Below are 52,999 nucleotides of genomic sequence, written 5' to 3'. Positions count from 1 at the left end.
TGACGGTGACCGGACTCGACCCGTACGGTGTCTCCGCCACCTTCCCGACCTATGACCTGGCCCTGGCCACACCCGACGGGGCGGTGTACCCGAACGCCTTCGTGGTAGGCGACGAAGACACGACGCTCCTCCGGGATGCCGGGATGATCGACGAAGGCGAGAAGGTGACCGGCCTGGTCGCCTACCTCGTCCCCGAGGACGCGACCGATCTGCTGCTGACGGACTACGCGAACTACTACGCGTTCTGATCCGGCAGGAGGATCACCCGGTCGCGGTCCCAGGGCTCCGTCCACCCGAGGCGCGAGAACAGACCGTCGAGGATCATCGCGGTGAACCCCCACACGAGCCTCTCGCCGCGCGCCGTGGGGATGAGGAAGGCGGGGCCACGGAACTCGCCGCGATCGTTCCTGATGACGGTCACGCCGCGGTGCGCGGGGTCGAGCAGGTCGGCGACGGGTGCGCGGAACACGTCCGCCGACTCGGCTTCGTCGACGACGCCGACGGCGGACGGGCGACGCCACCAGGCGAGCACCGGGGTGACGAGGTGACGGGAGAACTCGAGCGGGATCGGGTCGAGCGCACCGACGATCTCCACGCCGTCGACGTCCAGGCCGGTCTCCTCCCGCGCTTCGCGGAGGGATGCCGCGATGACGTCGGCATCGCCGGGATCGACGCGTCCGCCCGGGAACGCGACCTGACCGGGATGCGCGCGCAAAGTCTCGGCGCGCGAGAGGAGGAGGACGTCCAGGTCGCGGGAGATCGCGCCGTCGGGGTGTTCCCGATCGGCGGGGACGTCGTCCAGGACGCCGAAGAGGATCAGGACGGCGGCGGGCCGCGCTCCCGGCACCGCCGGCATCCCACGGAGGACCTCGAACCCGGGCTGCGGGGCGCCGCTCGCGACCGATGCGACGAGGTCGATCAGCTGCGCCCGCGCGGCGGGGACGGGCGCGGAAGACGTCATGCAGCCAGGCTATGCGACGGGTCGACGGTGGGCGCGAGGGCCGCCGCACCGGTGATAGTCTCGATCGGTACGCCTCCGTAGCTCAGGGGATAGAGCGTTGGTTTCCGGTACCAGAAGTCGGGGGTTCGAATCCCTCCGGGGGCACAGTGAATCAAAGGGGAGCCGAGAAATCGGCTCCCCCTTTGATATGTACCCACAGGTGTGCCCGATCGCTCAGAGGGCAGTCTCGGCCCGCTTCAGCACTTCGCCCGGGTCCAGTTCTAGGACACCCGCGATGCGGCGCAGGGCGTACACCTTGATGTCTCGGTGCCCGTAGATGATGCGGGCAATGGTGGCGCGGGGCAGCTCCGCGGCGAGCGCGAGGTCGTCGAAGGTGATCCCGATTGCTTCTTTGCGCTCGCGCAGCACGTCTGCCACTGCCTTGTTGTATCGGGTGTCTGCGTCGTTTTCCACGAGCTCCGGGTACTCCGTTCGGATCAAAGACTTGTGTTCCGTTTGGTTTGTATCTTGCATGATCCGTATGGAGCACAACATGATCTGGAGGCGATGGGTAGTGATGCTTCGTAGAAGATGAACGCGGGTCCGCATAGCAACCGGACCCGGCCAAAAGGCAGACAGAAAGACTCCAGCTCAGGGGAAAGTGAGCCGCGAATTTTCGTCGTAGACGTACGACGATAGAGCCCCTCGGACCTGATCAGCCCGGGGGGCTTCGTCATTCTTCCGGCCGACGTTCGATCAGAAAAACCCAGCGCGCCTAGCGCGTTCGGCAGCCTCCCTCTGACTGAGGGCGCCCGCCGGGTCGATCTTGCTGAGAAACTCAAGCGCCTGATGCAGGTTCGACTCCCCCGGATCGTCGGGCGCGTGCGCTCCCGACGCAGGACGCGGCAGCGCAGGCGTTTCGTGTCTGACTACACCCGGCGTGGCGGCTCGCAGATGTGCGATGACCTCGCTCGGGAACATTCGCCATCGAGCCCCGACCATGAACGCGGGGATCTGCCCCTCATGAGCCATCCGGAGGACCACCTGGTAGGAGACGCCCAGGGTCTTTGCCATAACCGCGGGCGAAACGGCCGACTCCGTCGGCGCTGATGTCACGGGTTCATCCTCTGCGCAGTCCGGGGATCTCGTCGCCGCCAACCGGTCGCTTCACCCACGGGATGTTGATTGTTGTGCCGTCTCAGGCACACTCGTAGCCGCCGTCGACTTCGCGCATGACCGCCCCGCAAGCCGCACACCGGGGCTGCTCGCCGCTGGCGAACTCGTCGTTGATGGTCATTTTGCTAGCCTCGCACGTCTCGAAAAGCTTGTGCGGCTGAGCATTTTTTCCCGAACGCAGGAGCGCCACTCCAAGCATGAGGACGGCCGCGAGAAGCGGGATAGACGGATCCGCCGATACGGCGCGCATCACAGATGCCAGGGTCGCTTCGCCGCCGTCCAACACCGTGCCGACGACTGCCCCGTGTCGTTCCCCCGAAGACATAAGTCAAAACATTAGATTAGAAATGCCACCAGCTCTAATCGGATGACCGTCGTCCGACGCTGCGTGAATCGACAGGGCACGTGAAGCTGAATTTTCGAGGGGAATCATGACGACCGACACGCCGCTGCCCGACCCGCAGTCCGCCGACCCGCAACACGCCGACCCGCAGCCCGCCGACCCGCAGCCCCCCGACCCGCAGCCCCCCGAACCGCATCCCGCGGGGCCACCGATAATGAACGATTTCGCCGCGGCCGCAGTGCTGATTGGCGTCGCCGTACTCCTCATTCTCGCGGCGTTACTACCCGTGTTTCTCGGGCTGGACGCGAAAAAAAGTGCTGTGCTTGCCGGTTGCGCCGTCGCGGTCGCATCTGCTGGCAAGCTCCTGGCGCCCGTAGAAGGGGTGTCTCGCCGTGTGCACGGATGGATCGATTCGATAGTGGTCTCCGCAAGCCTTCTTGCGCTCGCGTGGGGCATTACAGGGATTGGCGGAGCACTGGCCGGTATGTTGCAGGTCTCGAAATGAGCCAAGCTGTCCAAATGAGAGCACCCCAACTGGTCGCCTCGTCGACCTAGCCGGTCGGTTCACTCATGCCGCGACGCTATGGTCCAGTTTCAGCCACCGATGTAGACGCCATTGATGGTCACGGGGTATCGACGGACCTGCATGAGCGTGGAAGCGCGGGCCGCCGCTCCTTCGTCAGCCGAGTTGATATGGGAAACCCAAGCGTCCACACCAGCACAGATGTCCTCGCAAAACGCGTCGACTCGAAGAACCATCACTGAGTCAATCAGTCCGGCGTGCGTACCTTCCCCCTTCACGGGCTCGAAGAATACGAACTTGCTGACGGCCTCTCTGGCCTTCTGCTCGAGCACATCGTCTCGCCCCTCATGGAGTACGGCGCAGCGAAGAGCGTAGGCGTCGGCCCCCGAGAGGCGGACACTTCGCTGCGTTGCATACGCGTCTTGCATCTAGTCCCGCCACCACGCTTCGTAGCGCTTCTGCGAACTCCGAATCTCTGGGCGCTCTAGGCGTCCGCAGATGTCGGGGAGTGTGAGAGCAAGGGCGAGAGCAGCGTGCCAGTTGTTCTCTTGCACTGACCGTCGGGTGGCTTCTGCGAGGTGGGTAACCATTCCCGCATCCTGACTGAGAGCACACGCCACCCACCAGAGTGTCGGTGCAGAATGGCAGTCTCTCGGCCGGAGGAAGGGTCATCCGGCATTGGGCACGAACAGGCGATACGCCACAGCGGTAGACGCGCGCATGAACGAGCGCGCACTGCAGATCACCGCGCGCGATCAGCCGTTGCAGACGCTCGCCCCGCTCGAGCTGCGCCTCGACGAGGTGCCGCTGACGGTCGACCCGAAGCCGCGCCGGAAGGTGAAAGCGTGGGTCCGGTTCGGGGATACCCCGGTGCGTGTCGACGCGGTCGCCGCCCGGTGGACGCCGTCCGCTGTCGGGATCACGTTCACCGTTGACGGGCAGGAGCATCGCTGTTGGGTGTGGGCTGGCGCAGTCGACGAGATCTCTTAGAACGCGAGAGAGGCCACGAGTCCGGCGCGGCTTGCTACCGGCGAAATGCGAACGCGGTGAGCCCCAGGAGGACCGCAAGTACCCCGAAGCCCGCTACCCCGTGGAGAAGCCAGACCCCTGTCAGATCGGGCCCGACGGTGTCGTAGACGCTGACGGCGAGCGCGTCGGCGAACACGGCGTTGTTGAGAGTGGCGGCAGACGCATCCTCCTCGGCAGCGCGTTGGGCAGCTGGCGCGCCGATGAGCCCTACAAGGAGCATGATGCTCCCCACGCCGACGAGCATCAGCGCTGGAATATTGGGCTTCTTCGGCCTCGCGGCTACCCCGGGTTGATCATGAAACGAACTTAGCCGTTCGGGATGGCCTCAACACGATCGTCCCCGACGGATGACAGCTCCTCACCGTCCGCACCGTGTAACGACAGAACGCCCCCGCCCAGCCGTGAGTTCAAGCGCAGTCGTTTCGCGCTTCAGCCGTGGCGGTTGTCACGCTCGGTCAGGAGCCCGATGTCCCCCGAAGAGGGGACATCGGCAGTCAGCGCCGATTAGCTACGGTCGCATCATGTCGCAACCGATAAGCCCACCAGCTGGAAAATCGTTGCCCGATTTCTCACGAAGGACCGTGCTCGTCGGCGGCGCGACGTCAGTAGCACTTGGCACCATCATTGCGGTCGCGGACGTCCAACCTAGCAACGCGGCAATCACCTGGGGGCACCCTTTCAAGACCCGCATCAGCCCGTCGCGACACTGGGGTGGAAGCTACCCGGAGTACTACCCATCGCCCGGCCCACATCGCGGTATCGACTACCCCTATGGACTTGGGACTGACGTGCACGCCGTAGCGTCCGGCGTCGTTGCGTTCGCCGGCACGAAGACCAGCCAAGAATGGGCGTGGGCGGGCAAGCACGTTTTGATCGTGCACGCCTCAGGTCACCGCAGCCTCTATGCCCACATGAGCTCGCTGAACGTCGCCACAAATGAGTCGGTATCCCTGCACGCCAAGGTCGGTGAGGTCGGCAGTACGGGCGGGAATTGGGGCAATCATCTTCACCTCGAGATCTGGACAGGGGCGAACCGGTACTCCGACAGCATCGACCCCTACCCCCTCATCCACAACGCGAAGCTGCCCGGAGGGGCGGCAGAACAGGACGGCGAAGTGCAACTACAGGCCCTGGCAGTAACGGGTGACCGCACGACGAAGCAGAGCATCGCTCCCAACACCGAGCACTGGCTTCTTTTCGGGGACGAGGGCCGTCTGGCTGTCGCGAACGGACCCGCTAAGGCAGTATCCGGAGTTCTCACTGTCGAATTCTCAACCACTAGCTCCAGTGGCAGTCTGCGCATCTCACCTCTCCGCGTCGATGTCAATTCAGCGGGTGATGTCACCGACGAGGTGAGCCTCTGGGCATCACAGATTCCCGTCCTCACTCCGACGACCGCGGGCAAGATTCCGGTCGAGGTCGAACTACTCACGGGGCAACTGCTCCGATTCAAAGTCACCACGACGGGCGGGATGACCGCGAAGATCGAGAAGGTCAACTTCCGGGGATCCCGGTTCCTCGTGTAATCCATCGGCGAGACGCGGGACGTCGCAGCCCGAATCGATAGGTCCCAGGCTGCGCGTTCCCTGATTATGCGTTCTCTGCGGCGGAATGCGAGCACCCTATTGCGGGCCGTCCATAAGGCGTACGGTCCGGAGTGGGGTGGAGGCTCCGCAAGCCACCAGCCATGTCGTTGATGGTCTCCGGGAGGAGGTCGCCGCCCGTGTGGGGACGGCGGCGGCCCCGCGCCCTGCGAAGGACAAGCGGGTTTGTTCGACTGCCTACACGCCCGCTGACGATTCAGTCCCGAGCTCGCATCATCGACTGCAACTCGTCGATCTTCGACTCGAGAGCACGGATGTGGCCCACCGTCGCGGCGTCTGCTTCTGTGTCGTGCGCAGCAACTCGCTCAACGATCCAAGACGCGAGCGTGGCTGTCACGACGCCAAGGAGGGCAATGCCGCCGAGCATGAGACCGACCGCGATCAGCCGCCCCTCGGTGGTCACGGGAGATAGGTCGCCGTAACCGACTGTCGTTACCGTTGCGAGGGCCCACCAGACGGCGTCCCCGAACGTTTGGATGCCACCGCCATGGCCCCGCTCGCTGTCTAGCACCGCAAGCGCTGCAACGAAGACTAGGAGCGCCGAAGCCGACGACACGTAGAGGATGATCCGCCCGCGGATCGCGTTCCCCGCGGTGCGCTGAATGACAGAGAGAAGCGTTACGAGTCTGAGGACTCGCAACGGTCTGAGCATCGGGAGCACGACGATCGCGAGGTCGAACAAGTGGGTATAGAACCAGCGCCACCGCCTAGCCGGCGGCGCGAGGGCAAGGTTCGCGAGGTAGTCGATCAGGAACAGCGCCCAGGTCACCCAGATAATGGCTTCCGCCACCGCGTTTGAGATGCCCTGCAGCTCTCCGATGACCTGCCAGGCGTAGGCGACAAGAAAAAGCACGGACGAGACGAGGAGGGGCCACTCGGTCAGGGTCTGCCACCGCCGCTGCATCATGGACCCGAGCGTACAGACGGGCGCTCACCTGCATCTCGATTGAGGGAGCGCCGGCGACGCGGATATCGGCGACCTCAACCGGATGGAACGATCGGGTCGTCTGTGTCTTCAGTGGGAGGCGCACGCCGGCCGCCGGTCCGTGACCGTCTGGCGGAACGCCGCCACCCGACGATCCTGATCGCGGCGCACAGCTAATAGAGCGCGACTCGCGACTTCTTCTGCTTGCCCTTTTCGTCGAGCCAGGAGACTATCCCCCACTTGGTGAATAGGCGCTGCGCATTGCTTTCGACCGGATCGCCTGCGCGATCCAACTCCGCCTTCTGGAACGTGCCGGGTTCGGATGTTGGAACCCACCACGACCCGAAGGCCGGCCGAATCTTCGTGTCGGCAAGTCGGACACGCGCGCCCGGCGGGATAGGTAGCTCTGCTCTGAATACTTTCGTACTTTCAGCAGGATCGCGGGGTGAGAGCATCTCGACCGTGAAGTCGACATCGACCGCTGTCGTTCCGCCGATGTTGGTCAGGTACCAGCCGTTCTCGTATTGGCGCATCGGGTCCAGCGCTACGTGGCTCTCGGCAACCCACGACGCCTTCAGAGGCCGAACCCGTGCTAGGTGCTCAGTAGCCGCCTGCCAAGCTGTAAAGCCCGCCGCGAGGATAGCGACACCCAGCGCACCCCCCGACAACCACAGCGCAACAATCGAGCGAGCCGCGGCCTCAGCCGTCTCCGCGCTTTCCATGCCCCCACCACTTCCCTCAAAGCGTTAGCCACAATCTACCGAGTCCGGAAACCACGAACTGCCCCCGCCCAACCGTCAGGCCGAGCGGGGGCAGTTCTGTACATATGCATTCGTTCGGGCGGGATCTGTTACGACGTCGACCGTAACCAAAGACGCAACTGATCGGCTCCGCTCAACGCGTTCAAGTGGGTGAGCCTGTAGGCCCGAGCTTCGTTCTCGGTCGACGAGCGCATCGAGCCTCAGGGGTGGTGGCATTCTTATCTCGTGCACGCCGACCCCAGCTATACGACGTACCTGGCAGAGATAGACCTGGAGGCATTCGACAAGCGGGTCGCTGCCTTCTGGCACAACCCGCCCCACAACGAAGCCGACGCTTTTCAGCGACTTCTCGAGGTTCTCGAAGTCGGAGCAGACGGGCGGGATGGGACGAGAGCGGCGTACGTAACAGAAACGGCCACCTACCCCGCGGGGCAGACTATGTGGCGCGCTCGCATCGTTCCACTGCAGGACCAACCTGTTCTCCCCGACCTGCACCATGAGTCAGGTCTATGGGAAGCGCCCACCAAGTTCGTTCAATCTCGCGGCCGATTGAACGCTGTAGGCGAGTCAATTCTCTACACATCCATCGGAGACGCGGTCGCCGCCATGGTCGAAGCGAGGGTACCGACCGGCGAGAAGTTCGCGCTCATCAGGTACGAGACGAAGCGACCGATCACCCTCGCTCGCATCGGATCGGACACCCGGCCCGACTGGCTACCGCGTGAGCTCGAGGCCGCCCACGCCCACGTGACGAACTTCATCAAGGACGTGTTCACTCGAGAATTTGATGGACGCAACCAGCTGACCTACATGCTGTCGAATCGCATTGGAAAGGACTGGTTCGATCTCCCGCCGGCCATAGTCGACGGCTGGCTGTTCGCGTCGATCGCTCACCGCAAAGGCATCAATGCGGCGTTCCGTCCGGAGAAGGCGCATGACGCGCTCCGAGTCACCGGTGTCGCTTACAGCGAGGCGATCAACTCGGGGATCATGGGCCTGCGCATGCAAGCGCGCATCTTCTCACCAGGCTACGAAGCGGTGCACGGAGGATTTCGCTGGTTCGCAATGGGAAGTCCTCAACAGGCGTTCTTGTTCCCCGAGTTCAGATGACGCATGCCCTGCGGAACCCAGAAGGCGCCGGCGCCACTGTGCATATGCGTTCAAGCGGTCAGGACGCGCTGAGCGTCAGGTCGACCGAGGGCACCGCCTGCAGGGGTGGCGGCGGCGTGTAGCCGGAGATTGGTGCGCTGGTCGCCTGGACGTTCAGGTAGCGGGGCTGGTTGTTCGGATGCCCCGAGTTGTAGATCTACCAGATCAGGTGCGGGCCGATCCACGTGACCAAGCGGTGATCGGCGATCCGCTTCACTGCGCCGTCCGGCATGTACAGGGTCAGGATGATGCCGGTGAGCTCCCAACCCATCGTGTACGGGACGCCGCGCGCGAGCTTCCCGCCGGGATAGTCGTAGGTGTAGAGGCGGGTTCCGACTCCGTCGATCCACAGGTCGACGCCGGTCTGCCAGTCGCCGAAGACGGGGTGGATGCAGTTGTAGTAGATGCCCGCGCTGCCAGCCGTCCCAGGGCGCGCGGGATTCGCCGCTGCGATGAGGACGAGACCGGAGCTTTCGTTGATGACGTCCGAGGTGCCTTCCCACAGCCCGGTCGCGGACATGCCGAAGCAGTGCCCGCCGTCGAGGTGCACGTCCGTATACCGGCCCGACGTCGCCCAATCCACGGGCACGAGCCCGCCGGCACCATCTGTCTGAAACCGTGCGTTCAGGTCGCCCCAGACGTGACCGGACGGCGAGACTCGTCAGCCGAGCGGTGCGCTCGGCCCCGCGAACGTGTCGTGGAACTCCGGTGCCGTGAATGGGAGGGTCATGAGTCGCGCTCGATCAGGACGGACAGGATGGACAGGTCGTCGGCGAAGTTGTCGGCCGCATCGAGCGGGTTGCGCCAGATGATCAGCTGAAGCGGCTTCGACGGTCAACGACGACGACGGTAGCGAGGGTGGCTTCGGCGATGGCCCACTGGGTGGCGGGCATCGTTTTTGTGACGTACGGGGCGGCGTAGTCGACCGTTGCGTTCACGAGGTCTCCGAGGCCGTCCTGCACGAATCGTGCTGCACGCGGACGTCAGAAGTCGGGGGTTCGAATCCCTCCGGGGGCACAGTGAAGCGAAGGGGACTCGGCATCAGCCGGGTCCCCTTCGTCGTTCCCGCTTACGGGTCAGTCGGTCTCGTCGGCGTCGGGATCGACAGGATGACCGAACGGCGGGATGCCGCCGGGCACCGCACCGTCGTGGGTGGGGAGCTCCACATCGGGCCCCTCATAGGCGTTGTCGTCGGTGCTGCGCTCGTCGCCTGACATGTCGTCCTCCGTGGTCGGTGTCGTCTGCGTGGAGCCGACGCTAACGTCCCGCGTCGCGCGACCGCTCGGGGTTGACAGCTCGGGGCGTCAGTCCGAGACGAGCTTCAGTCCGACGATGCAGGCGACGAGACCGAGGACCAGCAACACCTTCACGAGGGAGACCGATTCCGCCCCGGTCACCATCGCCCAGACCACGGTGAGGGTCGCGCCGATGCCGACCCAGACGGCATAGCCGGTGCCGGTCGGGATGTCGCGGAGCGCGAAGGCGAGGCCGCCCATGCTGGCGACGAGAGCCACGGCGAAGACGATGGTGGGCCACAGCTTGGTGAAGCCTTCGGAACGGCCGAGTGCCGTCGCCCACACGGCTTCGAGGACCCCGGCGATGATGAGAACGATCCATGACACGATCACTGACCCCCTGGCCAGTCTTGTCGCTCACCGGGTACTGAACCCTCGTCCGGGGGCCATGTCGTGGCCCGCTGCGAGTCTACCGATCGACGCTGGACAGGTCCGGTGCCGGTGCGACGGTGCCGCGCCAGGTCGTCACCACCTCGACGGCGCGAGCGTCGAGGTGAGTGCGCAGCCAGGGGTCGAGGTCGAGTCCACGCCACATGGCGCGGAACGCCGATTCCGGGGTGTGACCGAAGCGGGCCAGCACGGCGCGGCGCTCGTCGACCTCGAACGAGCGGGCGTGGAGGTCGGCCATCGTCGGGGCGTTGGCGAACGACGCGAGGTAGTCGCCTGCCGCGGCATCCTCGGTCGCACCGACAGCCTTGAGGAGGACCGCCGCGACCAGGCCGGTGCGATCCCACCCGGCGCCGCAGTGGAACAGCACCGCTCCGTCAGGCGCCTGCGCGATCGCGTCGAGGACACCGGCGAGCCGATGCGGCAGCTCGGCGAGGTGGTCCGCGTAGTAGAGCGGGGTCCCCCACTGACCGTCGCTCTCGCGGGACGCCCAGAAGTCGCGCTCGTCACCGTCGAGATCGACCTGGTGACGGACGATGTCGGCGGGAACCTCGCCGCTCGTCTCTTCGGGCCGGCGCAGGTCGATGACCGTCCGCACCCCGTGAGCGCGCAGGCGATCCCACCCCGCGTTGCTCACGCGGTCGAGCGTCTCCGCCCGGATGAAGACCCCCGTCGGGGTGCGCGAGCCGTCTCGGCGTTCGAGGCCGCCCAGCTCCCTCGCGTTGGCGAGCCCATCGATGTCGAGTCGTGTCGGCATGGCCCGATCCTGCCATGATGACGCAACATCATCCCGAAGGATGACGCCCTCGAACCCCAGGGCTGATGCCGACGAACGCGCCGGTTCGTAGCGTCGAGACATGGCTACCGCGACGCTCTCGACCACCCCGCACTCCCGCTCGCACGGAGCAACCGCGACCCGCGCCGCCGTGCTGTCGGTGCTCGGCACCATCCTCGCGATCGGGATCGCGGCGACGAGCCTCCTCATCGTTCCCGTCGCGCTCGCGGTCGCCTTCGGCCCGTCACTGCTCTCGCACTTCTGATCAGCTGGCAGGATGCCGGAGATGCCCATCCTCCTGCGCCCCTGGACCCCCGACGATGCCGACGACCTCAGCCGTGCCGCTCGCGCCGGCCATGATCTCGCGTCGCAGTTCGGCGGCACCGACCTGACCGATGCCTCTGCGGCGCGGAGCTTCATCGAGCGCTTCCTGCGCTTCGATGACGCCGCGAAGAACTGGGCGATCGAGGTCGACGGCCATGCGGTCGGGAACGTCGCGGCCACCGGCATCGAGTTCCGCCACCAGACGGCGTGGATGTCGTACTGGCTCGCCCCCGCCGCCCGCGGGCAGGGGGTCGCGGCCCGCGCTCTCGTCCGCGTCAGCGAGTGGGCGTTCGACGCCGGGCTCCACCGGTTGGAACTCGGTCACCGGGTGAACAACCCGGCATCCTGCCGCGTCGCGCATGCCGCGGGATACCTCGCTGAGGGTGTCGAGCGCGAGAAGCTCCGCTACGGCGATGAGCGATACGACGTCGAAACCCACGCCCGGTTGGCCACCGACCCGCGCCCGCCGGAACGAGGAACCGCCGTCGCACTGAGGACCGAGGTCCCCGCACGACGGCGGTCCTGACGTCGGGAGGCTCAGCCGCCCGAGGGGTTCTCGATGGGAGTCCCGTCCTCGTCCGTCGTCACCGGCGGGTTCTCATCGGGCGAGCCGCCCGATGCGGTGTCCGCCTCGGACTGGTCGTCGGGGACACCGTGGGTGTTGTGCTCGTCCGAGCCGTTCGTGTCGCTCATCGCGGTCCTTCCGGTCGCTGTCGGTCACGTGAGGACGACGGTACGCAGGCCGCCGCCGCGGGCAGAGGGCCTTGACAGCCGCATCCGATCAGAGATCGACGGTGTCGTTGCGACCCTCGTAGGGCTCCCCCGTCACCTTCGACTTGACGAGGCTGATGATCGAGGCGACCGCGCCGCCCGGGCTGCTCCAGTACTCCCCCGACGCGGCGTCGATCTTCAGGAGCGTCACGTTCGGGTCCTCCGGACCGTCGGGGAACCACGCCTCGACGGCGGGCGACCAGTACTCGCGCAGACGCTCGAGGTCGTCCACGACCTCGGCGTCGCCGGCGAGCGACACCCAGGCGTCGTTCGTGCTCAACGCGACGCCGACCGAGGGGCGCGCCGCGACGTGCGCCACGACCGACGAGTCGCGACCGACGATGAACCACAGGTCTCCGTCGAACTCCCGGTCCTGCACCGTCAACGGGCGAGCGACGTGCGCCCCCTCCTCGTTCATCGTCGTGACCATCGCGAAGCGGAACTTCGGCAGCAGGTCGATGAGCGTCGCGTGCGGATCCTTCTCGGTGGCCATGGGGCCCTCCTTCGTCTCCGCGTCAGGCTCGCACCAGCGCGGGCCGCGCCCGCGGGGCTTGACAGCCGTGTCGTCTGGGAGGACGGATGCGGCGTCGCGGGGGATGTGCCAGGTTTGCCGTATGTCGCTGTCACCGCACCGTACCCTCGTCGCTGCCGTCGGCACGGCCGCCGTCGCGGCGTACGCCGTTGTCCTCGTGCTGCAGATCTGCGTCTGGAACCCGCTGGCCGCCGTCCCCGGGTCATCCCTCGCCGAAATCGGCTCGCAGGCCGCGACGCGAGGTGAGTCGGTCTTCACGCCCGCACCCTGGGTCTTCGCCGCCATCGGGGTGGCCCTCGCCGTCGCCGTCCCGGTCCTCTCCGTCGTCGCGCGCCGCACGTCGACCGCCGGTGTCGCCGCGGGCTACCTCGCCCTCATCGCCGCCGGCGCGCCTGCATACTTCGTGGCGTCCTTCGGTCCGGGGATGGCCTTGGCTGACGCGTTCGGGATCAGCGGTGGCGATCACGCTCCCGGGGGTTCCGTGCTCATGGTGGCGAGTGGAACCGCCGCGGTCGTACTCGCCGTGTGGGGCGTCGCGCTCGCGACCTCGTCGCGCACCGTCGCGCCCGCGCTCAGGGTCTGAGCGCCGACGCGATCAGGGCGCGGGAACCAGGAAGATCGCGTCGAGCAGCCCCGGGTTGTGGGCGTGGACCAGGACGGCGAAGACGACCGCGTCGAACAGCAGGTGGACCGTCACGACGTACGCGAGGGACTTCGTCCGTAGGAAGATGATCGCCTGCAGGAGGGCGAACGGGATCGTCAGCGCCGGCCCCCACGCGCGGTAGCCGAGCTCCCACAGGAACGAGACGAAGACGATCGCCTGGAAGACGTTCGCGGTCGCATCCGCGAAGTGTCGCCGCAGCAGTGCGAAGCAGGTGCAGATGAAGAACAGCTCGTCCCAGATGCCGACGGCCCCGACGCCGACGAACAGGCGGGCGATGAGGTCGGGGGTGTCGACGACGGGCCAGTTCTCGTAGACGCCCGAGGTGATGAAGTAGAACGGCAGCAGCAGCCACCCGAGCACGAGGACGGCGACGAGCCACGCCCACTGCCACCCCGTCCAGCGACCGCCGCCCCGCCACGGGAACCGGATGGCGTGGTCGCGGTAGACGAAGCGCGACACCAGATACGGCACCAGCACCGCCCCGCCGAGGGCGAGCGTGAACCGGATCATGGCCGCGTTGTCGAGCTCCGCCTTCAGTGGGATGACGCTGACGATCAGCAGGCCAAGGGCGATGAGCGAGAGGTCGCGGGTGATCGACGGGCCGGATGCCGCGGCATCCCGTCGTTCGATGATCACCGCGACGGCGAGGCCCGTAGCCAGGAGCAGCCAGCCGAGCCAGGGCGTCAGCAGCACGAAGAAGGCGGGCGCCGCGAGGCACACGAGGAGCGCCGGCACGACGCGCAGGTCGACGAGCGGTCGCGCCCCCGTCGCCGCGCGCACCATCACGCCGACCGCGGGCGGCGGCGGTAGGTCAGGTCGCGGATGTCCCGGCCCTTCGCGATGCCCTTCCGCTCGAACGCGGTCATGATGCGGCCATCGAAACGGTCGGCCCACTCCCCCTCGAACGACGCCTCGAAATCGGCGGCATCCGCGAGCACGTCGCGCATCTGCAGCGCGTAGTCCTCCCAGTCGGTCGCCAGCCGCAAGATCCCGCCGTCGCGCAGGGCGCGGGCCGCGAGCGCGGGGAAGCCGTCCGCGATGAGGCGGCGCTTGTTGTGCTTGTTCTTGTGCCACGGGTCGGGGAAGAAGATCCAGACCTCGTCGACGGATGCCTCGGGCAGCAGGTGCTCGAGGACCTCGGGCGCGTTCGCCTCGACGAGTCGGAGGTTCCGCACCCCCTCGCGATCCGCATCGAGCATCGTGCGGGCCAGTCCCGCCCGGAACACCTCGACCGCGATGAAGTCGCGCTCCGGCGACTGCCCGGCGGCGTGCACGATCGCGTGCCCCTGACCCGAGCCGATCTCGACGACGAGCGGCGCGTCCCGACCGAACTCGGCTACCGGGTCGATCGTCGAACCGGGACGGATGCTGGTGGCCGCGGCATCCCGTTCCACTTCGAGCAGATATGTGCTCGAGAGGTCGTCCCAGGCGCGCTCCTGCGCATCGCTCATCCTGCCGCTCCGACGCACGAACGAGACCGGCTTGTCGCGGAAGCGCGGCGCGGACTCGGGCGCGTCGGGATCGGGCATGCGACCAGGGTATCCCGCGGTGTCCGGGGTCCCCGCGGGCCTGCCTCGACGTCGCCCGCTCATGAGGTCACGAAATCGATGAGTTCCTCGACGCGACCGAGAAGGGCGGGGTCGAGGTCGCGGAAAGTCGTGACCGAGCCGAGGATGCGCTGCCAGTTCTCGGCGATGTCGGTCTGGTCCTCGGCCGGCCAGCCGAGGGCGCGGCTGACGCCCTTCTTCCACTCGATCCCCCGCGGGACCTCGGGCCAGGCGGCGATGCCGAGGGCGCGCGGCGTGACGCACTGCCACACGTCGATGTAGGGATGGCCGACGATCTTCAGGTGCGGGCCGTGCGGCCCACGGAGGATCTGCTCGGCGATCCGCGTCTCCTTCGAGCCGGGGACGAGATGGTCGACGAGGACCCCGTAGCGACGCTCGGCACTCGGCGGCTCGGCGCGGAGCAGGTCCTCGAGCAGGTCGACGCCCTGCAGGTACTCGACGACGACGCCCTCGATGCGGAGGTCGGCGCCCCAGACCTTCTCGACGAGTTCCGCGTCGTGACGCCCCTCGACGAGGATCCGCGACGCCCGTGCGACGCGGGCGCGGGCCTGCGGGTCGGCGAACGAGCCGGATGCTGTGCGCGTGCGGCCGGCGGGAGCGGCGGCGCGCGGGGGGACGAGCTGGACCGGCTTGCCGTCGACGAGGAAGCCGCCGCCGATCGGGAACAGCCGCACGCGGCCGTGCCGGTCCTCGAGCTCGACGTGTCCCGCGGTCACGCCCGTCACCGCGCCGACGAAGTCGTCGAGGGCGACCTCGACGACGAGGCCCCTCTCGGCGGGCACCGTCGTCACCGTCGGCCGTCCCTTGTCGCGCCATCCCGCAGCGAGCACGTCGCCGCCGTACCGATCGTCCACAGGTTCCTCCAAACGCCCGGATACCTCCCGAAACCTCGGGAAGCCTAGATGAGCAACGCAAAGGGAACGCACAGGCGCTCCGACGGCAACCGGTATCGAGACATACGAGCCGCGGCATAGACTCGCGACAAGCGGTTACGACCGCCGAGTGACTCACCGAGCGACTCCCGGAGGACCCACCGATGCGATCTCGACTGACGTCCGTCGTCGCGGTCTCGCTCGCGGTCCTGGTCGGCTCCCTGGGATTCGCGGTGCCGGCGTCGGCGACCGAGCCCGTCACCCTCGGCGACGGTCGCGTGTGGGATCAGGCCGACGTCCTGACCGACGCGCAGGAGGCGAACCTCGACGCTCACCTGGAACGACTCACGGCTGACACGGGCCTCGACCTCTGGGTCGTCTATGTCGACAGGTTCACCAGCCCGACCAGCGCCGAGAAATGGGCCTCCGACACCGCCGAGCTCAACAACCTCGGTCCGGACCAGTACCTCCTCGCGGTCGCCACCGAGGGTCGCGCCTACTACCTCTCCTCAGATTCGTCCGGCCCCGTCTCCGACGACCGGATCACGGCGATCGAGCAGGACCGCGTGCTCCCCGCTCTGCAGCAGGAGGACTGGGCCGGTGCGGGCATCGCCGCAGCGGACGGACTCGCCGATACCCGCTCCGGCGGGGGCGGAGGCGTCATCTGGATCGTGGTGATCGTCGCCGCGATCCTCGGTGCGCTTCTCGTGTGGGCGCTCGTGCGCAGACGCCGCGCCGCCGCGGGTGGATCGTCCGGCTCGCGACCGGTCCCGCTCGAGGAACTCGAACGGCAGGCCGGTGCCGCCCTCGTCCAGACGGACGACGCAATGACCACGAGTGCACAGGAACTCGGCTTCGCGAAAGCGGAGTTCGGAGATGCCGCGACCGCCGAGTTCGAGCAGGCGATCGCGGCGGCGCGCACCTCTCTGGACCGCGCCTTCGCGCTGCAGCAGCAGATGGACGACGACGTCCCCGACTCCCCCGAGCAGCGCCGCGCCTGGTACGGCGAGATCCTCGACCTCTGCCGGAGCGCCTCGGCGACCCTCGCCGAGAAGTCCGACGCGTTCGACGCGCTGCGCGATCTCGCGAAGAACGCACCTGAGGCCCTCGCGCGCGTTCAGCAGCTGCGGGCCGATGCGGGCACCCGACTCGAGGGTGTCGACGCCCGTCTCGCGCAGCTGCGCGCGAACTACCGAGCGGACGCCCTCGCCGCCGTGGCGGACAACGCCGCGCAGGCCCGCGATCGACTGAGTTTCGCCGATGCCCGTCTGACGGAGGCCCAGAGCGAGGTCGCGGCAGGCGACGGTGCGGCGGCGGCCGTCGGCATCCGTGCCGCGGAGCAGGCCGTCGATCAGGCGTCGCGCCTGCAGGAGGCGATCGAGAAGCTGGCCGCCGACCTCGCCGACGCCGAACGGGGCGGGGCCGCCCTCGTCACCGAACTCGACGCCGACCTCGCCGCGGCAGCCGCGACCCCCGACCCGGACTCGCGCCTCGCACCGGTCATCGCGTCGACGCGCCAGAACCTCGACGCCGCCCGCGAGAGGCTGACGGGCAGCGCGCGCGACCCGCTGTCCGCCGTCGCCCTCCTCGAACACGCGAACGCCGCGATCGACGGCGCGCTCGGCGAGGTGCGCGACGCGCAGCAGCGCGCCGACCGTGCCCGCAGCGTCCTGTCGCAGACCCTCCTGCAGGCGAAGGCCCAGGTCTCCGCCGCCGAGGACTTCATCAGCGCCCGCCGAGGCGCCGTCGGCGCGACCGCGCGGACCCGTCTCGCCGAGGCGGGTGCGGCCCTCGTCCAGGCGACGCAGCTGCAGCAGAGCGATCCCGAGCGCGCCCTCGATCTCGCGCATCGTGCCGCCGCGCTGGCCGGCGAGGCGATGCAGCGCGCACAGGGCGACGTCGGATCGTTCGCCGGCGGCGGAAACACTGGCGGCGGGGGCGACTTCGGCGGCATGCTGGGCGGCATCATCCTCGGCTCCCTTCTGGGCGGCGGCGGATCGGGACGCTCCTCCGGTGGATTCGGCGGCGGCTTCGGCGGTTCGTCGTCGCGGCGCAGTGGCGGATTCGGCGGCGGCGGGTTCGGCGGCGGCTCGATCGGACGCAGCAGCGGCGGATCCCGTTCGCGACGAGGCGGAGGCCGATTCTGATCTTCCGGCGCCGCACCTCACAGACCTCGACAGCACGACCTCTCGTATCGAAAGGAAACCCGATGGCAAAGCAGTCCATCTTCGGCCGCATCTCCACCCTCATGAAGGCGAACATCAACGCCCTCCTCGACTCCGCCGAGGACCCGCAGAAGATGCTCGACCAGCTCGTGCGGGACTACACGAACAACATCGCCGACGCCGAGACCGCCATCGCCGAGACCATCGGCAACCTGCGCCTGCTCGAGCGCGACCACGACGAAGACGTGAAGGCCGCCGCCGAGTGGGGCAACAAGGCCATCGCCGCCAGCCGCAAGGCCGACGAGCTGCGCTCCGCCGGGAACACGACGGATGCCGACAAGTTCGACAACCTCGCCAAGATCGCCCTGCAGCGACAGATCAGCGAGGAGAACGAGGCCCGGGCGATCGCCCCGTCCATCGCGTCGCAGACCGAGGTCGTCGACAAGCTCAAGGACGGCCTCAACGGCATGAAGCAGAAGCTCGACCAGCTTCGCTCGAAGCGCTCCGAGCTGCTCGCCCGCGCCAAGACGGCCGAGGCCCAGAACAAGGTGCACGACGCCGTCAAGTCGATCGACGTGCTCGACCCGACCAGCGAGCTCGGCCGCTTCGAGGACAAGGTCCGCCGCCAGGAGGCCCTCGCCGCCGGCAAGGCCGAGATCGCCGCCTCGACGATCGACGCGCAGTTCAACCAGCTCGAGGACCTCGGCGAGCTAACCGAGGTCGAGGCGCGCCTGGCCGCGCTGAAGACCGGCGGCAACGCCGGCGCGATCGAGCAGTAAGCACCGCACGCGAGACGCGGCGCCGGGCCCACGGGTCCGGCGCCGCCGTGCTCCCCCCGGAGGTACGCATGACCCGATTCCTCGTCGTCCCGCAGTGGCAGGGTTCGCCGTCGTCCCGCGCGATGCGTTTGATCGACGGGGCCGAGGCGATCGCCGAGGATCTGCCGCGCTCGGCCGTGACCCGCGTCGAGGTCCCCGCCGAAGCGGGTGAGGCGGTGGGAACCGGCATCCGCCGCTTCAGCACCCTCAGCCGCGTCCGCGACGCGATCGGCGAACTCCTGCAGAGCACGGACGAGCCCGCCGTGGTCATCGGCGGCGACTGCGCCGTCGCCGTTCCGGCGATCGCCGCGGCGGCCGCGCGGCATCCGTCCCTCGCGGTGGTCTGGTTCGATGCCCACGGCGACCTCCACACGCCCGACTCGTCGCCCTCGGGAGCCCTCGCCGGCATGGCCCTCCGCGCCGCGATCGAGCCGGGTCCCTTCGCCCCGACACCGCCTGCCGCCCCCGCGCGCACGGTTCTCGTGGGTGCCCGCGCCCTCGACGACGCCGAGGCGGACGCCCTGGCCGACTCGCCCATCACGCGGATGACCGCAGACGCCCTCGCCGACACGGAGGCCCTCGCCGACGCCGTCACGGCCACCGGAGCGGACGCCGTGTACGTGCACATCGACCTCGACGTCCTCGACCCGGCCGCCATCGTGGGGCTCCTCGAGCCCGTCCCGTTCGGTGCCGACCCGGCCCACGTGACCGCCTCGCTCGCACGGCTGCGCGAGCGGATGCCGCTGGTCGGCGCATCGATCTCCGGTTTCGCGCCGGCGACCCGCGACGCCGCGGTCGAGGACCTCGGCACGATCCTCCGTCTCGTGGGAGCGGTCGCGTGAGCCCCGTACCTCCGGCGGGATGGGAGGCGCACGCCGCGCGCGCCGTCGAGCGCGGCCGCCGATTCGATCGGTGGATCCCCGGCATCCTCCTCGACTCCCCGATCAGCCGGCTCGGCTACCTCGCCGGGACGGCGTTCGGGTTCGTGTGGGGGACGCTCTGGTCGACGGGCCGCGTCGAGCGGCGCGCGGGACTGTGGGTGTTCCGGGGGATGCCGGGGGTCACGTTCGGCCGCGGCGGTGTCTGCGTCGGGGGGTGCTTCCTCACCGGCGACGGCCCGATCGACGATCGGCTGCTCGCGCATGAGGGCGTCCACCGCGAGCAGTGGCGCCGTTACGGCATGCTGATGCCGCTCCTCTACGCGCTGGCGGGGCGCAACCCACTGCGGAACAGGTTCGAGATCGACGCGGGGCTGGCCGACGGCCGGTACATCCCGCGCTGACCGGGAGCGTCACTCCACCAGCGCACGACGCAGTCCGCCGATCTCCGCCTCGGTGAGCCCGTGCGCCTGCAGGTAGTCGACCGGTCCGCCGTAGCGCAGTCGCAGGTCCTCGAACACGGCGCGCAGCTCGGCCGCGGGCGACCGGGTGACAAGGTCCTCCAGGTGCCGGGCGTCCGGGTACCTGTGGCGGAGGAAGCGCAGGACGCTCTCGTTCCTCCCGAGCGGCAGGAGCTGTTCGGTGCGCGCGTAGTCGGCGATCACGGCGTCCTCGTCCACGCCCGCGGCGGCGAGGACGAGCGCGACCGACAGCCCGGTGCGGTCCTTGCCGACCGTGCAGTGGACGAGCACGGGCTGCACGTCGAGCACGGCGCGCGCCGCCTCGACCAGGCGCGCCGCCGAGCCGTCGATGAGTGCTCGGTACACATCGGCGAGCGAGAGGTCGTCGTCGAAGAACGACGCGACCGATCCGGCGTACATGGGCAGATGCACGGTGTCGATGCCGAGACCGTCGAGGCGCGACGGTTCGCTGCGACGTTCGTCGTCGTCCCGCAGGTCGACGACACGACGGATGCCGAGGGCCGCGACCCGCTCCCTCCCCGCCGCCGTGAGGTGACCGAGATTCCCCGAGCGGAACAGGACTCCGGATCGGGTCCGCCCCGCCCCGGCGGGGAGCCCGCCGACGTCCCGGAAGTTGAAGGCGCCGGGGACGTCGTGGAGGTTCACGTCGTCGGCGGCGCGCCGCGCCGTTCGGGCACGGGGTAGCGTCCGGCGATCGCGATGCGGTTGAACGCGTTGATCGACACGAGGAGCCAGCTGAGCGCGACGTACTCCTCTTCGGACAGGATGCCGCCGACACGGTCGTAGACCTCGTCCGAGACGCCCTCCTCGTGGATGAAGACGAAGGACTCGGTCAGTTCGAGCGCCGCCCGCTCACGCTCCGTGAACACGCTCGATTCCCGCCACACCGGGATCTGAGCGAGGTGGTCGAAGCTCACGCCGGCCTTCGCCGCCCGATCGGAGTGGACCCGGACGCAGTACGCGCAGCCGTTGAGCTGCGAGGCGTGGATGAGGGCCATCTCGCGCAGTCGGGCGTCGATGCCCGCCTCGGCGGCGAGGTCACCCACCGTCGTCGCGAACGCCTCGAGGGCGTCGTAGGCCGGGCGGGCCGCACGGGCCAGGTGCACGCGGTGCTGATCGCTCATGCCGTCACCCTATCCGCGCCCGTCGTGGTCAGCGTCGGAGAGAATGGTCTGCGTGAGCGACGCCGCCTTCGACGAGTTCTCCTACCTCCCCGCGCAGGCCGATGCCCTCGGCATCCCGGTGCCACCGGTGCGCCGGCTGACGCATCGGCTCGGCGACGGGCGCGTGATCAGCGCTCTGCGCTTCGGCGACTCGGGCTCCGCTCCCCCGGTGACGTTCCTCCACGGTGCGGGGCTGAACGCGCACACGTGGGACACGACCGTCCTGCATCTGGGCCTGGACGCGCTCGTCCTCGACCTTCCCGGCCACGGCGACTCCTCGTGGCGCGATGACGCCCGCTACACGGGCCGGACCCTGGCCGCTGACATCGAACCCGCGATCCGCGAATGGACCGGTGGCGTGCCGCAGGTGCTCGTCGGACACTCGCTCGGCGGCCTCACGGCGGCGGCGCTCGCGGCGCGGCATCCGGACCTCGTCCGCTCCCTCGTCCTCGTCGACATCTCCCCCGGGATCGACCCGGACGGCGCGGCGTCATCCATCCGCGCGTTCTTCGCCGGCCCCGTCGATTGGGCGAGCCGGGACGAACTCGTCGAACGCGCGCTGAGCTTCGGACTCGGCGGTTCGCGCGACGCCGCCGCACGCGGCGTCTCACTGAACTCGCGGGTCCGCCCCGACGGCCGCGTCGAGTGGAAGCACCACTTCGCCCACCTCGCGAACCGGCTCGCCGCCGACCCTGCGGGGGCCGCCGCGGTGGACGAGGCGCAGCGGGCGAACGCCGGCATCCTCTCCGCCGCAGGGTGGGACGACCTCGCGGCCGTCACCGCACCGGTCACCCTCGTCACCGGCACACGCGGCTTCCTCACCGAAGCCGATCGCGAGGAGTTCCTCCGACGGATGCCGCGAACCCGCCGCATCGAGCTCGATTCGGCCCACAACGTCCAGGAGGAACGGCCCGCCGAACTCGCCGCGAGCATCCGCACGGCGCATGACGACCGGTGACCGAACTGCGCGCGCGGGACTCTAGGCTGTAACGCGCACCGAGCACCGCGATGGGCCGGCGTCAGTGACGACGCCCATCGACGCCGAAAGGACCCCCCACTCACATGCTTCGCCGCACCGCTTTGGCCGCCACGGCGCTCCTCGCCGCCGGAGCCCTGCTCCTCTCGGGCTGCACCGGTTCGCAGCCCGCTCCGTCCCGATCCGAGGGAACCCCCGACCCCGACGCGACCGTCAACGTGCGTCTCGTGCTCGAGCCCGGCAACCTCGACATCCGCGAGACGGGGGGATCGGCCCTCGACCAGATCCTGATCGACAACGTGTACCAGGGGCTCATCGCCCGCACGCCCGACCAGAAGATCGTGCCGGCGCTCGCCAGCGACTACGAGGTCTCCGGCGACAAGCTCACCTACACGTTCACCCTGCGCGAGGGCGTCACGTTCCACGACGGGCAGCCCCTCACGCCGCAGGACGTCGTCTGGTCGCTCACGCAGGAGCGCGACACCCCGACCTACCGTGACTCGGCACGCCTCGCCAATGTCGCGACCATCGCCGCCGAGGGCCAGAAGATCACGCTGACCCTGAAGGCGCCCGACTCGACGCTGCTGTGGAGCCTGACCGGCCGCGCCGGCCTGATCCTCAAAGAGGGCGACACCATCGACCGCAAGACCGCGGCCAACGGCACCGGTCCCTTCCGCCTCGCCGACTGGCGCGAGGGCGACAGCATCGTCTTCGAGCGGTTCGCCGACTACTGGGGCACGCCGTCGTCCGCCGCCGAAGTCGTCTTCTCGTACGTCAGCGACAATCAGGCAGCGCTCAGCGGCGCCCTCGCGGGTGAGTTCGACGTGCTGACCGGGTTCGATGCGAACCTGAAGGACCAGGTCGAGGCGAACGGCGACTTCACCCTCGAGATCGGCGACTCGACCGACAAGGGCACGCTCGCGTTCAACCAGACCTCGGGTCCGCTGGCGGACGTACGCGTGCGCAAGGCCATCCGACAGGCGATCGACAAGAAATCGATCGTCGAGGCGCTCGGCGCCGGCAAGACGATGTACGGCCCGATCCCCTCGCTCGACCCGGGCTACGAGGACCTGTCCGAGGTCGCTCCGTTCGACCCCGAGGCGGCACGGAAGCTGCTCGCCGAAGCGAGCGCGGAGAACCTCTCCCTGACCCTGACGATCCCCTCCGCGTACGGCACGACGATCCCGCAGATCCTCGTCTCGAACCTGCGCGACGTGGGCATCACCCTGAAGGTGAACCCGGTCGAGTTCCCGACGTGGCTGAACGACGTCTACGGGAACAAGGACTACGAGCTGAGCTTCGTCCTCCACACCGAGGCGCGCGACTTCGAGAACTGGGCGAACCCGGACTACTACTTCACGTACAACGATCCCGAGGTCCAGAAGCTCTACGCCGAGGCCGTCGCCGCGACGGACGACGCCGCAGCCGCCGACCTGCTGAAGCAGGCCGCACGCATCGTGTCCGAGGATGACGCGGCGGACTGGCTCTACAACGGTCAGTCCGTCCTCGCGGTCGCGTCGGACGTCAGCGGGATGCCGACGGTCAACGTGAACGAACGCCTCAACGTCGCCGAGCTGGCCAAGAGCAAGGGGTGATCCGGTACGCGCTGACGCGACTGGCCCTGCTGGTGCTGGGCCTGTTCGTCGCCAGCGCGCTCATCTTCACCACCCTCCGGATCCTGCCGGGTGACATCGCGCAGCTGATCGCCGGGGTGAACTCCACCCCCGAGCAGCTCGCGGACATCCGAGAGCGCCTGGGCCTCGACCGGCCGCTCCCCGTCCAGTACGGCGACTGGATCGGCGGCATCCTCAGCGGCGACCTCGGGTCCTCGCAGCTCACCGGCACCCCCGTCGTCTCGGAGCTGCTGCAGAAAGCGGAGGTGACGGTGCCCCTCGGCATCCTCGCGTTCGTCGTCGCCCTGCTGGTCGCGCTCCCCTTCGGCGTGCTCGCGGCGGTGCGCCGGCATCGGCCGGACGGCGTCGCCGTCTCGGTCGGCGCGCAGGCCCTCGCCGCCGTACCCGTCGTCTGGGCGGGCATGATGCTCGTCGTCGTCTTCGCCGTGACCCTGGGATGGCTGCCCGCCCAGGGTTTCCCCCGGGCCGGCTGGTCCGACCCGGCGGCGGCGTTCCGGGCGCTCGTTCTCCCCGCCGTCACGATCGGCGTCGTCGAGGGAGCCGTGCTGCTGCGGTTCGTCCGGTCGGCGACCCTCCAGGCGATGGGACAGGACTTCGTGCGGACCGCCGCGGCGAAAGGGCTCACGCGCACGCAGGCGCTCCTGCGCCACGGGCTCCCGAGTGTCGGCCTGTCGGTCATCACGGTGCTGGGCGTCCAGGTGGCCGGGATCATGGTCGGGGCGGTCGTCATCGAACAGCTGTTCAGCCTGCCCGGGATCGGGCGCATGCTGGTCGAGGACACCGGCAACCGCGATCTCGTCAAGGTGCAGGGGGAACTCCTCGTCCTGACGGGTCTCGTCCTGATCATCGGGTTCGTCGTCGATCTCGTGCACCGCGTCCTCGATCCGCGCCAGCGAGAGGCCGAGTGATGCGGCGACTGCAGTGGGCGAGGCGCGTCTGGGCGTCGGGGACCGGCCGCTTCGGGGTGATCGTGGTCGTCGTCATCGCGGCGACGGCGCTCGTCTCGCTGTTCTGGACGCCGCTCGACCCGCAACGCGTCGACATCGCGAACCGCTGGGCGGCACCTGGGGCCGCGCACCTGCTCGGGACCGACGGGTCGGGACGCGACATCCTGAGTCTCCTGATGGCAGGCTCGCGCACGACGGTGCTCGTCGCTGTGGGTGCCGGGGTCATCGCGACCGCCATCGGCCTCGTGCTCGCCGCGCTCGGCGCGCTCACTCCGCGGCCGGTCCGCGAGGGGGTCACGGTCATCGTCGACATCCTCATCGCCTTCCCGGTGCTCCTCATCGCGATGATGATCTCGGCCGTCTGGGGCGGCTCGCTCCTGGTCGTCATCGTGTCGGTCGGGATCGGGTTCGGCGTCAACATCGCCCGCGTCACGCGCCCCGAGCTGCGCCGCATCCTCCGGAGCGACTTCGTCCTCGCGGGACGCGCCGCGGGACTGTCGCCGTCGCAGAACCTCTGGCGTCACCTCCTCCCGAACGTCGCGCCCGTCTTCATCGTGCAACTGTCGTGGGGCATGGCCGTCGCCGTGCTGGCCGAAGCGGGCCTGTCGTACCTCGGTTTCGGCGCCCCCGTGACCCAGCCGTCGTGGGGGCTGCTCCTCGCCGATCTGCAGCGCTTCATCAGCGTCCACCCGCTGTCGGTGCTGTGGCCGGGGCTCGCGATCACGCTCACCGTCCTCGGCTTCAACCTCCTCGGCGACGCCCTGCGCGACGCCACGGATCCGACCCTGTCCCGCGGATCCGCTCCGCGCGGCACCGAGCCTCCCGCGGCGGTAACGGCATGACGCTCTCGATCACCGGTCTGACGATCGACATCGCCGGCCGCCGCGTCGTCGACGGAGTCGACCTCGAGGTCGCCGACGGCGCGCGCGTCGGGCTGATCGGCGAGTCCGGTTCGGGAAAGTCGCTGACCGCCCTCGCCGTCCTCGGACTCCTGCCCGACGGCGCTCGGGTCGGCGGCAGCATCCGCTGGGGGGGCCGGGAACTGGTCGGGATGCCGGATCGCGACCTCGCGCGCCTGCGCGGTGACGAGATCGGTATGGTCTTCCAGGAGCCGCAGACGGCGCTGAACCCCATCCGCACGGTCGGGCGGCAGATCGCCGAGTCCATCCGCATCCATCAGCGCGGCGTCTCCCGCGCCGAGGCGTGGGCACGGGCGGTCGAGGAGGCGCGTCGGGTGAAGCTGCCCGACCCCGAGGCCATCGTCCGTCGCTATCCGCACCAGCTCTCGGGCGGGCAGCGTCAGCGCGTCGCGATCGCGATGGCCCTCGCGTGCCGTCCCCGGCTGCTGATCGCGGACGAGCCGACCACCGCGCTCGATGTCACGATCCAGGCGGAGATCCTCGAGCTCCTCCACCACCTCGTCGACGAGGACGGCATGTCGCTCGTGTTCATCACGCACGACCTCGCGGTGCTGTCGCAGATCGCGACCGACGCCGTCGTGCTCGAATCGGGTCACGTCGCCGAGTCGGGGCCGCTTCGGATGCTGCTGCGCTCCCCCGCCTCCCCCGTCACCCAGGCACTGCTCCGCGACGCGACCGCCACCCTCTGGCGACCGGGAGGCCGCGCGTGAGCGACCTGATGCGGGCACGTGGTCTGACGCGCCGATACCGGATGCCGCGGTCCCGGCCGTTCGAGCCGGCCCGGTGGACCACCGCGCTCGTCGACGTCGACGTCGACGTCCGGGCGGGAAGCGCCCTCGGGATCATCGGCGAGTCGGGCTCGGGCAAGTCGACGCTCGTGCGACTGCTCCTCGGTCTCGACGTACCGAGCGCGGGCTCCGTCGAGTTCGATGGACGCCCCGTGGACGGATCGGCGTCGGCGCGCTCGCTCCACTGGTTGCGGCGGCGCACCGGCATCGTCTTCCAAGACCCCTACGGGTCCCTCGATCCTCGGATGAGCGTCGGGCGGATCGTGGCCGAGCCGCTCTCGGCCCTCGACATCCCGGGCGATCACCGGGCCCGCGTCCGCGAGGTCCTGGACGACGTCGGCTTGCCCGCCGACGCCGCCGAGCGGTTCCCGCACGAGTTCTCCGGCGGACAGCGGCAGCGGATCGCCCTGGCGCGGGCGCTCGTCCATCGCCCCGACGTCCTCGTCGGGGACGAACCGCTGTCGGCCCTCGACGTGACCGTCCGGGCGCAGATCCTCGACCTCATCCGCGAACTCCGCCGGCGTGACGGCCTCACCCTCGTGATGGTCTCGCACGACATCGGCGTCGTGCAGAACCTGTGCGACGACGTGGTCGTCATGACGGAGGGACGCGTCGTCGAGGAGGGCCCGACCGAGAAGGTGCTCCTCGAACCACAGGTCGCCTACACGCGGCGCCTCCTCGCCTCGATCCCGATCATCGACCCACGCGATCGGTGAGACCGCCCGTCACCGTGTCGGCGGAGGGGACTAGCGTGGCGGCATGCACGCCATCGTCCCGCCGTACCTGCTCGCCCGCCTCGCGGCCGCTCCGGCCGAACGATTCCCGCACGCCGTCGCCGCGGCCCGTGCCACCCTCGCCGTCCCGCGCGCCTACGCGCCGATGCGCGCCCACCTCGACCTGTCGGTCGACGGCGACGCGCTCGTCGTCTCCGCCGCACCCGACTCCGATCGTCTGATCTCCGACGCGGAGAACCGCGAGGAGTTGCCCGGCACACCCGCGCGCGCCGAGGGCGCCGCTCCGACCGGCGACGCGGCGGTCGACGAAGCGTACGACGGGCTGGGCGCGACCTTCACCTTCCTGTGGGACGCCTTCGAGCGGGTCGGCCTCGACGGGCGGAGCGGCTCCCTCGCCGCTACGGTCCATTACGGTCGCGCCTACGACAACGCGTTCTGGGACGGCGAGCGCATGGTGTTCGGCGACGGCGACGGCGAGGTGTTCGCCGGCTTCACGCGATCGCTCAGCGTCATCGCGCACGAGTTGGGCCACGGCGTGATCGAGTCGGCCGGCGGTCTCGATTACTCGGGACAGTCGGGCGCCCTCAACGAGTCGATCGCCGATGTCTTCGGTGCGCTCGCCGACCAGCACCACCAGGGTCAGACGGCGGATGCCGCGACCTGGCTCATCGGCGCCGGGATCTTCACCGACGCGGTCACGGGATCGGCGCTCCGCTCCCTCGCCGCCCCCGGGACGGCGTACGACGACGACGTCCTCGGCAAGGATCCGCAGCCCTCGCACATGCGCGATTTCGTCGAGACCTCGGGCGACAACGGCGGTGTGCACATTAACTCCGGCATCCCGAACAAGGCGTTCCACCTCGTCGCGACGGCTCTCGGCGGCTACGCCTGGGAACGCGCCGGGCGCATCTGGTACCTCACCCTCGTTTCGGGCGCCCTCTCGACGGCGGCGACCTTCGCGCAGTTCGCGGCCGCCACCGCCGAGACAGCGGTGTCGGAGTACGGTGAGGACTCTGAGGAGGCCGTCGCCGTCCGCACCGCGTGGGCGAGCGTCGGAGTCGTGGAGGATGCCGCATCCCGTTGATCCGCTGACGATCACCGTCGTCCGCACCGGTGGATTCGCCGGGCTCCGTCGCGCGTGGCGCGTCGAGCTCGCGGGAACCGACGCCGACGCCTGGATGCCGCTGCTCGACGCGTGCCCGTGGGAGGAGCCTGCGGCATCCGCTCCCGGCGCCGACCGGTTCTCGTGGGAGGTCGCGGCCATCCACGGCGACCACGATCGCCGAGCGGTCGTGGGCGATGCCAGCGGTCCGTGGCGCGCGCTCATCGACCGCGTGCAGGCGGACGGCGCGGCCGTCCGGCCGGCGGACCTCAGCGGGAACGCAGACGCGTGAGGAGGGAGTCCTTCTTCTTCGGGGTCAGGTGCTTCTGCAGGTAGATCGTGCCGAGCGAGCGCCCGAACTTGAACCCGACCTTGCCCATGCGTCCCACCTCGACGAACCCGAGCCGTTCGTGCAGGGCCAGGGAGGCCTCGGCGCCCTTGTCGCTGACGACGGCGACCATCTCGCGGATGCCCTTCTCCTCGCACGCGGCGATGAGCCCCTCCAGCAGCGCCCGACCGAGGCCTTTGCCCGTCGCGGCCTGTCCGAGGTAGATGGAGTTCTCGACGGTGTAGCGGAACCCGCTCTTGCCGGTCCACGGTGAGACGAGGCCGTACCCCAGGATCTGCCCGCTCGGCGACACCGCGACGAGGAAGGGCAGTCCGAGCTTCGCGAGGTAGTCGAACTTCTCGACCCACTGTTTGTGCGTCCACCGCTTCTCGTCGAAGGTCACGACCGAGTTCGCCACGTAGTGGTTGTAGATCTCGCGCACGTCGGCCATGTCGGTGCGGACAGCGGGCCGCAACTCGAACGAGAACTCGCGCTCGGGCTCGGGGCGACGGCGGAGATGACGGGGAAGGCGGCGGCGATCGCGCTCGTACTCGTCCTCCAGCATGCCGCCAGCATACGGCTCAGTCGGGCAGTCGCCAGTCGACGGGAGCAGCCCCCTGCGCCTCGAGCAGGGCGTTCACCCGCGAGAACGGGCGCGAGCCGAAGAAGCCGCGCCGCGCCGACAGCGGGGACGGATGCGCCGACTCGACGCGCGGGGTCTCGCCGAGCATCGGGACGAGGGTCGCGGCATCCTTCCCCCAGAGCACCGCGACGAGCGGCTCGGACCGGGCGACGAGCGTCGAGATGGCGTGGGCGGTGACACGCTCCCAGCCCCAGCCGCGGTGCGAGCCGGCCTCACCGGGTGCGACGGTCAGGACGCGGTTGAGCAGCATGACGCCCTGGTCGGTCCACGCCGAGAGGTCGCCGTGCGCCGCCGGAGGGATGCCGAGATCGGTCGACAACTCGGCGTAGATGTTCCCGAGGCTCCGCGGCAGCGGTCGTACGTGGCGATCGACGGCGAACGAGAGCCCGATCGGGTGTCCCGGCGTCGGGTACGGATCCTGGCCGACGATCAGCACGCGGACGGCCGAGAGCGGCCGGCTGAACGCACGCAGGACGTGGTCGCCCGCGGGCAGGTACCCGCGCTCGTCCGCGCGGAGCCGGTCGCCGAGCGCGGCGATGTCCGCGGCGACAGGAGCGAGGGCATCCGCCCACTCGGGGTGGATGTGCCCGTCGGCCGCGAGGGCGTCGAGAGAGCGGCCGCTCATGCCCCGGCGGGGAGGCCCGCGTCCTCCTGGACGACCGTCCCGCGGAACGACCACGGGAAATCGATCCAGCGGTCGGTCTCGCGCCACGAGTAGTCGGGCATCGCGATGGAGCCGGGCTTCGTGTAGATGCAGACCGAGCGGACATCCGCGCCGGCGTCGCTCAGGAGCTGAACGGCGAGGGCGAGGGTGCGGCCGCTGTCGGCGACGTCGTCCACGAGGAGCACGCGCTTGCCCGGCAGCGCGCTGAGGTCGAGGTCGGGCGGGAGGATCTCGGGCGCGTCGAGGACCGTCCCGATCCCGGTGTAGAACTCGACGTTCAGCGCTCCGCAGCTCTTGACGCCGAGTCCGTACGCGATGGCCCCGGCCGGCAGGAGACCCCCGCGGGCGATCGCGACGACGATGTCGGGAGCGAACCCGTCCGCGACGATGCCGCGCGCCAGGTCGCGGGTCGCCCCGCCGAAATCATCCCAGGTCAGCGTCTCGCGTTCGGCGGCCACCGGCATCCCCTCGTCCATGGATTCCCAGACTACGACCTGCGGGACGGCGGGCCACTCCAGCGCTAGGCTCGCGCTCGTGACCGGGATCCCGCCCTCCTCCGCGCCGTTGCTGCGCTCGTCCGCCACGCGCTCGTCGCGGTTGGGTTCGTCCACGCTGGGCATCACGGCGGGACTCATCGGGTGGTTCATCGTCGTCGAGCTCGTCAGCGGCATCCTGCAGGGGTTCTATGTCCCCCTGTTCAGCGACATCGTCGTCCAGCTCGGCATCCGCGACGCCGACGTGAACTGGTTCGAGGCCGGGCAGCTGCTGCTGAGCGCCCTCGTCGTCCCGATCCTCGCCAAGCTCGGCGACATGTTGGGACACAAACGGATCCTGCTCGTCGCCGCGGTCCTCACCGCCCTCGCCTCGTGGGGCCTCGTCTTCGCCGACTCGTTCTGGACCTTCCTGCTGTTCTGGTCGCTGCAGGGGTTCTACGTCGTGTGGCTGCCGCTCGAGGTCGCCCTCATCTTCGAGCGCGGGCGGGAGCAGAACCGCGGCGTCTCGCTCACCCGGCGTGCTGCGGGGCTGCTCGTCGTCGGGCTCGAAGCGGGGGCGATCATCGGCGCCCTCGCCGCGGGACGCATCTACGCGGCGACGGGCGACCTCGGGCTCACCCTCATGGTCCCCGCCATCGCCGTCTCGCTCGTCGTGATCGTCATCTGGCTGTGGGTGCCCGAATCGACCCCCAGCGGCGAGCGCCGCCTCGACACCGTGGGAGTGATCCTCCTCGCCTGGGGACTGCTGCTGGTGACCGGCGCCCTCGCCTGGATGCGGCTCATCGGCGAGCTCGGCCTCGGCGCGGGCACGTGGGCGGGGGTCGCGGCGCTGTTCGTGCTCGGCGTCGGCGTGCTCGTCTGGTTCGTCCGCCACGAGCTGCGCCACCGGCATCCCGTCGTCGACATGCGGGTGCTCGCGCGCCCCGACATGTGGCCCGTGCAGGCGACGGCGTTCCTCATCGGCATCAGCCTGCTCGGTGCGCAGGGGCCGCTGTCGACCTACGCCGGCACCGATTCGTCGCTCGGCTACGGCCTCGGGCTCGACGCCACCGAGCGCTCGTACGTGATCGGCCTCTACCTCGTGTCCCTGATCGTGGGCGCGGTCCTGTTCGCGGTGACGTCGCGGCGGGTCAGTCCGCGTCTCGCGCTCATCGCCGCAGCCGTCCTCGTCGGAGTCGGCTACGCGCTGTTCCTGCCGTTCCATCTCGAGGTCTGGCAGGTGCTCCTGAACCTGTCGATCGCGGGCATCGGATGCGGCGCCCTCGTGGGCGCGATGCCCGCTGCCGCCGCGGCGGCGGCGCCGTTCGGCAAGACGGGCGAAGCGTCGGGCATGACGAACACCACGAAGACGATCGGCGGCGCGTTCTCCTCCGCCGTCTTCGGCGTCGTCCTCGCGGCCGGCGCGGGCGCCGTCGCCGGGCAGACGGCGAGCTCGCTGGGCGGCTACCTCACGGTGTGGGCCATCTGCGCCGCGGGCGGATTCCTCGCCGCGCTCCTGCTGCTCCTCGTCCCGAAGGTCGCCTTCGCCGACGCCCCGCCGGAGGCCTGAGCGCGCTCAGCCCTCGATCGTGCGGGGCCGGAGCGGACCGCGCGCCAGCAGGTGCTGCGCGGACTGCGCGACCGGTCGCATCGTGACGAGGTCGAGGTTCACGTGGCCCGGCGCGTTCAGCGCGTAGGCGATGACGTCCGCCACGTCGCCGGCGGTCAGCGGCTGGTCGACGCCGTCGTAGACCTTCTCGGCCGCGGACCGGTCGCCGCCGAGCCGATTGAGCGAGAACTCCTCGGTCTGCACCATACCGGGAGCGACTTCGACGACGCGGATCGGCTCACCGTTCAGTTCGAGCCGCAGGGCGTGCACGAGCATCGCCTCGCCCGCCTTCGCCGCGTTGTACCCGGCGCCTCCCGGGTAGGCGGTCTGCGCGGCGGTCGAGGTGACGTAGACGGTGTCGGCGTGACCGTCGACCTCCGCCGCGCGGCGCAGAAGCGGGAGGAGGGCGGCGGTCACGAGCTGAGCCGAGAGCACGTTGACCTCGAACATCCAGCGCCAGTCGTCGGGGTCACCGTTCTCGACGCGCTGCGTGCCTCGCGCGCCGCCGGCGATGTGGACGAGCGCGTGGACCGGGCCGGTGTCCTCCAGGTGCGCGGCGAGCGCCGCGACATCCGCTTCGCTCGTCAGGTCGGCCGCGTAGGACTGCGATCCGATCTCGGCATCGAGGGCCTCCAGTCGGGCGGCTCGACGCGCCACGCCCACGACGTCCCACCCCGCCGCCCTCAGCGCGCGGACGGCCGCCTCGCCGATCCCCGAGCTCGCACCGGTCACCACTGCACGTCGATTCGCCATGCGCTCAACGCTAGTGACTCCGCGGGCGCCCGCGGACCGCGTCACGTTACGCCGCGTGTCCCGTTCCGTTGTCCCCGTCGGGCGGGACTCGTAACGTCGGTGTCGGGCCCGCGGCATCCGTCGCAGACCACCACCCGACCACACACGCAGGGAGCCATGTCATGTCCGCACCCGAGAACTGGCGCTTCGAGACCAAGCAGATCCACACCGGCGCCGCTCCGGACCCGGTGACCAAGGCCCGCGCCACGCCGATCTACCAGACGACGTCGTACGTCTTCGACAACGCCGACCACGCCGCGAACCTGTTCGCCCTGGCCGAGTTCGGCAACATCTACACGCGCATCCAGAACCCGACGCAGGACGTCCTCGAGCAGCGCCTCGCGGGCCTCGAAGGCGGCACCGGCGCCCTCGTCCTCGCGAGCGGCCAGGCCGCCTCGACCTTCGCGGTCCTCAACATCGCGCAGGCCGGCGACCACATCGTCTCGTCGAGCTCGATCTACGGCGGCACGTACAACCTCTTCAAGTACACGCTCGCCAAGCTCGGCATCGAGACGACGTTCGTCGAGAACCAGGACGACGCCGAGGAGTGGCGCCGCGCCGTCCGCCCGAACACGAAGCTGTTCTTCGCCGAGACGATCGGCAACCCGCAGATCAACGTGCTCGACATCCGCACCGTCGCCGACGTCGCCCACGCCGCCGGCGTGCCGCTCATCGTCGACAACACGATCGCGACGCCGTACCTCATCCGCCCCTTCGAGCACGGTGCCGACATCGTCGTGCACTCGGTCACGAAGTTCCTCGGCGGCCACGGCACGACGATCGGCGGCGTGATCATCGACGGCGGCTCGTTCCCCTGGTCCCAGCACTCCGACCGCTTCCCCGGCCTGACGACGCCGGACGAGTCGTACCACGGGGCGGTGTACACGGATGCCGTCGGTGACGGCCTCGCGTACATCATCAAGGCCCGTGTCCAGCTGCTGCGCGATCTCGGCTCCGCCATCTCGCCGCAGAGCGCGTGGAACCTCATCCAGGGCGTCGAGACGCTGTCGCTGCGCATCGAGCGCCACGTGCAGAACGCGCAGGAGATCGCCGAGTGGCTCGAGAACCACTCCGACGTCGCCTCGGTGAACTACTCGGGCCTGCCCACCTCGCCCTGGTACGCCGCGGCGAACCGCTACGCCCCGAAGGGCGTGGGCGCAGTCCTGTCGTTCGAGCTGAAGGGCGGCGTCTCCGCCGGCCGCGAGTTCGTCAACGCCCTGACCCTGTTCAGCCACCTGGCGAACATCGGCGACGTGCGCTCACTCGTGATCCACCCGGCATCCACCACCCACTCGCAGCTGACACCGGAGCAGCAGCTCACCTCGGGTGTCACCCCGGGCCTCGTCCGGCTGTCGGTGGGCCTCGAGAACATCGAGGATCTGAAGGCCGACCTCGAGCAGGCCCTCGCCGTCGCGCGCCGTCACTCCGAGGCCGCCCGCGCCTGACCTCCCCTCCTCAGGAGACCGACACCCCGCCCGGCCCCGGCCCGGCGGGGTGTCGTGCGTTTGGGCCGATACGCTCGAGACACGACCATGAAACGCTACGGACCTCTTCACGCTGTGCCCGACGGGCTCGCGATCGGCGACCCCGGTCGGCGTCACCTGGTGCTCGGCGCACACACCGTCAGCCACCGAGACGGCGTCACCGTGACGCGGGACATCGGCTGGGCCGAGCTCCGCGGCGCCACCCTGGACCTGCAGACCACCCGCTTCCCCTTCCCCGGAGCGTTCGCGGGCGCGTGGAGTTCGCTCCTGGTCATGATCACGCAGACCGATCCGGAGCTCGACCTGAAACCCGGCACGGCGGTGCTCACGACAAGAGACGAGTCCGTGCGCCTGGAGCTGGACCGACACCATCCCGGCGGCTACTGGCACCCCATCGTCTCGCGGACCCAGCTACTCATGGAGCGTCTGGTCGAGGATGCCGCGTCCCGCTCGTTGCTGCGTCAGCCGGACGTCGTGCTGGCCTCGATCGTCTCTTCGGTACGCCGCGCGCGCGTCGCCTAGCGGTCCGCGCGACGAAGGAGCGCCCGCCGCTTGCGGTGGAGCCGCCACCAGCTGAACGAGCTGCGGGCCTGGATGCGGCCGAGCTCGACGAGACTCGGGAGCCCTCGAGAAGCCAGTTCGCGCGAGATCGCGTCGGAGTCGTCCGTGCTCCCATGCGCCTCGATGACAGCGTGGGCCTGCGTGACGGGTTCGCTCGACAGCGGGTGGGCCGCTATCTGCGCATCCACCTCCGCGATCCGACGAGACAGTTCCTCATGTCGCACGGTGATCACTTCCCCAGGGCGCAAGCGAGCGCGGCGGCGCCGAGGCCGCCCCAGATCGTACCGGTCGCGAAGGCCTGAGTGATCTGCGGCCCCTTGAGGCCGAGTCCGAGGAGGCACTTGAACACCCAGGGGGCGATCCAGATCGGATCCGCCACCACGGGGTAGGCGACCCCCGCCGCACGGTGATCGACGAACTGGATGAGAGTCGAACCGTCCACCTCGTAGTGCGTCGCCACGGGGTCGCCCTCGGCGTCGAGTGCCCACGCTCTCGCGACCACGGCGACGACGGTACCGTCAGCGGCGACGACGACGGCGCCGTCCTCAGTCGATCGCATCGTCTCGCCGGCCCCGAGAGCGACCCTGTATTCGAGATACTCCGGTGCGTCGGCGGAGGCGATCGTCGTCAGCATCTGCACACCCGCATCGCCGACGATCACGGTATTGGTCACGGACTCCCCCGGGTAGGTCACCGCACCTTCCGGGAGGAGGACGGCCTCGCCCGCCGCATGCGCCTCGGGAAGATCGATCGTCAGCGGCGACCGCCCGGGATGATGTATCGACACCCCATCGACCAACCTCGACGGAACACCGACGTCGCCGTGGCTGGTCTGCACCTCCCCCGGACCGGATCCCTCGGCTGCTTCGAGCAGCAGCGAGTCATCCAGGTTCGCCAGCGATTCTGCAGCGACGGCCAGCGAAGCCGAGTCGACGTCGTCGTCCGCCGAAGCGATATTGGGCGCTGCCACGACACTCGACGCAAGGAGCGCTGTGACCAGCGTGAAGGAAGCGGCGTTGCGCCAGGAACGTGTCATCGAGGTCTCTTTCGCGGGGAGCGATCCGGTCGCCGAATGGCGGTTCCCCCGACGCTAGCGAGGGTTCGAAAGACCCCGCGCCCACCTTTCGGTGGAAACTTTCGACGGTGCCGAGCGCGCACGCACCGCGTCCCACGCCCGGGGCCACACACTCCCGTAACACTGCGCTGGCCCTCACCCTCGCCCGGGACAATAGAGGTATGGACTGGCAGACCTCGGAGGACACGGTGCCCTCGGCTCCGGTGACCGAGGCCGACGCCCGGCTGCTGCTCGGGCGCCCGCCGGCGACCGGCGCCTGGCGCGACGGCGACCCGGTCGGCGAGCGGAGGTTCGCGCAGTTCGGCGCGTTCGCCACCGAGAGCGGAGCGAGCCTGCCCGGCATCCGCCTCGCCTACGAGACATGGGGCGAGCTCTCGCCCGCCCGTGACAACGCGGTGCTGATCCTGCACGCCCTGACCGGCGACAGCCACGTCCGCGGCGACGCCGTCCCCGGTCACGCGACGGACGGCTGGTGGGGCGACATCGTGGGCCCCGGCGCCCCGATCGACACCGACCGCTGGTTCGTCGTCGCACCGAACATGCTGGGCGGATGCCAGGGCTCGACCGGCCCCGCGAGCATCGCCCCGGACGGCTACGAGTGGGCGTCCCGGTTCCCGTTCCTCACGATCCGCGACCAGGTCGCCGCGCAGGTCATGCTCGCGGACGCTCTCGGCATCGACGTCTGGGCCGGAGTGATCGGAGGCTCGATGGGCGGCATGCACGCCCTCGAGTGGGCCGTGACGCACCCGCAACGGGTCGAGCGCCTGGGCGTGCTGTGCTCGCCGCCGACGACGACCGCTGATCAGGTCGCGCTGAACTCCGTGCAGCTCGCGGCGATCCAGATGGACCCGCGCTTCGCCGGCGGCTCCTACTACGACGCCCCCGACGGCGACGGACCCCACCGTGGCCTGTCGCTCGCGCGGCGCATGGCGCTGTTGAACTACCGCACGCCCACCGAACTCAACCAGCGGTTCCAGCGGTCATGGCAGTCCGACAAGAGCCCCTTCGGCGAGGGTGGACGGTACGCCGTCGAGAGCTACCTCGACTTCCACGGCAACCGCTTCACGCGGCGGTTCGACGCCAACTCCTACCTCACCCTCGTCGAGGCGATGAACTCGCACGACGTCGGCCGTGACCGCGGTGGCGTCGAGGACGCCCTCGCCCGCGTGACGGCGCGCACCCTCGTCCTCGGGGTCGACAGCGACCGGCTGTTCCCGGTCGAAGGGCAGCACCGCATCAGCCGCGGCATCCGGACCACCATCGACGACGACACGGTCGTCCTCGCGAGCGATTTCGGTCACGACGGGTTCCTCATCGAGACCGAACCCGTCGGACGCCACCTGCGACGCCTGCTCGAGAGCTGACGCCCGCTACCTCGGCGACAGGTCGGGCGAGATCCGCGTGCCGAACGTGTGGCGGAGCGCCGACCGCGCCGCGTGCCAGCCGGCGAGGCCATGCACGCCGGGACCGGGACTCGTCGACGCCGAGCACAGGTAGACCCCGTCGAGAGGGGTGCGCCATGGATCCGGCGACACGACCGGCCGCTTCAGCAGCTGCCACAGCGCGGGCGCTCCCGCCGCGATGTCGCCGCCGGGGTAGTTCGGATTCTCGGCCTCGACCTCGACGGCGTTCCGGGAGTTCACCCCGACGATCAGGTCGCGGAAGCCCGGGGCGAACCGCTCGATCTGCCGGATGACGGCCTCGGCGCGGTCGGCGGTGCTGCCGGACGGCACGTGCGTGTACGTCCAGAGCACGTGAGCGCCCGCCGGCGCGCGGGACGGGTCGAACCCCGACGGCTGGGCCACCAGGACGTAGGGCGCATCCGGCAGTCCGCCGCGCGAGATGAGGTTCTCGGATGCCGCCATCTCGGCGCGCGTGCCGCCGACGTGCACCGTGCCCGCCGAGCGGACCTCCTCGTTCGCCCACGGGACCGGTCCCGACAGGGCGAAGTCGACCTTCGCGACCGCCCCGCCGTAGCGGAAACGCTCGAGAGCGCCCCGGTACCCGCTGGGCACGTCGTCGCCCGCGATCCGCAGGAAGTCGCGCGGGACGACGTCGAGGAGCACCGCCCGGGCGGCGGGGAGCTCCCGCAGCGACCCGACCTCGTGGTCGGTGACGATTTCACCGCCGTGCGCGCGCAGGTCGTCGGCCATTGCGTCGACGATGCTCTGGCTGCCGCCGATCGGGATCGGCCAGCCGCGCGCGTGACCGTAGGTCGAGAGCGCGAGACCCGCGCCGGCGGCGGCGAGACTCGGCAGGGCGAGGATCGTGTGCGCGGCGACGCCCGTGAGCAGGGCGGGTGCGGCATCCTCCCGGAACCGGGCGTTCCACGCTCCGCTCCCCTGCTCCAGGGTCCGCAGGCCGAACCACACGGCCGCGACGGGATCGGCGGGCACGCGGATGAGCGCGTGCCCCGTGAAGTCCGCGACACCGGACGCATGGTCCACGAGCGGACGCATCAGGCGGGCGTACGCGTCGCCGTCGCGGCCGAGCGTGGCGGCTGTGCGGTCGAGGTCGCGGTAGGCGATCGCCGCGCGTCCGCCGTCGAGCGGCTGCGCGAACGAGGCCTCCGGGACGGCGAAGTCCACCCGCTGCCGCAGCCCGAACTCGCGGAAGAACCGACTCTCGAACGCGAGCGGGTGCACCGCCGAGCAGACGTCGTGCCGGTACCCGGGGAGCGTCATCTCCATCGTCCGCGCGCCGCCGCCGATGGTGCCGCCCTTCTCGTACACACGCACGGCGAGGCCGGCACGGGCCAGCGTGACCGCGGCGGCGAGCCCATTCGGGCCCGCCCCGACGATGATCGCGTCGAGGTCGCTCACTCGCCGACGCCCTCGTCCTCGGCGGTGGTCTCATCGGTCGGTCGCGCGGCACGCCCCTCGGCGAGGTAGGCGAGGCGGTGCAGGGTCTCCTCGTTCCGCAGCTGCAGGCCGAGGTCGAGGAGCGCCGTCGGGATGAGGCTTCCGGGTCCGGCGACGGCCTCCTCCTGGATTCGCACGACAGCACCGTCCGGGTGCGGCCTCACCTGGATGTCGACCTGCGCCTCGCCCATCGGCCACCCCTTCGCGCGGAGGAGGATGTGACGCGGCGGGTCGTAGGCCAGCACCTCGGTCTCGTCGTTGATGAGGACCGGCCACACACCGAACGAGTGGTGCAGGTCCGAACCCACCCGAGGCCAGGTCTCGGCGACCTCGCGCATCCGCGACGCGCCGACGACCCACGAGGGGAAGAGCCACCCGTCGGCGAGGACGGCGAAGACGTCGTCAGGAGTGCAGGCGAACACACGCGAGTTGCGGGACATGCCTCGACGCTATCGACTCGCGGTGCGCGCGACGGACGGGGTTGCGCCCTCCCCCGGAGCGTGTCAGCGAACGGCCGGCGTTCGCGCCGCGGTGCGGCGCTCGACCGTGACGCTGACGATCCCGATCACGAGTCCGCCCAGGGCGAGCAGCAGGCCGACCCAGACGGGGGCGGTGTAGCCGAGCCCTGCGGCGATGACCGCACCGCCGAGGGCGGCGCCGACGGCGTTGCCCGTGTTGAACGCGGAGTGGTTGAGGGCGGCGGCGATCGACTGGTTGTCGCCGGCGACGTCCATGAGCCGTGTCTGCACGGTGGGGCTCACGGCCGACGACGCGAATGCCACCGCGAAGACGAAGACGATCACGGTCACGATCCAGCCCGACGTCAGTGCCAGCAGGAGCTGCGTGACCACGAGGAGGCCGAGGAGCCCGAGCATCGATCGGACGAGGTTGACGTCGGCGAGATGACCGCCGACGAGGTTCCCGGCGGTCATCCCGAGTCCCAGCACGACGAGCACGATCGGAACGAGCCAGGCGGGCGCCCCCGCCGCCTCGGTCACGAGCGGCGAGACGTACGTGTAGACGGCGAAGAAGCCGCCGAAACCGATCGCGCCGATCCCGAGCGCGAACCAGACCTGCGGGATGCGGAACACCTTGAGCTCCGCGCGCAGCGTCCGCGACGGCTCACCGGCTCGGTGCGGCACGGTCAGGGCGATCGCGACCGTCGCTGCGGCGAAGATGACGACGACCATGACGAACGCCCAGCGCCAGCCGAGGTTCTGGCCGAGGAACGTGCCGAGCGGTACACCGACGACGTTGGCGACCGTCAGTCCCGTGAGGACGAAGGCGATGCCCTTGGCACGGTTGCCCGGCCCCATGACGTCGGCGGCGACGAGGGCGCCGATCCCGAAGTAGGCGCCGTGCGGAAGACCGGCCAGCAGACGGGATGCCGCGACCAGCTCGAACGTCGGCAGGATCAGCGTCAGCGCGTTGCAGAGCGTCAGCGCACCGGCGAGGAGGATCATGACCCGGTGTCGCGGGTATTTCGCGACGGATGCCGCGATCGTCGGGGCTCCGATCACGACGCCGAGCGCATAGAGCGTGATGAGCCAGCCCGCCTGGGCGATGGCATCCTCCTGCGATGCGGCCCACGCCGTGGGCAGCAGTTCGCGCGCGATCTCGGGGAGGAGCCCCATGACGACGAACTCCGTCATCCCGATGGCGAAGCTGCCGACGGCGAGCGCCAGCAGCGCGCGGCGGGGGCGGGTGGGAGCGGACGTCACTCCGGGATCGTAGTCCCGCTCCCCTCCTGGGGACGAATCGATTCGAGCGCGGACTCGAGACGCTCGATCTTGCCGTCGATCTCACCCGTGTAGCCGGGGCGGATGTCGGCTTTCAGGACGAGCGAGACGCGGGAGCCGAACGGCTGCACGGCGGCGACGGCGCCCTTGACGACGGCCATCACCTCGTCCCACTCCCCTTCGATCTCGGTGAACATGCTCGTGGTCCGGTGCGGCAGGCCCGAGGCGCGGACGACGGCGACGGCGGCGGCGACCGCGTCGTGGACGGAACCGTCCGGGTTGCCGTTCCCGGACGGGGCGACGGAGAAGGCGACGATCATGGGGACCTCCGGATCAGGGGATGGAGCGGGCGGGGAGACGGCACAGGCGCACGACCATCCACACCATCAGCACGGCCAGTGCGAGGTTCCGGAGGGTCAGCACACTCACGGCGACGATCTCGGGCGAGACGATGCCGTTGTAGAGCACGGGATAGACGAGCTGCGTCAGCGCGGCGGACGCGAGGACGAGGATGCCGGGTGCCATCCACCGGCGACGGTCCACCACGAGCCCGAAGACGACGATCGCGAACAGCCACGTCTGGAACTGCGGCGAGCCGACCTTGTTGACGACGATGAGGACGGTCGTGAGCGCGAGCCCCAGGGCGGGGAAGAGCCGCACGAACGGCACCTTCCTCCGGACCTTGACGACGCCGATGGCGACGACCGCGGCGGCGGCCAGCACGAGAGCCGGGGTCATGAGCGCCGACACGACGCTCAGCAGCGGCCCGGTGACCTGGAAGGTGAGGATCCCCTGGTCGTAGTAGACCGTCCACCCGTCGGCTCCGAGCAGCGCGCCCCACAGGTACACGGCGCTCACCGGCGCCTCGACCTGGAGCCCTCGCCCGGTCTGCCCGCTGACGAAGCCGAGCGCGTGGTCGGCACCGCCCGCGGCGACGACGATCCCCAGGATGAGCGCACTGACGAGGGCGCCGGCCCCGATGATGACGCTCCGTCGACGCACGGCGACGACGGCCGCCCCGATGAGTGCCGCCGGCCAGATCTTGATCCAGGTCGCTGCGGCGAGCAGCGCTCCGGCGATACCCGGCCGGCGCAGCAGCCACAGGCATCCGAGGATCGCGAGCGGAACCGACACGCCGTCGATCCGGTACATCCCGACGGGCCCGAGGGCGACGATCGCGGCGAGCCAGAAGACCGCGGCCGTGAGACGACCGCGCGAGCGTCCGGCGCCGATCAGCACGGCGAAGGCGACCCCGTCGACGGCTGTCACGAGGATCGCCCACCCGACGGTGTAGCTCCCGACGAGCGCTCCGGGCAGGTGTGCGAGGAGCATCGGCAGGAGCGCGAGGTGCGGATAGACCCAGTCCTGCGTGACACCGACGATCCCGCCGCCCGAGAAGACGGCGCGCGACCAGGGTTCGTAGACCCGGTAGACATCGCCCATGGGCTCGTTCGGCAGCAGGAAGCCGAGAGCGCCGACGAAGAGGTGGACGAGGGCGAACGCGGCCCAGAGCAGCACGCGGTTCGTCACGCCCTCCAGCCTAGGGCGACGCGCCGGTGTCACCCCGCGAGAGCCGCCGCGACGGCGTGCGGCAGGTGCTCGGCGACGTCGAGCGCGACGATCGGTCCGCCGCCGTTCGCTGCGACGGCGAGCGCGGCCGCGTGCCCGTGCAACCAGACGGCGGATGCCGCGGCCCGCTGCAGTGCGCCGAGGTCGGCCGGCGACGTCCCGTGCCCGATGACACCGGCGACCACGGCGCCGACGGTTCCCGCGAGGACGTCGCCCGTCCCGGCGGTCGCCAGCCACGAGGTCGGCGCGGTGATCTCGATCGGCGCGATCCCGGGTGCGGCGACGACCGTGGTCGCCCCCTTCCGGACGACGACACCGCCGAGCGCGGCGGACGTCTCCGCAGGGTCGTCGACCTCCGGGTCGAGTGCCAGCATCTGCCGCAGCCGGGCGTGCTCGCGTCCGTGCGGCGTCGCCACGACGGGCGCCGATGCTCCGGCGGCCAGGTCCAGGGCTCCCGCATCCACGACGACCGGTGCCTCGCCGGAGAGGATGCCCCGGAGCGCCGCACGTTCGCGCGCGGAGCGGTGGGCGGCATCCGTCCCGGACCCGATGACCCACGCCTGCACGCGGCCGTCCGCCGTCACGGTCTCGGGCCGACGGGCCAGGACGTGATCGGCTGCGCGCTCGGGTCCGAGGTAGCGCACCATGCCGACGCCGGTGCGCCAGGCGGCCTCGACGCCGAGCACCGCAGCTCCCGGGAACGCGGCAGATCCGGTCCGCATCCCGACCACACCGCGGGAATACTTGTCGTCGTCGGCCGTTGGCTCGGTGAGGACCGCTGCAGTGTCCGCACCGTTCCACCCCTGCGCCGTCATGGCGCCCACCCTATGCGACGGAGTCCGCTCATGACCCTCCTCTTCCGCCCGCTCGAGCTGTCCGGTACGACCGCCCGCAACCGCCTCTGGGTCTCGCCCATGTGCCAGTACTCCGCCGTCGACGGTGTGCCGAACGACTGGCACCACGTGCACCTCGCGCAGTTCGCGAACGGCGGTGCCGGGGTGGTCATCGCCGAGGCGACGGCCGTCGTGCCCGAGGGACGGATCACCCCGTCCGACACCGGGCTGTGGAACGACGCGCAGCGGGATGCCTGGGCCCCCATCGTCGCGGCGATCCACTCCCGCGGTGCCTTCGCGGGCGTGCAGCTCGCGCACGCGGGGCGGAAGGCCTCGACGCACCGTCCGTTCGACGACGCTCGCGGCAGCGTCGCCCCCGCCGACGGCGGCTGGACGACCGTCGCCCCCTCCGCCGTCGCGTTCGACGGCTACGCCGAGCCGGTCGCCCTCGACGCGAGCGGCATCGACGCCCTCGTGGTCGCGTTCGGCGACGCCGCCCGCCGCGCGGACGAGGCCGGTTTCGACCTGCTCGAGGTGCACGCGGCGCACGGCTACCTGCTGCACCAGTTCCTCTCGCCGCTGTCTAACGAGCGCACCGACGAGTACGGCGGGTCGCTGGAGAACCGCGCCCGCCTCCTCCTCCGCGTCGTCGACGCGGTCCGGGATGCCGCGCCCCGCCGCACCCTCGCGGTGCGCTTCTCGGCGACCGATTGGGCCGACGGCGGCTGGGGCGTCGACGAGACCGCGACGGTCGCCGGCTGGGTCGGCGAGCGCGGCGCGAGCGTCATCGACATCTCGACGGGCGGACTGGTCGCGCACCAGAAGATCACGACGGGACCGGGGTACCAGGTCCCGTTCGCGGCGACCGTCCGCGAACGGACCGGGCTCCTCGTGACGGCGGTCGGCGAGATCCTCGATGGCCCGCAGGCCGAGGCCGTCCTCCAGGACGGCCTCGCCGATGCGGTCATGATCGGCCGCGGCTGGCTGCGGAACCCGAACTTCGCCCTGCAGGCCGCGGACGACCTCGGCGACGCGGAGGCTGCGACGCTCTGGCCGCCGCAGTACCTCCGCGCCCGCCGGCGCTGAGCCTGGTCAGAGGCGGCGCGTCGCGTCGTGCACTTCGCCGACGAGCTCCTCGATGATGTCCTCGAGGAACAGCACCGCGGTCGTCTCCCCCGCCGTGTCGCGGACCTGAGCGAGGTGCCGACTCGAGCGACGCATGAGCGCGAGCGCGTCCTCGAGGTCGGTGGTCTCGCCGATCGGGATCATGTGGTGGATCCGCTTGGGTTTGATCGGCTGCGCGACGGTGTTCTCGGAGTCGTCCCCCTCGGCCGCGCGCAGCACGTCCTTCAGGTGGACGTAACCGAGCGGCATCCCCTCGTCGTCGACGATCACGTACCGCGAGAACCCGTGCCGGGCGACGGCCCGTTCGATCTCGTCGGGCGTGGTGTTCTCGGGCAGGGTCACGAGCTCCGAGAGCGGAACCGCGACATCCTTCGCCTTCTTGTCGGTGAACTCGACCGCCATCGCAACCGCGCCTGACGCATCGTCGAGCACGCCCTCGATGCGGGACTGGTTGACGATCGTCGCGACCTCGTCGAGCGTGAAGGTCGAGGCGGCCTCGTCCTTCGGCTCGACGCGGAACAGCCGCACGATGTGGTTCGCGATCCAGTTGAGCGCCACGATGATCGGGTGGAAGACCCGCGAGACGAACACGAGCGGGGGCGCGAGCAGGAGCACGGCGCGATCCGGCAGCGAGAACGCGAGGTTCTTGGGGACCATCTCGCCGAACACGACGTGCAGGTACGACACCAGCAGCAGCGCGATGACGAAGCCCGTGACGTCGACGACCGCGTACGGCAGGCCGATGGCTTCCAACGGCACCGCCAGCAGGTGGTGGATCGCCGGCTCCGAGACGTTCAGGATGAGCAGCGAGCAGATGGTGATGCCGAGCTGACACGTCGCCAGCATGAGCGTGGCGTGCTCCATCGCCCAGAGCGCGGTCTTGGCCGACCGCGACCCCTTCTCGGCCAGTGGCTCGATCTGCGATCGTCGCGCCGAGATGACGGCGAACTCCGCGCCGACGAAGAAGGCGTTCGCCACGAGGAGGACGACGAGCCACGCGATTCCAGCCCAGTCGTTCATCGCCGCTCACCCCTCTCCGTCTCAGCGCCGACCGGCACGGGAGCGGGCACGAACTTCACGCGGTCGACTCGGCGGCCGTCCATCCGCTGCACGGTGATGGTCCCGTCGTCGAGGGTGATCTGGTCGCCCACGGCGGGGATGCGTTCCAGTGTGGCCATGATGAAGCCGCCGACCGTGTCGTAGACGTCCCCCTCGGGGACGCGGATGCCGGTGCGGTCGAGCACCTCGTCGGGCCGGAGGTCACCGGGGAAGATGATGGACCCCTTGCCGCGGACGACGCCCGCACGGTTGCGGTCGTGCTCGTCGAGCACCTCCCCGACGATCTCCTCGACGAGGTCCTCGAGGGTGACGACGCCGGCGGTGCCGCCGTACTCGTCGACGACGATCGCCATCTGGTAGCCGCGGGAGCGCAGCTCCGACATCAGCCCGTCGAGGTGCACCGCTTCGGGGACGCGCAGCGGCTCCTCCGCGATCGCGGCGGCCGGCACGTCGGCGCGTCGCTCGCGCGGCACCGAGACGGCCTGCTTCAGGTGGACGATGCCCGTGATGTCGTCCATCGACTCGCCGTAGACGGGGAACCGGCTGTGGCCGGTGCGCCGGGCGAGCTGGACGACCTCTTCGACGCTGTCGTCCGCGGCGACGGCGTGGACGCTCGGCCGCGGGGTCATGACGTCGGCCGTCGTCAGGCGCGAGAAGGTCAGCGTGCGATCGAGCAGCGACGCGGTGTCCTTCTCGAGGACGCCCGCACTCGCCGAGCGCCGGACGAGACTCGAGAGCTCCTCTGCCGTGCGCGCGCCGGAGAGCTCCTCCTTGGGCTCGACGCCCATCGCCCGCAGCACCGCGTTCGCGCTGCCGTTGAGCACCTGGATCGCGGGCTTGAAGACGGTCGTGAAGACGGTCTGGAACCCCATGACGAGCTTCGCCGTCTGGCGGGGAACCGCGAGCGCGAAGTTCTTGGGGACCAGCTCGCCGATGATCATCGAGAAGATCGTGGCGGTCGCCATGGCGATCACGGTCGAGATGGGGCGGGATGCCGCTTCGGGAAGACCCCAGACGCGGAACACCGGATCCAGCAGGTTCGACAGCGCCGGTTCCATCGTGTAACCGGTGAGGAGCGTGGTCAGCGTGATGCCGAGCTGCGCGCTCGAGAGGTGCGTCGACGTGATCCGGAGCGCGTTGATCGTGAGAGAGAGTCGGCTCTCACCGGCGGCGCGGCGCGCTTCGAGGTCGGCGCGATCGAGGTTGACCAGTGCGAACTCGCTGGCCACGAACAGGCCGGTTCCCACGGTCAGGAGCAGCCCCACGCCCAACATGACGTAGTCCATCACACGTCACCCCCGATCATCGGGGAGCAGGGTCGGTGGGGCGAAGGTCTACTGGGAGGGTCGTCCATTGTGGGGACGATTCTACGGCACCGCGCGCCTCGCGCGCGTGCGCTCTTTCACCAGCTGACCGGCAGAGCCTTGCCCTCCTCATACCCGGCCGCCGACTGGAAGCCGACCGTCGCCCGCTCGTGGAAATCGGGCACGGTCGCCGCGCCCGCGTAGGTGAAGGACGACCGGACCCCCGAGGTGATCATGTCGAGCAGGTCCTCGACGCTCGGGCGGAGCGGGTCGAGGTAGATCCGCGACGATGAGATGCCCTCGGCGAACAGTTCCTTGCGCGCGCGCTCGAACGGGTCGAGGCGGCCGAACCGGCCCTGGACGGCCTTGGTCGAGGCCATGCCCCACGACTCCTTGAACACGCGACCCTCGGCGTCGACCCGGAGGTCACCGGGCGCCTCGATCGTGCCGGCGAACCACGATCCGATCATGACGGATGCCGCGCCCGCCGCCAGCGCGAGGGCGACGTCGCGGGGGTAGCGGACGCCGCCGTCCGCCCACACGTGCGCGCCGACCGCGGCGGCGGCCTCGGCCGTTTCGAGCACCGCCGAGAACTGCGGACGCCCCACGGCCGTCATCATGCGGGTGGTGCACATCGCGCCGGGACCGACCCCGACCTTCAGAATGGTGGCGCCGGCCTCGACGAGGTCGCGGACGCCCTCAGCGGTCACGACGTTCCCCGCGACGATCGGGAGGCCGAGGTCCTCCGCAGCGACCGCGCGGAGGGCACGGATCATGCTCTCCTGATGCCCGTGCGCGGTGTCGACCACGAGCGCGTCGACGCCGGCGGCGGCGAGCGCGCGGGCCTTCGCCGCGACGTCGCCGTTGATCCCGACGGCGGCCGCCACGATGAGGCGCCCGTCGGCGTCCACGGCGGGACGGTAGAGCGACGAGCGCAGGGCGGTCCGCCGCGACAGGGTTCCCACGAGGTGGCCGTGCTGCAGCACGGTGACGAGGTCGGCATCCGCCGCGATGAGCAGGTCGAAGGCGGCCCGGGCGGAGTCGACGTCGTCAGCGTCGATGGATGCCGCGCGCCCGCGCACCAGGTCACCGAGGCGCGCATCGGGCAGAGCCGTGCCGAGCCGCTCGGCCGGAACGATGCCGAGGATGTCGTCGACGTGGATCCGCCCCGTGGCGGACGTCACGACGACGCCGTGCCCCGAGGACGGCGGGAGAAGGGCAGCCGCGTCCGAGACGAGCGCGTCGGGCGACAGGACGAGCGGCGTGTCCCAGCTCACCGGCTGCTCCTTCACCCAGCGGATGCCGGCATCCACATCCTGCAACGCCATGTCCTGCGGCAGGACGGCGAGACCGCCTCGCCGGGCGAGCGTCGCCGCCAGCCGCGGGCCGGTGACGGAGTTCATGTTCGACGCGACGATCGGGATCGTGGCGCTCGTGGCGTCGCCCGGCGAGAGGTCCACGTCGAGTCGACTCGTGACATCCGATCGTCGGGGAACGAGGAACACGTCGGAGTAAGTCAGGTCGCCTGCGGGCCGCTCGCCGGAGAAGTGCATACACCCACGCTAGGCGACGCGGAACCCCCGCGTCCGAGCCGTCGGCGCGGGTCGGAGGGGGGACAACCTGGGATACCCTTGACGTCTGTGCGCGAGGCCGCGCGAGGCCCGCACAATTTCGAACGTCGACGACGAAAGCAGGCGGAACCGTGTCCAGTCAGGCGACCGGCGTGGGAACTACGAGCGACGGGGAGTTCGGAGCCAACGAATGGCTCGTCGCAGAGCTGTACGAGCAGTACAGCCGGGACAAGAACTCGGTGGACAAGGAGTGGTGGCCGATCCTCGAGGCCTACACCCCCGACGCCCCGTCGACGGGCGCTCCCGCCGAGGCTGCGGCACCGACGGCATCCGCCCCCGCCGCCCCGACGTCTGCGGCATCCGCTTCCGCCGCCGAGGCCCGCCCCGCCGCCACCGGCGCGCAGCCCGTGGCACGCACCACCGCACGCCCGGCGGCACCGCAGCCGATCCCCGCCGAGGCGCCCAAGGCCGCCCCGTCCGCGGAGAAGGCGACCCTCGAGGACACGGTCACCCCGCTCCGCGGCCTGCCCAAGACCCTCGCCGCGAACATGGACGAGTCGCTCACCGTCCCGACGGCGACGAGCGTTCGCACGATCCCCGCGAAGCTGATGATCGACAACCGCATCGTCATCAACAACCACATGTCGCGCACGCGCGGCGGCAAGGTGAGCTTCACCCACATCATCGGGTGGGCGCTGATCCAGGCGCTGAAGGCCTTCCCGACGCAGAACGTCTACTACGCCGAGGTCGACGGCAAGCCGTCGGTCGTCGCCCCCGCTCACATCAACCTGGGCATCGCGATCGACCTTCCGAAGCCGGACGGCACGCGTGCCCTCATGGTGCCGAGCATCAAGCAGGCCGAGACTCTGACCTTCGGCGAATACCTGACCGCCTACGAGGACCTGGTCCAGCGCGCCCGCAAGAACAAGCTGACCGCCGCCGACTTCCAGGGCACGACGGTGTCCCTCACCAACCCCGGCGGGATCGGCACGGTGCACTCCGTGCCGCGTCTGATGAAGGGTCAGGGCTGCATCATCGGCGCCGGCGCCCTCGACTACCCGGCCGAGTTCCAGGGCGCGAGCGAGAAGACGCTGGGCGAGCTCGGCATCGGCAAGACCATCACCCTCACGAGCACCTACGACCACCGCGTCATCCAGGGTGCCGGCTCGGGTGAGTTCCTGAAGATCGTGCACCAGCTGCTGATCGGCCAGGAGGGGTTCTACGACGACATCTTCGCGGCCCTCCGCATCCCGTACTCCCCCATCCGCTGGTCGAGCGACATCAAGGTCGACATCGCCGAGCGCGTCGACAAGACGGCACGTGTCCAGGAGCTCATCAACTCCTACCGCGTCCGCGGCCACATGATGGCCGACATCGACCCCCTCGAGTACGTGCAGCGCACGCACCCCGACCTCGAGATCGAGAACCACGGGCTGACCTTCTGGGACCTCGACCGCGAGTTCGTCACGAACGGGTTCGGCGGCAAGCGCACGATGAAGCTCCGGGACATCCTCGGGATCCTGCGCGACTCGTACTGCCGCACCGTCGGTGTCGAGTACATGCACATCCAGGACCCGACGCAGCGCAAGTGGTTCCAGGACAACCTCGAGGTCAAGTACCAGAAGCCCGGCCACGACGAGCAGCTGCGCGTCCTCGGCAAGCTGAACGAGGCCGAGGCCTTCGAGACCTTCCTGCAGACCAAGTTCGTCGGCCAGAAGCGCTTCAGCCTCGAAGGCGGCGAGTCGCTCGTGCCGCTGCTGGACCAGATCCTCCAGGGCGCGGCATCCGAGGGCCTCGACGGAGCCGCCATCGCGATGGCGCACCGCGGTCGCCTCAACGTCCTCACCAACGTCGCCGGCAAGACCTACAGCCAGATCTTCCGCGAGTTCGAGGGATCGGTGGCCGTCGGCTCCAAGAGCGGCTCGGGCGACGTCAAGTACCACCTGGGCACCCAGGGCACCTTCGTCGCCGACGGCGGCGAAGAACTCCCCGTCTACCTCGCCGCGAACCCCTCGCACCTCGAGACCGTCGACGGCGTCCTCGAGGGCATCGTCCGCGCCAAGCAGGACCGCCTCCCCATCGGATCGTTCTCGTGGCTCCCGATCCTCGTCCACGGCGACGCGGCCTTCGCGGGCCAGGGTGTCGTCATGGAGACGCTGCAGATGTCGCGCCTGCGCGGCTACCGCACCGGCGGCACGGTCCACGTCGTGGTCAACAACCAGGTCGGCTTCACGACCCTCCCGCTCGACGCCCGCACGTCGATCTACGCCACCGACGTCGCCAAGACGATCCAGGCGCCGATCTTCCACGTGAACGGCGACGACCCCGAGGCCGTCGTGCACGTCGCCGAGCTCGCGTTCCGCTACCGCCAGGAGTTCAACCGCGACGTCGTCATCGACCTCGTCTGCTACCGGCGCCGCGGCCACAACGAGGGCGACGACCCCTCGATGACGCAGCCCCTCATGACGAACCTCATCGAGGCGAAGCGCTCGGTCCGCAAGCTCTACACCGAGGCCCTCGTCGGACGCGGCGACATCACCGAGGAGGAGTACGACAAGGCGAAGCAGGACTTCCAGAATCGCCTCGAGATCGCCTTCGCCGAGATCCACGCGGCGCAGACCGGCACCTCGCCCGTCGTCAGCGCCGACGCCCCGGCGGAGCCCGCCGTCGGCGAGCCGGACTCCACCGCCGTCAGCCGCGACGTCATCGAGCGCATCGGCGACGCCTTCGTGAACAAGCCCGAGGGCTTCACGGTGCACACGAAGCTCCAGCAGCTGCTCGACAAGCGCCAGGACATGAGCCGCAACGGCAAGATCGACTGGGGCTTCGGCGAACTGCTCGCCTTCGGCTCGCTCCTCGTCGAGGGGTCGAACGTGCGCCTGGCCGGTCAGGACGTCCGTCGCGGCACGTTCGTAACGCGCCACGCCGTCATGCACGACCGGGCGAACGGCCAGGAATGGCTGCCGCTCGCCAATCTGAGCGACAACCAGGGCCGGTTCTACGTGTACGACTCGCTGCTCAGCGAGTACGCGGCGATGGCCTTCGAGTACGGCTACTCCGTCGAACGAGCCGACACCCTCACCCTGTGGGAGGCCCAGTTCGGCGACTTCGCCAACGGGGCGCAGTCGGTGATCGACGAATTCATCTCCTCCGCTGAGCAGAAGTGGGGCCAGCAGTCGGGTGTCGTGCTCCTGCTCCCCCACGGGTACGAAGGCCAGGGACCGGACCACTCGTCGGCCCGCATCGAGCGCTATCTGCAGATGTGCGCGCAGGACAACATGACGGTCGCCCGTCCCTCGACGCCCGCGTCCTACTTCCACCTGTTGCGTCGCCAGGCCTACGCCCGTCCGCGCCGACCCCTCGTGGTCTTCACGCCGAAGGCCATGCTGCGCCTGCGGAACGCGACGAGCTCCGTCGACGACTTCCTCGAGGGCAAGTTCGAGCCGGTGATCGACGACCACCGCTCCCTCGACCGCGAGTCCGTCACCCGCGTGCTGCTGCACGCCGGCAAGATCCACTGGGACCTCGTTGCTGAGCTCGAGAAGAATCCGAACGAGAAGGTCGCGCTGGTCCGGCTGGAGCAGTACTACCCGGCCCCGATCGAGCAGCTCAACGCGGTCCTCGACAGCTACCCGAACGCGGAGCTGTACTGGGTCCAGGAGGAGCCGGAGAACCAGGGCGCCTGGCCGTTCATCGCCCTCGAGGTCGTGAAGCACCTGCACGGGCGCACGATCAAGCGGATCTCGCGGTCCTCGGCGGCATCCACCGCCACCGGATCGCCGAAGGTCCACGCGCGCCAGCACGCCGAGATCATGGAGCAGGCGCTCGGCTTCTGACCCCGAGCACGAAGAAGGCCCCGCCTCGGCGGGGCCTTCTTCGTGTCGAGGGTCGAGACGTCAGTGGTGGGTGGCCTGCTCCGCACGCAGACGCGCCAGCACCTGGTCACGCAGGTCCTCAGGCGCGGCCTCTTTGCAGGCACGCGCGACGACGGCTGTCAGGGTCGTCGCCACGAGGGCTTCGTCCCGACAGGCGGCGCAGTTCTCGAGGTGCTCGGTGATGTCGGCGTGACGGGTGTTGCAGACCTCGTTGCGCAGGTACTCCTCGAGATCCTTCTGGGCTTTGTCGCAACCGCAGTCGGTCATTTCGCACTCCTTGTGGCGGGCACCTCGATGCCACGCTCCTTCGCATAGTCGGACAGCAGGTCGCGGAGCTGGCGTCTGCCTCGGTGCAGACGGCTCATGACCGTGCCGATGGGGGTTTTCATGATGTCCGCGATCTCCTGATACGCGAACCCTTCGACGTCCGCGAGGTACACGGCCAGTCGGAAGTCTTCGGGAAGGGACTGCAGCGCATCCTTGACGACGGATGCCGGCATGTGGTCGATCGCTTCGGCTTCGGCCGACCGCGCCGACGACGCCGTCGTCGATTCCGCGCCGCCGAGCTGCCAGTCCTCGAGGTCGTCGATGGTGCCCTGGTAGGGCTCGCGCTGCTTCTTGCGGTACGTATTGATGTACGTGTTCGTGAGGATCCGGTACAGCCACGCCTTGAGGTTCGTGCCCTGCGTGAAGGACGCCCAAGCGGCGAACGCCTTGACGAAGGTCTCCTGCACCAGGTCCGACGCATCGGCGGGGTTGCGGGTCATCCGCATCGCCGCTGCGTAGAGCTGATCCATGAAGGGGAGCGCCTGCTCCTCGAACTGGGTACGCGGGTCTTCGACCGCCTGATCGTTCATCGCCCGCAAGTCTACGTCCGCCCATTCGGCGAGTTCGGGCGCATCCACTGTTGCGATCATCGCGCTCCTCTCCCCTGGCGTGCACGTCACCGACATGAAGCTCCAACGAGCACGGGGCTGGGGCTATTCCCAGCTTTCCGTGGAGCTACGGCTCAGCCGACGCCGACGGGGATGATGACGTCGCTCACGACGATGTCAGGATGCCGGTGCGAGAGGTTTGGCGCAGGGGAATCACGCGAGGGGGTCGATGTCGCCGTCGTGTCGCGTCGGTGTCGCAGATTCGAGACACCGTCGTGACACCGTCCTCGTCGGCGGCGACGCCCCGTTCAGTA

Annotated in this window: 62 protein-coding genes, 1 tRNA gene and 1 riboswitch (1 of these 64 only partly in view); of the genes, 27 read left to right on the top strand and 36 right to left on the bottom strand. The window is 69.8% G+C overall.

Annotated features, from left to right (window positions below):
• Positions 1–248: the 3' portion of a DUF2510 domain-containing protein gene (locus MRBLMI1x_RS08465; RefSeq protein WP_363458137.1), read on the top strand. Its footprint begins 736 nt before the window's first position; the window shows 248 of its 984 coding nt (coding positions 737–984); the start codon falls outside the window, past its left edge; the stop codon is at positions 246–248.
• Here the strand turns inward: MRBLMI1x_RS08465 and MRBLMI1x_RS08460 are convergent.
• Positions 236–961 (bottom strand): NUDIX hydrolase, encoded by a 726-nt coding sequence (locus MRBLMI1x_RS08460; protein WP_336124317.1) that lies wholly within the window; start codon positions 959–961, stop codon positions 236–238. The genes MRBLMI1x_RS08465 and MRBLMI1x_RS08460 overlap by 13 nt on opposite strands.
• Before the next feature lie 71 nt (positions 962–1,032).
• Here MRBLMI1x_RS08460 and MRBLMI1x_RS08455 point away from each other — a divergent pair.
• Positions 1,033–1,105 (top strand) — tRNA-Arg (locus tag MRBLMI1x_RS08455).
• Positions 1,106–1,174: 69 nt separating this feature from the next.
• Here the strand turns inward: MRBLMI1x_RS08455 and MRBLMI1x_RS08450 are convergent.
• Positions 1,175–1,414, bottom strand: coding sequence for a helix-turn-helix domain-containing protein (locus MRBLMI1x_RS08450; protein ID WP_363458134.1), 240 nt, complete (start codon positions 1,412–1,414; stop codon positions 1,175–1,177).
• A 282-nt stretch (positions 1,415–1,696) separates the two neighbouring features.
• Positions 1,697–2,014: a helix-turn-helix domain-containing protein gene (locus MRBLMI1x_RS08445; RefSeq protein WP_363459381.1), complete on the bottom strand. Its 318-nt coding sequence runs from the start codon at positions 2,012–2,014 to the stop codon at positions 1,697–1,699.
• 533 nt (positions 2,015–2,547) lie between these two features.
• Between MRBLMI1x_RS08445 and MRBLMI1x_RS08440 the strand changes: the two genes are divergently transcribed.
• Positions 2,548–2,964: a hypothetical protein gene (locus tag MRBLMI1x_RS08440; protein ID WP_363458131.1), complete on the top strand. Its 417-nt coding sequence runs from the start codon at positions 2,548–2,550 to the stop codon at positions 2,962–2,964.
• An 89-nt stretch (positions 2,965–3,053) separates the two neighbouring features.
• Here MRBLMI1x_RS08440 and MRBLMI1x_RS08435 read toward each other — a convergent pair whose 3' ends face one another.
• Positions 3,054–3,314 (bottom strand): hypothetical protein, encoded by a 261-nt coding sequence (locus MRBLMI1x_RS08435; protein WP_363458129.1) that lies wholly within the window; start codon positions 3,312–3,314, stop codon positions 3,054–3,056.
• A gap of 388 nt (positions 3,315–3,702) precedes the next feature.
• On the opposite strand from MRBLMI1x_RS08435, the gene MRBLMI1x_RS08430 reads away from it, so the two are divergent.
• A complete protein-coding gene (locus MRBLMI1x_RS08430) occupies positions 3,703–3,972 on the top strand; it encodes a hypothetical protein (protein WP_363458126.1) in 270 nt (89 codons plus the stop codon).
• 34 nt (positions 3,973–4,006) lie between these two features.
• Here the strand turns inward: MRBLMI1x_RS08430 and MRBLMI1x_RS08425 are convergent, their stop codons facing one another.
• On the bottom strand, positions 4,007–4,243 hold the full coding sequence (locus tag MRBLMI1x_RS08425; protein WP_363458123.1) for a hypothetical protein: 237 nt from the start codon (positions 4,241–4,243) through the stop codon (positions 4,007–4,009).
• Positions 4,244–4,532: 289 nt separating this feature from the next.
• Here MRBLMI1x_RS08425 and MRBLMI1x_RS08420 point away from each other — a divergent pair, with 289 nt between their 5' ends.
• Positions 4,533–5,537: a M23 family metallopeptidase gene (locus tag MRBLMI1x_RS08420; protein WP_363458120.1), complete on the top strand. Its 1,005-nt coding sequence runs from the start codon at positions 4,533–4,535 to the stop codon at positions 5,535–5,537.
• A gap of 274 nt (positions 5,538–5,811) precedes the next feature.
• Here MRBLMI1x_RS08420 and MRBLMI1x_RS08415 read toward each other — a convergent pair whose 3' ends face one another.
• Both MRBLMI1x_RS08415 and MRBLMI1x_RS08410 read right to left on the bottom strand, forming a co-directional pair.
• Positions 5,812–6,522: a potassium channel family protein gene (locus tag MRBLMI1x_RS08415; RefSeq protein ID WP_363458117.1), complete on the bottom strand. Its 711-nt coding sequence runs from the start codon at positions 6,520–6,522 to the stop codon at positions 5,812–5,814.
• A gap of 191 nt (positions 6,523–6,713) precedes the next feature.
• Positions 6,714–7,262 (bottom strand): hypothetical protein, encoded by a 549-nt coding sequence (locus MRBLMI1x_RS08410; RefSeq protein ID WP_363458114.1) that lies wholly within the window; start codon positions 7,260–7,262, stop codon positions 6,714–6,716.
• 264 nt (positions 7,263–7,526) lie between these two features.
• On the opposite strand from MRBLMI1x_RS08410, the gene MRBLMI1x_RS08405 reads away from it, so the two are divergent.
• Positions 7,527–8,411: a hypothetical protein gene (locus MRBLMI1x_RS08405; protein WP_363458111.1), complete on the top strand. Its 885-nt coding sequence runs from the start codon at positions 7,527–7,529 to the stop codon at positions 8,409–8,411.
• Positions 8,412–8,607: 196 nt separating this feature from the next.
• Here the strand turns inward: MRBLMI1x_RS08405 and MRBLMI1x_RS08400 are convergent, their stop codons facing one another.
• From MRBLMI1x_RS08400 to MRBLMI1x_RS08380, 5 genes are all read right to left on the bottom strand, one after another.
• Positions 8,608–9,033, bottom strand: a complete 426-nt coding sequence (locus tag MRBLMI1x_RS08400) for a hypothetical protein (RefSeq protein WP_363458108.1) — start codon at positions 9,031–9,033, stop codon at positions 8,608–8,610.
• Between the two features lie 229 nt (positions 9,034–9,262).
• On the bottom strand, positions 9,263–9,388 hold the full coding sequence (locus tag MRBLMI1x_RS08395; protein ID WP_363458105.1) for a hypothetical protein: 126 nt from the start codon (positions 9,386–9,388) through the stop codon (positions 9,263–9,265).
• 138 nt (positions 9,389–9,526) lie between these two features.
• Complete coding sequence (locus tag MRBLMI1x_RS08390) at positions 9,527–9,667, bottom strand: hypothetical protein (protein WP_018188651.1); 141 nt, start codon at positions 9,665–9,667, stop codon at positions 9,527–9,529.
• An 87-nt stretch (positions 9,668–9,754) separates the two neighbouring features.
• The gene (locus MRBLMI1x_RS08385) at positions 9,755–10,072 is read right to left on the bottom strand and encodes a DMT family transporter (protein WP_363458101.1); all 318 of its coding nucleotides are present in this window, start codon (positions 10,070–10,072) and stop codon (positions 9,755–9,757) included.
• Between the two features lie 12 nt (positions 10,073–10,084).
• A riboswitch (guanidine-III (ykkC-III) riboswitch) is annotated at positions 10,085–10,148 on the bottom strand.
• A 6-nt stretch (positions 10,149–10,154) separates the two neighbouring features.
• Complete coding sequence (locus tag MRBLMI1x_RS08380; protein WP_018188653.1) at positions 10,155–10,889, bottom strand: tyrosine-protein phosphatase; 735 nt, start codon at positions 10,887–10,889, stop codon at positions 10,155–10,157.
• Positions 10,890–10,989: 100 nt separating this feature from the next.
• Between MRBLMI1x_RS08380 and MRBLMI1x_RS08375 the strand changes: the two genes are divergently transcribed.
• Positions 10,990–11,172, top strand: coding sequence for a hypothetical protein (locus MRBLMI1x_RS08375; protein ID WP_020096807.1), 183 nt, complete (start codon positions 10,990–10,992; stop codon positions 11,170–11,172).
• A gap of 21 nt (positions 11,173–11,193) precedes the next feature.
• Positions 11,194–11,757 (top strand): GNAT family N-acetyltransferase, encoded by a 564-nt coding sequence (locus MRBLMI1x_RS08370; protein WP_363458097.1) that lies wholly within the window; start codon positions 11,194–11,196, stop codon positions 11,755–11,757.
• Positions 11,758–11,768: 11 nt separating this feature from the next.
• Here MRBLMI1x_RS08370 and MRBLMI1x_RS08365 read toward each other — a convergent pair whose 3' ends face one another.
• A complete protein-coding gene (locus tag MRBLMI1x_RS08365; RefSeq protein ID WP_018188656.1) occupies positions 11,769–11,924 on the bottom strand; it encodes a hypothetical protein in 156 nt (51 codons plus the stop codon).
• A gap of 88 nt (positions 11,925–12,012) precedes the next feature.
• Complete coding sequence (locus tag MRBLMI1x_RS08360) at positions 12,013–12,495, bottom strand: pyridoxamine 5'-phosphate oxidase family protein (protein ID WP_018188657.1); 483 nt, start codon at positions 12,493–12,495, stop codon at positions 12,013–12,015.
• A 121-nt stretch (positions 12,496–12,616) separates the two neighbouring features.
• On the opposite strand from MRBLMI1x_RS08360, the gene MRBLMI1x_RS08355 reads away from it, so the two are divergent.
• Positions 12,617–13,117: a hypothetical protein gene (locus MRBLMI1x_RS08355; RefSeq protein ID WP_363458093.1), complete on the top strand. Its 501-nt coding sequence runs from the start codon at positions 12,617–12,619 to the stop codon at positions 13,115–13,117.
• Positions 13,118–13,129: 12 nt separating this feature from the next.
• Here MRBLMI1x_RS08355 and MRBLMI1x_RS08350 read toward each other — a convergent pair whose 3' ends face one another.
• The 3 genes from MRBLMI1x_RS08350 to MRBLMI1x_RS08340 are packed head-to-tail and all read right to left on the bottom strand — an operon-like array spanning position 13,130 to position 15,620.
• Positions 13,130–13,981, bottom strand: coding sequence for a CPBP family intramembrane glutamic endopeptidase (locus tag MRBLMI1x_RS08350; RefSeq protein WP_336124326.1), 852 nt, complete (start codon positions 13,979–13,981; stop codon positions 13,130–13,132).
• Complete coding sequence (gene trmB, locus MRBLMI1x_RS08345) at positions 13,981–14,727, bottom strand: tRNA (guanosine(46)-N7)-methyltransferase TrmB (protein WP_018188660.1); 747 nt, start codon at positions 14,725–14,727, stop codon at positions 13,981–13,983. The genes MRBLMI1x_RS08350 and trmB overlap by 1 nt, the downstream gene beginning before the upstream one ends.
• A gap of 59 nt (positions 14,728–14,786) precedes the next feature.
• Positions 14,787–15,620, bottom strand: a complete 834-nt coding sequence (locus tag MRBLMI1x_RS08340) for a DUF3097 family protein (RefSeq protein ID WP_363458088.1) — start codon at positions 15,618–15,620, stop codon at positions 14,787–14,789.
• 182 nt (positions 15,621–15,802) lie between these two features.
• On the opposite strand from MRBLMI1x_RS08340, the gene MRBLMI1x_RS08335 reads away from it, so the two are divergent.
• From MRBLMI1x_RS08335 to MRBLMI1x_RS08320, 4 genes are all read left to right on the top strand, one after another.
• On the top strand, positions 15,803–17,785 hold the full coding sequence (locus MRBLMI1x_RS08335) for a TPM domain-containing protein (protein WP_363458085.1): 1,983 nt from the start codon (positions 15,803–15,805) through the stop codon (positions 17,783–17,785).
• Positions 17,786–17,847: 62 nt separating this feature from the next.
• Positions 17,848–18,582, top strand: coding sequence for a PspA/IM30 family protein (locus MRBLMI1x_RS08330; protein ID WP_018188663.1), 735 nt, complete (start codon positions 17,848–17,850; stop codon positions 18,580–18,582).
• 68 nt (positions 18,583–18,650) lie between these two features.
• The gene (locus MRBLMI1x_RS08325; protein ID WP_363458082.1) at positions 18,651–19,463 is read left to right on the top strand and encodes an arginase family protein; all 813 of its coding nucleotides are present in this window, start codon (positions 18,651–18,653) and stop codon (positions 19,461–19,463) included.
• The gene (locus MRBLMI1x_RS08320; protein ID WP_018188665.1) at positions 19,460–19,903 is read left to right on the top strand and encodes a hypothetical protein; all 444 of its coding nucleotides are present in this window, start codon (positions 19,460–19,462) and stop codon (positions 19,901–19,903) included. The genes MRBLMI1x_RS08325 and MRBLMI1x_RS08320 overlap by 4 nt, the downstream gene beginning before the upstream one ends.
• Positions 19,904–19,912: 9 nt before the next feature.
• Here the strand turns inward: MRBLMI1x_RS08320 and MRBLMI1x_RS08315 are convergent, their stop codons facing one another.
• Both MRBLMI1x_RS08315 and MRBLMI1x_RS08310 read right to left on the bottom strand, forming a co-directional pair.
• Positions 19,913–20,626, bottom strand: coding sequence for a tyrosine-protein phosphatase (locus tag MRBLMI1x_RS08315; protein ID WP_336124335.1), 714 nt, complete (start codon positions 20,624–20,626; stop codon positions 19,913–19,915).
• Positions 20,623–21,105, bottom strand: coding sequence for a carboxymuconolactone decarboxylase family protein (locus tag MRBLMI1x_RS08310; RefSeq protein ID WP_018188667.1), 483 nt, complete (start codon positions 21,103–21,105; stop codon positions 20,623–20,625). Before MRBLMI1x_RS08310 ends, MRBLMI1x_RS08315 begins: the two co-directional genes overlap by 4 nt.
• Before the next feature lie 43 nt (positions 21,106–21,148).
• Here MRBLMI1x_RS08310 and MRBLMI1x_RS08305 point away from each other — a divergent pair, with 43 nt between their 5' ends.
• From MRBLMI1x_RS08305 to MRBLMI1x_RS08270, 8 genes are all read left to right on the top strand, one after another.
• Positions 21,149–22,102, top strand: a complete 954-nt coding sequence (locus tag MRBLMI1x_RS08305; protein ID WP_018188668.1) for an alpha/beta fold hydrolase — start codon at positions 21,149–21,151, stop codon at positions 22,100–22,102.
• A 104-nt stretch (positions 22,103–22,206) separates the two neighbouring features.
• Entirely contained in the window at positions 22,207–23,715 is a 1,509-nt protein-coding gene (locus MRBLMI1x_RS08300) for an ABC transporter substrate-binding protein (protein ID WP_363458076.1), read from the top strand.
• Positions 23,712–24,662: an ABC transporter permease gene (locus MRBLMI1x_RS08295; RefSeq protein ID WP_018188670.1), complete on the top strand. Its 951-nt coding sequence runs from the start codon at positions 23,712–23,714 to the stop codon at positions 24,660–24,662. The genes MRBLMI1x_RS08300 and MRBLMI1x_RS08295 overlap by 4 nt, the downstream gene beginning before the upstream one ends.
• Positions 24,662–25,543 (top strand): ABC transporter permease, encoded by an 882-nt coding sequence (locus MRBLMI1x_RS08290; RefSeq protein WP_018188671.1) that lies wholly within the window; start codon positions 24,662–24,664, stop codon positions 25,541–25,543. The genes MRBLMI1x_RS08295 and MRBLMI1x_RS08290 overlap by 1 nt, the downstream gene beginning before the upstream one ends.
• A complete protein-coding gene (locus MRBLMI1x_RS08285) occupies positions 25,540–26,331 on the top strand; it encodes an ABC transporter ATP-binding protein (RefSeq protein WP_363458071.1) in 792 nt (263 codons plus the stop codon). Before MRBLMI1x_RS08290 ends, MRBLMI1x_RS08285 begins: the two co-directional genes overlap by 4 nt.
• Positions 26,332–26,372: 41 nt before the next feature.
• Positions 26,373–27,125 (top strand): ABC transporter ATP-binding protein, encoded by a 753-nt coding sequence (locus MRBLMI1x_RS08280; RefSeq protein ID WP_363459379.1) that lies wholly within the window; start codon positions 26,373–26,375, stop codon positions 27,123–27,125.
• A gap of 43 nt (positions 27,126–27,168) precedes the next feature.
• On the top strand, positions 27,169–28,227 hold the full coding sequence (locus tag MRBLMI1x_RS08275) for a M4 family metallopeptidase (RefSeq protein ID WP_363458068.1): 1,059 nt from the start codon (positions 27,169–27,171) through the stop codon (positions 28,225–28,227).
• On the top strand, positions 28,211–28,537 hold the full coding sequence (locus tag MRBLMI1x_RS08270; protein WP_363458065.1) for a protealysin inhibitor emfourin: 327 nt from the start codon (positions 28,211–28,213) through the stop codon (positions 28,535–28,537). Before MRBLMI1x_RS08275 ends, MRBLMI1x_RS08270 begins: the two co-directional genes overlap by 17 nt.
• On the opposite strand, the gene MRBLMI1x_RS08265 is transcribed toward MRBLMI1x_RS08270, so the two are convergent.
• From MRBLMI1x_RS08265 to MRBLMI1x_RS08255, 3 genes are read right to left on the bottom strand one after another with little or no spacing between them, the layout of a single operon-like run.
• On the bottom strand, positions 28,515–29,138 hold the full coding sequence (locus MRBLMI1x_RS08265; protein WP_116228643.1) for a GNAT family N-acetyltransferase: 624 nt from the start codon (positions 29,136–29,138) through the stop codon (positions 28,515–28,517). The genes MRBLMI1x_RS08270 and MRBLMI1x_RS08265 overlap by 23 nt on opposite strands.
• Before the next feature lie 16 nt (positions 29,139–29,154).
• Positions 29,155–29,841, bottom strand: a complete 687-nt coding sequence (locus tag MRBLMI1x_RS08260; RefSeq protein ID WP_363458062.1) for a uracil-DNA glycosylase — start codon at positions 29,839–29,841, stop codon at positions 29,155–29,157.
• The gene (locus tag MRBLMI1x_RS08255; protein WP_196800915.1) at positions 29,838–30,344 is read right to left on the bottom strand and encodes a phosphoribosyltransferase; all 507 of its coding nucleotides are present in this window, start codon (positions 30,342–30,344) and stop codon (positions 29,838–29,840) included. Before MRBLMI1x_RS08255 ends, MRBLMI1x_RS08260 begins: the two co-directional genes overlap by 4 nt.
• A 133-nt stretch (positions 30,345–30,477) precedes the next feature.
• On the opposite strand from MRBLMI1x_RS08255, the gene MRBLMI1x_RS08250 reads away from it, so the two are divergent.
• Entirely contained in the window at positions 30,478–31,923 is a 1,446-nt protein-coding gene (locus MRBLMI1x_RS08250) for an MFS transporter (RefSeq protein ID WP_363458059.1), read from the top strand.
• Between the two features lie 6 nt (positions 31,924–31,929).
• Here the strand turns inward: MRBLMI1x_RS08250 and MRBLMI1x_RS08245 are convergent, their stop codons facing one another.
• Entirely contained in the window at positions 31,930–32,715 is a 786-nt protein-coding gene (locus MRBLMI1x_RS08245) for an SDR family oxidoreductase (RefSeq protein ID WP_181900434.1), read from the bottom strand.
• Positions 32,716–32,876: 161 nt separating this feature from the next.
• Here MRBLMI1x_RS08245 and MRBLMI1x_RS08240 point away from each other — a divergent pair, with 161 nt between their 5' ends.
• Together MRBLMI1x_RS08240 and MRBLMI1x_RS08235 are read left to right on the top strand one after the other, a co-directional pair.
• Positions 32,877–34,199, top strand: a complete 1,323-nt coding sequence (locus tag MRBLMI1x_RS08240) for a bifunctional o-acetylhomoserine/o-acetylserine sulfhydrylase (RefSeq protein WP_116228641.1) — start codon at positions 32,877–32,879, stop codon at positions 34,197–34,199.
• 87 nt (positions 34,200–34,286) lie between these two features.
• Positions 34,287–34,760, top strand: coding sequence for a hypothetical protein (locus MRBLMI1x_RS08235; RefSeq protein ID WP_311869953.1), 474 nt, complete (start codon positions 34,287–34,289; stop codon positions 34,758–34,760).
• Here the strand turns inward: MRBLMI1x_RS08235 and MRBLMI1x_RS08230 are convergent.
• On the bottom strand, positions 34,757–35,023 hold the full coding sequence (locus MRBLMI1x_RS08230; RefSeq protein ID WP_256335307.1) for a hypothetical protein: 267 nt from the start codon (positions 35,021–35,023) through the stop codon (positions 34,757–34,759). The genes MRBLMI1x_RS08235 and MRBLMI1x_RS08230 overlap by 4 nt on opposite strands.
• A 5-nt stretch (positions 35,024–35,028) precedes the next feature.
• Positions 35,029–35,835, bottom strand: a complete 807-nt coding sequence (locus MRBLMI1x_RS08225; protein ID WP_018188684.1) for a hypothetical protein — start codon at positions 35,833–35,835, stop codon at positions 35,029–35,031.
• A gap of 200 nt (positions 35,836–36,035) precedes the next feature.
• Here MRBLMI1x_RS08225 and metX point away from each other — a divergent pair, with 200 nt between their 5' ends.
• Entirely contained in the window at positions 36,036–37,238 is a 1,203-nt protein-coding gene (gene metX / locus MRBLMI1x_RS08220) for a homoserine O-acetyltransferase MetX (protein ID WP_018188685.1), read from the top strand.
• Positions 37,239–37,244: 6 nt separating this feature from the next.
• Here metX and MRBLMI1x_RS08215 read toward each other — a convergent pair whose 3' ends face one another.
• From MRBLMI1x_RS08215 to MRBLMI1x_RS08190, 6 genes are all read right to left on the bottom strand, one after another.
• Positions 37,245–38,696, bottom strand: coding sequence for a phytoene desaturase family protein (locus MRBLMI1x_RS08215; RefSeq protein WP_363458053.1), 1,452 nt, complete (start codon positions 38,694–38,696; stop codon positions 37,245–37,247).
• Complete coding sequence (locus MRBLMI1x_RS08210; protein ID WP_363458050.1) at positions 38,693–39,175, bottom strand: SRPBCC family protein; 483 nt, start codon at positions 39,173–39,175, stop codon at positions 38,693–38,695. The genes MRBLMI1x_RS08215 and MRBLMI1x_RS08210 overlap by 4 nt, the downstream gene beginning before the upstream one ends.
• A gap of 63 nt (positions 39,176–39,238) precedes the next feature.
• A complete protein-coding gene (locus tag MRBLMI1x_RS08205) occupies positions 39,239–40,456 on the bottom strand; it encodes an MFS transporter (RefSeq protein WP_363458047.1) in 1,218 nt (405 codons plus the stop codon).
• Positions 40,453–40,794 carry a thiamine-binding protein gene (locus tag MRBLMI1x_RS08200; RefSeq protein WP_363458044.1) on the bottom strand — a complete coding sequence of 114 codons (342 nt, stop codon included), beginning with the start codon at positions 40,792–40,794 and terminating at the stop codon, positions 40,453–40,455. The genes MRBLMI1x_RS08205 and MRBLMI1x_RS08200 overlap by 4 nt, the downstream gene beginning before the upstream one ends.
• Positions 40,795–40,807: 13 nt before the next feature.
• A complete protein-coding gene (locus MRBLMI1x_RS08195) occupies positions 40,808–42,004 on the bottom strand; it encodes a hypothetical protein (protein WP_363458041.1) in 1,197 nt (398 codons plus the stop codon).
• A gap of 29 nt (positions 42,005–42,033) precedes the next feature.
• Positions 42,034–42,867 (bottom strand): ADP-dependent NAD(P)H-hydrate dehydratase, encoded by an 834-nt coding sequence (locus tag MRBLMI1x_RS08190; RefSeq protein ID WP_363458038.1) that lies wholly within the window; start codon positions 42,865–42,867, stop codon positions 42,034–42,036.
• A 21-nt stretch (positions 42,868–42,888) separates the two neighbouring features.
• On the opposite strand from MRBLMI1x_RS08190, the gene MRBLMI1x_RS08185 reads away from it, so the two are divergent.
• Positions 42,889–43,962 (top strand): NADH:flavin oxidoreductase/NADH oxidase, encoded by a 1,074-nt coding sequence (locus MRBLMI1x_RS08185; protein ID WP_363458035.1) that lies wholly within the window; start codon positions 42,889–42,891, stop codon positions 43,960–43,962.
• A gap of 6 nt (positions 43,963–43,968) precedes the next feature.
• On the opposite strand, the gene MRBLMI1x_RS08180 is transcribed toward MRBLMI1x_RS08185, so the two are convergent.
• From MRBLMI1x_RS08180 to MRBLMI1x_RS08170, 3 genes are all read right to left on the bottom strand, one after another.
• The gene (locus MRBLMI1x_RS08180; protein WP_020096778.1) at positions 43,969–45,021 is read right to left on the bottom strand and encodes a hemolysin family protein; all 1,053 of its coding nucleotides are present in this window, start codon (positions 45,019–45,021) and stop codon (positions 43,969–43,971) included.
• Entirely contained in the window at positions 45,018–46,346 is a 1,329-nt protein-coding gene (locus MRBLMI1x_RS08175; RefSeq protein ID WP_363458031.1) for a hemolysin family protein, read from the bottom strand. The genes MRBLMI1x_RS08180 and MRBLMI1x_RS08175 overlap by 4 nt, the downstream gene beginning before the upstream one ends.
• A 116-nt stretch (positions 46,347–46,462) precedes the next feature.
• On the bottom strand, positions 46,463–47,917 hold the full coding sequence (locus MRBLMI1x_RS08170) for a GuaB1 family IMP dehydrogenase-related protein (protein ID WP_363458028.1): 1,455 nt from the start codon (positions 47,915–47,917) through the stop codon (positions 46,463–46,465).
• A 149-nt stretch (positions 47,918–48,066) separates the two neighbouring features.
• Here MRBLMI1x_RS08170 and MRBLMI1x_RS08165 point away from each other — a divergent pair, with 149 nt between their 5' ends.
• Complete coding sequence (locus tag MRBLMI1x_RS08165; protein ID WP_363458025.1) at positions 48,067–51,771, top strand: multifunctional oxoglutarate decarboxylase/oxoglutarate dehydrogenase thiamine pyrophosphate-binding subunit/dihydrolipoyllysine-residue succinyltransferase subunit; 3,705 nt, start codon at positions 48,067–48,069, stop codon at positions 51,769–51,771.
• Between the two features lie 60 nt (positions 51,772–51,831).
• Here the strand turns inward: MRBLMI1x_RS08165 and MRBLMI1x_RS08160 are convergent, their stop codons facing one another.
• Both MRBLMI1x_RS08160 and MRBLMI1x_RS08155 read right to left on the bottom strand, forming a co-directional pair.
• Positions 51,832–52,077 carry a zf-HC2 domain-containing protein gene (locus MRBLMI1x_RS08160; protein ID WP_018188697.1) on the bottom strand — a complete coding sequence of 82 codons (246 nt, stop codon included), beginning with the start codon at positions 52,075–52,077 and terminating at the stop codon, positions 51,832–51,834.
• Positions 52,074–52,727 carry a sigma-70 family RNA polymerase sigma factor gene (locus MRBLMI1x_RS08155; protein WP_028497349.1) on the bottom strand — a complete coding sequence of 218 codons (654 nt, stop codon included), beginning with the start codon at positions 52,725–52,727 and terminating at the stop codon, positions 52,074–52,076. Before MRBLMI1x_RS08155 ends, MRBLMI1x_RS08160 begins: the two co-directional genes overlap by 4 nt.
• Positions 52,728–52,999 lie beyond the last annotated feature (272 nt).

Origin of the sequence: Microbacterium sp. LMI1x-1-1.1 (genome assembly GCF_040676205.1) — a bacterium.
Lineage (GTDB): Bacteria > Actinomycetota > Actinomycetes > Actinomycetales > Microbacteriaceae > Microbacterium > Microbacterium aquilitoris.
Note: the sequence above shows the minus strand (reverse complement) of the source record. Positions and strands in the feature narration are given on the sequence as shown.

Excerpts from the sequence above, each read along its gene's own strand:
- MRBLMI1x_RS08460 (WP_336124317.1), bottom strand. The coding sequence starts at position 961 with ATGACGTCTTCCGCGCCCGTCCCCGCCGCGCGGGCGCAGCTGATCGAC.
- MRBLMI1x_RS08445 (WP_363459381.1), bottom strand. The coding sequence starts at position 2,014 with ATGGCAAAGACCCTGGGCGTCTCCTACCAGGTGGTCCTCCGGATGGCT.
- MRBLMI1x_RS08440 (WP_363458131.1), top strand. The coding sequence starts at position 2,548 with ATGACGACCGACACGCCGCTGCCCGACCCGCAGTCCGCCGACCCGCAA.
- MRBLMI1x_RS08430 (WP_363458126.1), top strand. The coding sequence starts at position 3,703 with ATGAACGAGCGCGCACTGCAGATCACCGCGCGCGATCAGCCGTTGCAG.
- MRBLMI1x_RS08420 (WP_363458120.1), top strand. The coding sequence starts at position 4,533 with ATGTCGCAACCGATAAGCCCACCAGCTGGAAAATCGTTGCCCGATTTC.
- MRBLMI1x_RS08415 (WP_363458117.1), bottom strand. The coding sequence starts at position 6,522 with ATGATGCAGCGGCGGTGGCAGACCCTGACCGAGTGGCCCCTCCTCGTC.
- MRBLMI1x_RS08410 (WP_363458114.1), bottom strand. The coding sequence starts at position 7,262 with ATGGAAAGCGCGGAGACGGCTGAGGCCGCGGCTCGCTCGATTGTTGCG.
- MRBLMI1x_RS08390 (WP_018188651.1), bottom strand. The coding sequence starts at position 9,667 with ATGTCAGGCGACGAGCGCAGCACCGACGACAACGCCTATGAGGGGCCC.
- MRBLMI1x_RS08380 (WP_018188653.1), bottom strand. The coding sequence starts at position 10,889 with ATGCCGACACGACTCGACATCGATGGGCTCGCCAACGCGAGGGAGCTG.
- MRBLMI1x_RS08375 (WP_020096807.1), top strand. The coding sequence starts at position 10,990 with ATGGCTACCGCGACGCTCTCGACCACCCCGCACTCCCGCTCGCACGGA.
- MRBLMI1x_RS08370 (WP_363458097.1), top strand. The coding sequence starts at position 11,194 with ATGCCCATCCTCCTGCGCCCCTGGACCCCCGACGATGCCGACGACCTC.
- MRBLMI1x_RS08365 (WP_018188656.1), bottom strand. The coding sequence starts at position 11,924 with ATGAGCGACACGAACGGCTCGGACGAGCACAACACCCACGGTGTCCCC.
- MRBLMI1x_RS08360 (WP_018188657.1), bottom strand. The coding sequence starts at position 12,495 with ATGGCCACCGAGAAGGATCCGCACGCGACGCTCATCGACCTGCTGCCG.
- MRBLMI1x_RS08355 (WP_363458093.1), top strand. The coding sequence starts at position 12,617 with ATGTCGCTGTCACCGCACCGTACCCTCGTCGCTGCCGTCGGCACGGCC.
- MRBLMI1x_RS08350 (WP_336124326.1), bottom strand. The coding sequence starts at position 13,981 with ATGGTGCGCGCGGCGACGGGGGCGCGACCGCTCGTCGACCTGCGCGTC.
- trmB (WP_018188660.1), bottom strand. The coding sequence starts at position 14,727 with ATGCCCGATCCCGACGCGCCCGAGTCCGCGCCGCGCTTCCGCGACAAG.
- MRBLMI1x_RS08335 (WP_363458085.1), top strand. The coding sequence starts at position 15,803 with ATGCGATCTCGACTGACGTCCGTCGTCGCGGTCTCGCTCGCGGTCCTG.
- MRBLMI1x_RS08330 (WP_018188663.1), top strand. The coding sequence starts at position 17,848 with ATGGCAAAGCAGTCCATCTTCGGCCGCATCTCCACCCTCATGAAGGCG.
- MRBLMI1x_RS08325 (WP_363458082.1), top strand. The coding sequence starts at position 18,651 with ATGACCCGATTCCTCGTCGTCCCGCAGTGGCAGGGTTCGCCGTCGTCC.
- MRBLMI1x_RS08310 (WP_018188667.1), bottom strand. The coding sequence starts at position 21,105 with ATGAGCGATCAGCACCGCGTGCACCTGGCCCGTGCGGCCCGCCCGGCC.
- MRBLMI1x_RS08305 (WP_018188668.1), top strand. The coding sequence starts at position 21,149 with ATGGTCTGCGTGAGCGACGCCGCCTTCGACGAGTTCTCCTACCTCCCC.
- MRBLMI1x_RS08300 (WP_363458076.1), top strand. The coding sequence starts at position 22,207 with ATGCTTCGCCGCACCGCTTTGGCCGCCACGGCGCTCCTCGCCGCCGGA.
- MRBLMI1x_RS08290 (WP_018188671.1), top strand. The coding sequence starts at position 24,662 with ATGCGGCGACTGCAGTGGGCGAGGCGCGTCTGGGCGTCGGGGACCGGC.
- MRBLMI1x_RS08285 (WP_363458071.1), top strand. The coding sequence starts at position 25,540 with ATGACGCTCTCGATCACCGGTCTGACGATCGACATCGCCGGCCGCCGC.
- MRBLMI1x_RS08280 (WP_363459379.1), top strand. The coding sequence starts at position 26,373 with ATGCCGCGGTCCCGGCCGTTCGAGCCGGCCCGGTGGACCACCGCGCTC.
- MRBLMI1x_RS08275 (WP_363458068.1), top strand. The coding sequence starts at position 27,169 with ATGCACGCCATCGTCCCGCCGTACCTGCTCGCCCGCCTCGCGGCCGCT.
- MRBLMI1x_RS08270 (WP_363458065.1), top strand. The coding sequence starts at position 28,211 with ATGCCGCATCCCGTTGATCCGCTGACGATCACCGTCGTCCGCACCGGT.
- MRBLMI1x_RS08265 (WP_116228643.1), bottom strand. The coding sequence starts at position 29,138 with ATGCTGGAGGACGAGTACGAGCGCGATCGCCGCCGCCTTCCCCGTCAT.
- MRBLMI1x_RS08260 (WP_363458062.1), bottom strand. The coding sequence starts at position 29,841 with ATGAGCGGCCGCTCTCTCGACGCCCTCGCGGCCGACGGGCACATCCAC.
- MRBLMI1x_RS08255 (WP_196800915.1), bottom strand. The coding sequence starts at position 30,344 with ATGCCGGTGGCCGCCGAACGCGAGACGCTGACCTGGGATGATTTCGGC.
- MRBLMI1x_RS08245 (WP_181900434.1), bottom strand. The coding sequence starts at position 32,715 with ATGGCGAATCGACGTGCAGTGGTGACCGGTGCGAGCTCGGGGATCGGC.
- MRBLMI1x_RS08240 (WP_116228641.1), top strand. The coding sequence starts at position 32,877 with ATGTCCGCACCCGAGAACTGGCGCTTCGAGACCAAGCAGATCCACACC.
- MRBLMI1x_RS08235 (WP_311869953.1), top strand. The coding sequence starts at position 34,287 with ATGAAACGCTACGGACCTCTTCACGCTGTGCCCGACGGGCTCGCGATC.
- MRBLMI1x_RS08225 (WP_018188684.1), bottom strand. The coding sequence starts at position 35,835 with ATGACACGTTCCTGGCGCAACGCCGCTTCCTTCACGCTGGTCACAGCG.
- metX (WP_018188685.1), top strand. The coding sequence starts at position 36,036 with ATGGACTGGCAGACCTCGGAGGACACGGTGCCCTCGGCTCCGGTGACC.
- MRBLMI1x_RS08210 (WP_363458050.1), bottom strand. The coding sequence starts at position 39,175 with ATGTCCCGCAACTCGCGTGTGTTCGCCTGCACTCCTGACGACGTCTTC.
- MRBLMI1x_RS08200 (WP_363458044.1), bottom strand. The coding sequence starts at position 40,794 with ATGATCGTCGCCTTCTCCGTCGCCCCGTCCGGGAACGGCAACCCGGAC.
- MRBLMI1x_RS08185 (WP_363458035.1), top strand. The coding sequence starts at position 42,889 with ATGACCCTCCTCTTCCGCCCGCTCGAGCTGTCCGGTACGACCGCCCGC.
- MRBLMI1x_RS08180 (WP_020096778.1), bottom strand. The coding sequence starts at position 45,021 with ATGAACGACTGGGCTGGAATCGCGTGGCTCGTCGTCCTCCTCGTGGCG.
- MRBLMI1x_RS08175 (WP_363458031.1), bottom strand. The coding sequence starts at position 46,346 with ATGGACTACGTCATGTTGGGCGTGGGGCTGCTCCTGACCGTGGGAACC.
- MRBLMI1x_RS08170 (WP_363458028.1), bottom strand. The coding sequence starts at position 47,917 with ATGCACTTCTCCGGCGAGCGGCCCGCAGGCGACCTGACTTACTCCGAC.
- MRBLMI1x_RS08160 (WP_018188697.1), bottom strand. The coding sequence starts at position 52,077 with ATGACCGACTGCGGTTGCGACAAAGCCCAGAAGGATCTCGAGGAGTAC.
- MRBLMI1x_RS08155 (WP_028497349.1), bottom strand. The coding sequence starts at position 52,727 with ATGATCGCAACAGTGGATGCGCCCGAACTCGCCGAATGGGCGGACGTA.